45 protein-coding genes and 1 other annotated feature are annotated in these 51,039 nt (G+C 42.3%); of the genes, 44 read left to right on the plus strand and 1 reads right to left on the minus strand.

Annotated features, from left to right (window positions below; translation table 11 throughout):
- The first annotated feature begins 236 nt into the window (after positions 1-236).
- The 43 genes from FCL54_RS21320 to FCL54_RS21530 all read left to right on the plus strand — a co-directional run bounded on the left by FCL54_RS21320 (position 237) and on the right by FCL54_RS21530 (position 45,984).
- Positions 237-1,130, plus strand: coding sequence for a 2-dehydropantoate 2-reductase (locus tag FCL54_RS21320; protein WP_171016961.1), 894 nt, complete (start codon positions 237-239; stop codon positions 1,128-1,130).
- 36 nt (positions 1,131-1,166) lie between these two features.
- The gene (locus FCL54_RS21325; RefSeq protein WP_138129212.1) at positions 1,167-1,550 is read left to right on the plus strand and encodes a DUF3397 domain-containing protein; all 384 of its coding nucleotides are present in this window, start codon (positions 1,167-1,169) and stop codon (positions 1,548-1,550) included.
- Positions 1,551-1,675: 125 nt separating this feature from the next.
- Positions 1,676-3,298 (plus strand): bacillithiol biosynthesis cysteine-adding enzyme BshC, encoded by a 1,623-nt coding sequence (gene bshC / locus FCL54_RS21330; RefSeq protein WP_138129213.1) that lies wholly within the window; start codon positions 1,676-1,678, stop codon positions 3,296-3,298.
- 139 nt (positions 3,299-3,437) lie between these two features.
- Entirely contained in the window at positions 3,438-3,869 is a 432-nt protein-coding gene (gene mraZ / locus FCL54_RS21335) for a division/cell wall cluster transcriptional repressor MraZ (RefSeq protein WP_138129214.1), read from the plus strand.
- 49 nt (positions 3,870-3,918) lie between these two features.
- A complete protein-coding gene (rsmH, locus tag FCL54_RS21340; RefSeq protein WP_138129215.1) occupies positions 3,919-4,851 on the plus strand; it encodes a 16S rRNA (cytosine(1402)-N(4))-methyltransferase RsmH in 933 nt (310 codons plus the stop codon).
- A gap of 42 nt (positions 4,852-4,893) precedes the next feature.
- A complete protein-coding gene (ftsL, locus tag FCL54_RS21345; protein WP_138129216.1) occupies positions 4,894-5,262 on the plus strand; it encodes a cell division protein FtsL in 369 nt (122 codons plus the stop codon).
- A gap of 29 nt (positions 5,263-5,291) precedes the next feature.
- On the plus strand, positions 5,292-7,535 hold the full coding sequence (locus FCL54_RS21350; RefSeq protein ID WP_138129217.1) for a penicillin-binding protein: 2,244 nt from the start codon (positions 5,292-5,294) through the stop codon (positions 7,533-7,535).
- A 66-nt stretch (positions 7,536-7,601) separates the two neighbouring features.
- Positions 7,602-9,521 (plus strand): stage V sporulation protein D, encoded by a 1,920-nt coding sequence (locus FCL54_RS21355; RefSeq protein WP_138129218.1) that lies wholly within the window; start codon positions 7,602-7,604, stop codon positions 9,519-9,521.
- Positions 9,522-9,686: 165 nt separating this feature from the next.
- Positions 9,687-11,150 carry a UDP-N-acetylmuramoyl-L-alanyl-D-glutamate--2,6-diaminopimelate ligase gene (locus FCL54_RS21360; RefSeq protein WP_138129219.1) on the plus strand — a complete coding sequence of 488 codons (1,464 nt, stop codon included), beginning with the start codon at positions 9,687-9,689 and terminating at the stop codon, positions 11,148-11,150.
- Positions 11,147-12,514, plus strand: coding sequence for a UDP-N-acetylmuramoyl-tripeptide--D-alanyl-D-alanine ligase (locus FCL54_RS21365; protein WP_138129220.1), 1,368 nt, complete (start codon positions 11,147-11,149; stop codon positions 12,512-12,514). The genes FCL54_RS21360 and FCL54_RS21365 overlap by 4 nt, the downstream gene beginning before the upstream one ends.
- 18 nt (positions 12,515-12,532) lie before the next feature.
- On the plus strand, positions 12,533-13,507 hold the full coding sequence (mraY, locus tag FCL54_RS21370) for a phospho-N-acetylmuramoyl-pentapeptide-transferase (protein ID WP_138129221.1): 975 nt from the start codon (positions 12,533-12,535) through the stop codon (positions 13,505-13,507).
- Between the two features lies 1 nt (position 13,508).
- Entirely contained in the window at positions 13,509-14,861 is a 1,353-nt protein-coding gene (gene murD, locus FCL54_RS21375) for a UDP-N-acetylmuramoyl-L-alanine--D-glutamate ligase (RefSeq protein WP_138129222.1), read from the plus strand.
- Positions 14,862-14,964: 103 nt separating this feature from the next.
- Positions 14,965-16,065: a stage V sporulation protein E gene (spoVE, locus tag FCL54_RS21380; RefSeq protein WP_138129223.1), complete on the plus strand. Its 1,101-nt coding sequence runs from the start codon at positions 14,965-14,967 to the stop codon at positions 16,063-16,065.
- Between the two features lie 159 nt (positions 16,066-16,224).
- On the plus strand, positions 16,225-17,136 hold the full coding sequence (gene murB, locus FCL54_RS21385; RefSeq protein WP_138129224.1) for a UDP-N-acetylmuramate dehydrogenase: 912 nt from the start codon (positions 16,225-16,227) through the stop codon (positions 17,134-17,136).
- Positions 17,137-17,495: 359 nt separating this feature from the next.
- Entirely contained in the window at positions 17,496-18,278 is a 783-nt protein-coding gene (locus FCL54_RS21390; RefSeq protein WP_138129225.1) for a cell division protein FtsQ/DivIB, read from the plus strand.
- Complete coding sequence (locus tag FCL54_RS21395) at positions 18,265-18,960, plus strand: DUF881 domain-containing protein (protein ID WP_138129226.1); 696 nt, start codon at positions 18,265-18,267, stop codon at positions 18,958-18,960. The genes FCL54_RS21390 and FCL54_RS21395 overlap by 14 nt, the downstream gene beginning before the upstream one ends.
- Before the next feature lie 6 nt (positions 18,961-18,966).
- On the plus strand, positions 18,967-19,680 hold the full coding sequence (locus FCL54_RS21400; protein WP_138129227.1) for a DUF881 domain-containing protein: 714 nt from the start codon (positions 18,967-18,969) through the stop codon (positions 19,678-19,680).
- A 1-nt stretch (position 19,681) separates the two neighbouring features.
- Positions 19,682-20,044 (plus strand): small basic family protein, encoded by a 363-nt coding sequence (locus tag FCL54_RS21405; protein ID WP_138129228.1) that lies wholly within the window; start codon positions 19,682-19,684, stop codon positions 20,042-20,044.
- A 288-nt stretch (positions 20,045-20,332) separates the two neighbouring features.
- Positions 20,333-21,622 (plus strand): cell division protein FtsA, encoded by a 1,290-nt coding sequence (gene ftsA, locus FCL54_RS21410; protein WP_138129229.1) that lies wholly within the window; start codon positions 20,333-20,335, stop codon positions 21,620-21,622.
- A 36-nt stretch (positions 21,623-21,658) separates the two neighbouring features.
- Positions 21,659-22,807, plus strand: a complete 1,149-nt coding sequence (gene ftsZ, locus FCL54_RS21415; RefSeq protein WP_138129230.1) for a cell division protein FtsZ — start codon at positions 21,659-21,661, stop codon at positions 22,805-22,807.
- A gap of 317 nt (positions 22,808-23,124) precedes the next feature.
- Entirely contained in the window at positions 23,125-24,045 is a 921-nt protein-coding gene (spoIIGA, locus tag FCL54_RS21420; RefSeq protein ID WP_138129231.1) for a sigma-E processing peptidase SpoIIGA, read from the plus strand.
- A 47-nt stretch (positions 24,046-24,092) separates the two neighbouring features.
- The gene (sigE, locus tag FCL54_RS21425) at positions 24,093-24,812 is read left to right on the plus strand and encodes an RNA polymerase sporulation sigma factor SigE (RefSeq protein WP_138129232.1); all 720 of its coding nucleotides are present in this window, start codon (positions 24,093-24,095) and stop codon (positions 24,810-24,812) included.
- A gap of 97 nt (positions 24,813-24,909) precedes the next feature.
- Positions 24,910-25,689 carry an RNA polymerase sporulation sigma factor SigG gene (sigG, locus tag FCL54_RS21430; protein ID WP_138129233.1) on the plus strand — a complete coding sequence of 260 codons (780 nt, stop codon included), beginning with the start codon at positions 24,910-24,912 and terminating at the stop codon, positions 25,687-25,689.
- A 288-nt stretch (positions 25,690-25,977) separates the two neighbouring features.
- Complete coding sequence (locus FCL54_RS21435; RefSeq protein ID WP_138129234.1) at positions 25,978-26,250, plus strand: YlmC/YmxH family sporulation protein; 273 nt, start codon at positions 25,978-25,980, stop codon at positions 26,248-26,250.
- A gap of 142 nt (positions 26,251-26,392) precedes the next feature.
- The gene (gene pgeF / locus FCL54_RS21440; RefSeq protein ID WP_138129235.1) at positions 26,393-27,214 is read left to right on the plus strand and encodes a peptidoglycan editing factor PgeF; all 822 of its coding nucleotides are present in this window, start codon (positions 26,393-26,395) and stop codon (positions 27,212-27,214) included.
- Between the two features lie 7 nt (positions 27,215-27,221).
- Positions 27,222-27,899 (plus strand): YggS family pyridoxal phosphate-dependent enzyme, encoded by a 678-nt coding sequence (locus tag FCL54_RS21445; RefSeq protein WP_138129236.1) that lies wholly within the window; start codon positions 27,222-27,224, stop codon positions 27,897-27,899.
- A gap of 37 nt (positions 27,900-27,936) precedes the next feature.
- On the plus strand, positions 27,937-28,371 hold the full coding sequence (locus tag FCL54_RS21450; protein WP_138129237.1) for a cell division protein SepF: 435 nt from the start codon (positions 27,937-27,939) through the stop codon (positions 28,369-28,371).
- Between the two features lie 17 nt (positions 28,372-28,388).
- Positions 28,389-28,646, plus strand: coding sequence for a YggT family protein (locus tag FCL54_RS21455; protein WP_138129238.1), 258 nt, complete (start codon positions 28,389-28,391; stop codon positions 28,644-28,646).
- 11 nt (positions 28,647-28,657) lie between these two features.
- The gene (locus tag FCL54_RS21460; RefSeq protein WP_138129239.1) at positions 28,658-29,431 is read left to right on the plus strand and encodes a YlmH family RNA-binding protein; all 774 of its coding nucleotides are present in this window, start codon (positions 28,658-28,660) and stop codon (positions 29,429-29,431) included.
- A 79-nt stretch (positions 29,432-29,510) separates the two neighbouring features.
- Complete coding sequence (locus FCL54_RS21465) at positions 29,511-30,014, plus strand: DivIVA domain-containing protein (protein WP_138129240.1); 504 nt, start codon at positions 29,511-29,513, stop codon at positions 30,012-30,014.
- A 95-nt stretch (positions 30,015-30,109) separates the two neighbouring features.
- Positions 30,110-30,335, plus strand: a binding site (T-box leader).
- A 72-nt stretch (positions 30,336-30,407) separates the two neighbouring features.
- Positions 30,408-33,164 carry an isoleucine--tRNA ligase gene (ileS, locus tag FCL54_RS21470; protein WP_138129241.1) on the plus strand — a complete coding sequence of 919 codons (2,757 nt, stop codon included), beginning with the start codon at positions 30,408-30,410 and terminating at the stop codon, positions 33,162-33,164.
- Between the two features lie 204 nt (positions 33,165-33,368).
- Positions 33,369-33,830, plus strand: a complete 462-nt coding sequence (lspA, locus tag FCL54_RS21475) for a signal peptidase II (protein ID WP_138129255.1) — start codon at positions 33,369-33,371, stop codon at positions 33,828-33,830.
- Entirely contained in the window at positions 33,830-34,738 is a 909-nt protein-coding gene (locus tag FCL54_RS21480) for an RluA family pseudouridine synthase (RefSeq protein WP_138129242.1), read from the plus strand. The genes lspA and FCL54_RS21480 overlap by 1 nt, the downstream gene beginning before the upstream one ends.
- Positions 34,739-34,928: 190 nt before the next feature.
- The gene (gene pyrR, locus FCL54_RS21485) at positions 34,929-35,471 is read left to right on the plus strand and encodes a bifunctional pyr operon transcriptional regulator/uracil phosphoribosyltransferase PyrR (protein ID WP_138129243.1); all 543 of its coding nucleotides are present in this window, start codon (positions 34,929-34,931) and stop codon (positions 35,469-35,471) included.
- Positions 35,472-35,744: 273 nt separating this feature from the next.
- The gene (locus tag FCL54_RS21490; RefSeq protein ID WP_138129244.1) at positions 35,745-36,644 is read left to right on the plus strand and encodes an aspartate carbamoyltransferase catalytic subunit; all 900 of its coding nucleotides are present in this window, start codon (positions 35,745-35,747) and stop codon (positions 36,642-36,644) included.
- Position 36,645: 1 nt separating this feature from the next.
- Positions 36,646-37,932: a dihydroorotase gene (locus FCL54_RS21495; protein WP_138129245.1), complete on the plus strand. Its 1,287-nt coding sequence runs from the start codon at positions 36,646-36,648 to the stop codon at positions 37,930-37,932.
- Positions 37,932-39,020: a carbamoyl phosphate synthase small subunit gene (locus FCL54_RS21500; RefSeq protein WP_138129246.1), complete on the plus strand. Its 1,089-nt coding sequence runs from the start codon at positions 37,932-37,934 to the stop codon at positions 39,018-39,020. The genes FCL54_RS21495 and FCL54_RS21500 overlap by 1 nt, the downstream gene beginning before the upstream one ends.
- Positions 39,013-42,222 (plus strand): carbamoyl-phosphate synthase large subunit, encoded by a 3,210-nt coding sequence (carB, locus tag FCL54_RS21505; protein WP_138129247.1) that lies wholly within the window; start codon positions 39,013-39,015, stop codon positions 42,220-42,222. Before FCL54_RS21500 ends, carB begins: the two co-directional genes overlap by 8 nt.
- Complete coding sequence (locus FCL54_RS21510) at positions 42,219-42,998, plus strand: dihydroorotate dehydrogenase electron transfer subunit (RefSeq protein WP_138129248.1); 780 nt, start codon at positions 42,219-42,221, stop codon at positions 42,996-42,998. The genes carB and FCL54_RS21510 overlap by 4 nt, the downstream gene beginning before the upstream one ends.
- Positions 42,995-43,927: a dihydroorotate dehydrogenase gene (locus tag FCL54_RS21515; RefSeq protein ID WP_138129249.1), complete on the plus strand. Its 933-nt coding sequence runs from the start codon at positions 42,995-42,997 to the stop codon at positions 43,925-43,927. Before FCL54_RS21510 ends, FCL54_RS21515 begins: the two co-directional genes overlap by 4 nt.
- Positions 43,909-44,628: an orotidine-5'-phosphate decarboxylase gene (gene pyrF / locus FCL54_RS21520; RefSeq protein ID WP_138129250.1), complete on the plus strand. Its 720-nt coding sequence runs from the start codon at positions 43,909-43,911 to the stop codon at positions 44,626-44,628. Before FCL54_RS21515 ends, pyrF begins: the two co-directional genes overlap by 19 nt.
- A complete protein-coding gene (gene pyrE, locus FCL54_RS21525; RefSeq protein ID WP_138129251.1) occupies positions 44,618-45,265 on the plus strand; it encodes an orotate phosphoribosyltransferase in 648 nt (215 codons plus the stop codon). Before pyrF ends, pyrE begins: the two co-directional genes overlap by 11 nt.
- 71 nt (positions 45,266-45,336) lie before the next feature.
- Positions 45,337-45,984, plus strand: coding sequence for a class I SAM-dependent methyltransferase (locus FCL54_RS21530; protein WP_246055403.1), 648 nt, complete (start codon positions 45,337-45,339; stop codon positions 45,982-45,984).
- A 79-nt stretch (positions 45,985-46,063) separates the two neighbouring features.
- On the opposite strand, the gene FCL54_RS21535 is transcribed toward FCL54_RS21530, so the two are convergent.
- The gene (locus tag FCL54_RS21535; protein ID WP_138129253.1) at positions 46,064-47,773 is read right to left on the minus strand and encodes an Rqc2 family fibronectin-binding protein; all 1,710 of its coding nucleotides are present in this window, start codon (positions 47,771-47,773) and stop codon (positions 46,064-46,066) included.
- A gap of 265 nt (positions 47,774-48,038) precedes the next feature.
- Between FCL54_RS21535 and FCL54_RS21540 the strand changes: the two genes are divergently transcribed.
- Positions 48,039-50,744 (plus strand): calcium-transporting P-type ATPase, PMR1-type, encoded by a 2,706-nt coding sequence (locus FCL54_RS21540; protein WP_138129254.1) that lies wholly within the window; start codon positions 48,039-48,041, stop codon positions 50,742-50,744.
- Positions 50,745-51,039 lie beyond the last annotated feature (295 nt).

Consider the following 51,039-nt stretch of genomic DNA (forward strand, 5'->3'; position numbering starts at 1 on the left):
GAAAAATCCGAACTGATTTAAATTCTGATTAAAGAATTTTGAATCAAAGTTCGGATTTTCCTTTGGCTAAAATACTTTTGTCCCAGCCTCTTTTTGCTTTTATAAAGGCAGGAAAGCTCCATATGCAAGCAGAACTCTTTAAAAGGAAAAAGGGCAAGGATGCTTTTCCGGAATTGATAACAAGACTATACTTAATGTAAGTGAATGAAACAGCGAAAGAGAAATGGGGATATAAAATGGATGTAGGTATAGTGGGCGGCGGAGCGATCGGTTTATTATTTGCCTCTTACTTAAAACGGGCAGGACATATGGTGACAATCTATACAAAAAGAGCAGAACAGGCCATGAAGCTAACGGGAGAAGGGCTTGTTTTTCACAGGGGCGGAAGCGTCGAGAAGTATCATGTAGAAGCTTTTCCGATAGAACAAATCAGGGAACATGAACTGTTAATAATTGCTGTAAAGCAATATCAATTAGAAGACCTTTCGCCTTATCTTAAAAGTGTGAAAAAACCGGAATCAACCCTTTTGTATCTCCAAAACGGAATGGGGCATGTAAAGGGGTTCAAAGAGAACGGTTGGCATGCGATTGTAGCCGGTGTAGTAGAACATGGTGCAAAAAGGATGTCAGATCATGAAATAGTGCAAACAGGGTTCGGGAAAACGAAAATAAGTCTTGTTACTGGTCAAAGCGACCTTCATCGTTGGACAGCAACTTTACATAACAAAGGATTTCCTATTGAGATCAAGGATAACTGGCATGAGATGCTTTCAAGAAAATTAGTAGTAAACTGTGCGATAAATCCATTAACAGCAATTTTTAAAGTTCCGAACGGAGAACTGCTCTACAATGACCACTTTCAAAATCTGATGAAAAAAATCGTAAAAGAAGCAACATTTCTCTTACATCTGGATGAAAGAGAAATGTGGGATGAAGTGGTGGCTGTTTGTAAATATACAGAACAAAACCGTTCATCGATGCTGACAGATATTGAGAATAATAGAAAAACCGAAATCGAAGCGATAAATGGTTTCCTTGTTGAAAAAGGAAATGAAAACAATATTCCGGTGCCATATAACGATTTTGTCTACAAGAGCGTTAGTGGAATGGAACAAGTTGGAAAGGCCTAAAACGGATGAAAGGCTTTGAGTAAGGGGGGAAAAGTGATGGAAGGTTTCTTTGCTTCGGTGATTGCTACTATCGTAACAATGCCGCTTGCAGCATGGCTGGTAGTCTATATGATCAGTTACCAGTTAACACGGCGTAAAAAGGCTTCGTTTCGTTTAGCGGTCGACTTGTCTACACTTCTGTTCATAGCAGCAGTTCATTTTATGATCTATGAAATCTGGGGGCGGTCGGTCCTCTGGTTAATTGTTCTGTTTATCCTGGGAGCAGGGGCCATTTTTACGATTGTTCACTACAAGTACCGGGAAGAAATCCATTTTACGAAAATAATAAAGGGAGCGTGGCGCTTTAATTTTATAGTGTTCATGCTGGGATACTTTATGCTTCTAATCATCGGGCTCGCGCAAAGAATCCTTGAAGTATAGGTTTAGAAAGCAGATTTTTTTGGGAGGGAAGGATAAGTTTGCTATACTTACAGAGGTACATAGAAGCACCTTATAATAAATTTATTTACGCTTAAAAGCGGTCTCTTCAGAAAGGAAGAAATATAATGGATAAATTGGAAATTTCCCTTCCGTCTTCCAATACGTTTACACAAACATATATTGAAAATCCAGATAAGTTATCCACTTTTTTCGATTATACATATCAACAAAGTGAGTTTCAGGAAAGAGTGAAGGAACTGAGAGAGCGAGAATTCCCAAGAGCAAAACTTGCCGAGCATTTGTTAGCATATAATCGAAAATTAAATGCTGGAAATCAAACCCTTGAAAATATAAATAAGTTAAAGAAGCCTGAAAGTGTTGTTGTTGTAGGAGGGCAGCAGGCCGGCCTGTTAACTGGACCGCTGTATACGATCCACAAGTGTATCTCGATAATCGTACTGGCAAAACAGCAGGAAAAAGAATTGGGTGTTCCGGTAGTGCCTGTTTTTTGGATTGCAGGAGAAGACCATGATTTTCAGGAAATAAACCATGTCTATGGTTATCGGGAAGGGACAGAGAAAAAAATAACGCTGGCCCAAAAACAAATGTTTAAAAATCCTGTTACTGAAATGGAAATGGATACTGGTGCGGTCGTGGAGTGGCTCGATGAAGTTTTCAGGCATTTCGGAGAAACGGCATACACGAACGGGCTTCTGGCAGATCTTTATAAGGAAGCAGAAACTGCCCGTACATTTGTTGATTTTTTTGCGTTGACCCTCCTCCGATTATTTAAGGACCAGGGATTAGTGGTCATGGACTCAGGTGACAGTGATCTCCGATCGATCGAAGCCGCATTTTTTGAACAGCTTATAAAAAGCAACGAAGAGCTCAACAGTGCGGTTGTTACTCAGAGTGAAAAACTGCAGGAAGAAGGATACTCTGTCTCGGTAGATGTTGATGATCGGCAGGCTAATCTTTTTTACCATCTTAACGGAGAACGAATTTTGCTTGAGCGAAATGGAGAAGGAGCATTCAAAGGTAAGCAAAATGAATGCATCCTATCACAAGAAGAGCTAATAAAAGCAGCAAACGATCGACCGGAACTTCTAAGTAATAATGTAGTGACAAGACCTTTGATGCAGGAATACCTGTTGCCGACCCTTGCTTTTATTGCCGGGCCCGGAGAAATTGCATATTGGGGTCTGTTGAAAAAAGCTTTTCATTTGTTCGGTTTCCGGATGCCTCCTGTTGTCCCACGATTGAACCTGACTATGATAGACCGTTTGACCGAGAAATGGATGGATGAAAGAGGCTATGATGTGGAGAGTTGTTTGAAAAACGGGCTATCAGAAGCCAGAAAGCGCTTTTTAGATCGGCAGAACAACTGGGACATTAATGGGAAAGCTGCTGATGTGAAAAGGGAGATACAGCTCAGCCATAAAAGATTAAGCGAACTTGCGACTGATATTGATGGAAATTTAGAGAAGGTGACGGAAAAAAACCTGGACTTGATTTTTAAGCAAATCGAGTATTTAAAAAGAAAGATGGAAAAAACCATCGAGGAAAAACATAGGCCTGAGCTTGAAAAATACGATCATGCCCACAACCTGTTGAATCCAGGGGGTTCCCTTCAAGAGAGAAAGTGGAATGTTTTCTACTTTATGAACCTTTATGGCCCGGATTTAATAAACCGGCTGACGGAGCTTGACTATCGGTTTAACGGTAACCATGATGTCGTATTTCTTTAAAAAAATATTAAATTCCATGAAAAAAATCCTGCTGAACAGCAGGATTTTTTTTTTGTTAAACGAATTCCTAAATTAAGTGGTGAAAAGTGGGGAGATGTGGTAACTTTAAGTTAGGAAGTGGGGAAGGAGGGGAAATGCCATGTTCATGGGGGAGTATCAGCACAACATTGATGAAAAAGGAAGAATGATTATCCCCGCTAAATTTAGAGATGAACTTGGTGAATCCTTTGTCCTCACCCGGGGACTGGACCAGTGTGTGTTCGGTTATCCGATGGAAGAATGGAAACAGTTAGAAGAAAAGATGAAAGCTCTCCCTTTTACTAAAAAAGACGCAAGGGCATTTACCCGCTTTTTCTTTTCAGGTGCAACAGAGTCCCAACTGGACAAGCAGGGCAGAGTCAATATCGTTCCCACATTAAGGAAGTATGCTGAACTTGATAAGGAATGTGTCGTGATCGGTGTATCGAACCGTATTGAAATCTGGAGCAAGTCGATCTGGGAAGAATATTTTGCACAATCAGAAGAATCTTTTGCAGACATCGCAGAAAGCATTATGGATTTTGACTTATAAAACCATACTAATAGAGCACGTAATATGAATAAAAGGACAAGGAGTAACTATGTTTGAACATGTAACAGTACTAAGAGAAGAAGCAGTTGAAGGCTTGAACATCAACCCTGACGGCGTCTATGTAGACTGTACTCTGGGAGGTGGTGGGCACAGCTCGCTAATATTGCAAAAACTTCAAAACGGGCATTTGTACGCGTTTGACCAGGATGATTGGGCCATCGAGAACGCAAAAGAAGCATTTAAACAATTTGAAGGCAAGGTTACGGTCATTAAATCTAATTTCAGATATTTAAAAGAAGAGCTGCAAAAGCGGGATGTTAACAGTGTAGACGGAATTTTGTTCGATCTCGGAGTATCTTCTCCCCAATTGGACGAAGCAGAGAGAGGATTCAGCTACCAGCATGATGCACCGCTGGATATGAGGATGGATCAGAAGGGTGAATTAAGCGCTTTTGAAGTCGTAAACAGTTGGGACTATAACCAGTTGGTGTCCATTTTCTTTAAATACGGTGAAGAGAAGTTTTCTAAACAAATCGCGCGGAAAATTGAGTCTTATCGAGAGAAGAAAGCTATTGAAACAACTTTTGAGCTTGTCGATATTATTAAAGAAGCGATTCCTGCTCCAGCCAGGAGAGCGGGCGGCCATCCTGCCAAAAGAACTTTTCAGGCAATCCGGATCGCTGTAAACGATGAACTTGGAGCGTTTGAAGAAGCACTGAAGGAAGGAATGGATTTGTTAAATCCAGGGGGGCGAATCAGTGTGATCACGTTCCACTCATTAGAAGACCGAATATGCAAAACGGTAATGAAGGAAGCATCAAAAGGACCTGACTTACCGCCAGGACTTCCAATAATACCGGATGAATACCAGCCAAAGATGAAGCTGATAACCAGAAAGCCGATATTGCCTGGAGAAAGAGAACAGGAAGAAAATAGAAGAGCACGTTCTGCAAAGCTTCGAATCGCAGAACGAAATAAATAAAACGTGCATATAACTTTAAACTTTTTGTGAGGGGGAAACAGGTTGAGTAATTTAGCGTATAAAATTCAGCAAAAACAAGTGCAGGAAAAAAAGCAAAAGGTACAACAACAACCGCAAACAGTCGTCGTTCCGCGTTCTAGGGTCACAAGAGGAGAAAAATTATTGTGGGTCGTATTAACTTGTTGTTTCTTAATGGCCTCGATTATGGTAGTTTCTAATTATGCTTCCATCTATAATACCAACACGGAAATACAAAAAATCGAAGCGAAGCAAAACCAATTCGCCAAAACGAACGAAGAACTTAGTTTCACAGTAAAGGAACTTAGCTCTCCGGATCGGATCATGCAGGTAGCTAAGGATAAGCTTGGCATGACTTTCAGCGATAAGAACGTACAGGTTGTTCGTAATTAAAGAAAGACAGTTTAGAGAGTGTGAATTTAATGAAAACAACAAAACATCCACATACCAATAGAGGAGCAGTGATCTTATCTTTACTATTTGTCCTGCTCTTTTTTATTTTTATCGCAAGGTTTTTTGTGATTGAGTCATCCCAGACTGTAAAAGGGGAAGAGGGGAAACCTGTTGACCTAAAGAACCTTGCAGAAGAAAAATGGACGAGAAACAGAACCATCGAAGCTGATAGGGGATCGATAGTTGATCGAACAGGCAAAAAGGTTCTGGCAGAAGATATTCCGGCCTATACAGTGATAGCAATACTGGACAAGAAATATCCTGATCATGTAAAGGACGTAGCGAAAACTGCCCAAAAGTTAGCGCCGATCCTGGATATGTCGGAAACCGACTTGAAGAGGATCTTAAGTTCAGAAGGCAGGTTTCAGGTAGAATTCGGTAACGTCGGGAGAAACCTCTCCCTTTCAGAAAAGGAAAAAATCGAAGAACTGGACTTGCCTGGAATCAATTTTATTGAAAGTAAAAAAAGGTATTACCCGAATGGGTTGTTTGCCTCCCACATAATCGGATTTACAAACGAAGATAAAGAAACAGGTAAGCAAAAAGGTGTTATGGGTCTGGAAAAGGATCTTAATAAGTATTTAACGGAACAGAATGGAACGGTCACTTACCAGGGGGATCGGAGAGGTTTTGAACTTCCGGATCCAGATAAAGTCATCGACCCGCCCAAAAAAGGATATGATGTTCAGCTAACGATTGACCAGAATATTCAACTTTATCTCGAGCAGGCGATGTCAGAAGCGAATAAGAAATACAGCCCTGAACGTATGATCGGAATTGTCGCAGATCCAAAAACAGGAAGAATACTTGCCATGAGTAACCGCCCTTCGTTTGATCCTAATAAGCGAAATGTGGAAAATTTTACAAACTATGCGATTTCATCTTCCTACGAACCGGGTTCTACAATGAAAATATTCACCCTTGCTGCAGCAATAGAGGAAGGGGTTTACAACGGGAATGAAAAATATCAATCCGGTACCTATAAATACCAGGATGGAGTAAGGCCGATTAAAGACCATAACGGTGGAGCAGGATGGGGGAAAATCACGTTTGACGAAGGAGTGCAAAAATCCTCTAACGTAGCTTTTTCCATTCTGGCAAAAGAAAAGCTTGGTTTTGACCGTTTCAAACAGTACCTTCACAAGTTTGGATTGGATGAAAAGACAGGGATCGACCTGCCGGGAGAAGCTAACAGCCGGATTAGATTTCAATGGGAATCAGAAAAAATCACCACTGCATTCGGTCAGGGAACAGCAATTACACCGATACAACAGATACAGGCAGCTACAGCGATCGCAAACGGCGGTAAAATGATGCGCCCCTATGTGGTTGAAAAAATCGTGAACCCTAATTCAAAAAAAATCGAGCAGAATCATGAACCAAAACAGGCAGGAACACCGATCTCTAAAGAGACAGCAGCACATACATTGGATATTCTTGAAACAGTCGTAACAGAAGGAACTGGTACGCCCTACCAAATACCGGGCTACGATATTGCAGGGAAAACAGGTACGGCACAAATATCCGATAGCGGCGGCTACATGAGCGGTTGGGGGAAAAACATTTTTTCTTTCCTTGGTTTTGCACCTAAAGATAACCCCAAGCTGATCGTTTATGTTGCGGTCGACCGCCCGAATGTTGAATTTCCTGAAGCCGGGAGCGCCCCGGTGTCCCAGGTTTTTAAAAGTGTTATGAAAAACAGTTTGCAATATCTTAATATTGAGCCCCAGGAGGAGAAAACTCCTGAAAATAAGGAAAAGAAAGAGGTCGGCGTTGAGCTTAAAGATTTTACTGGTGAAGATAGTAAACAAGCTGAAAAAACGTTAAAGGATAAAGGTTTTGAAGTTGTTGTATTGGGGAATGGCTCTACGGTAAAAGGACAGGCCCCTTATGCTGGATCCTCAGTCCTTTCGGGTGAAAGGATAGTTCTAAAGACAGATGGAGAGGCAAAAATGCCAGATCTTACATCCTGGTCGCTTGCAGATGTGTTAAAAGTGGTTGATGTCATGGACCTCAAGCCGAATGTGATGGGGGAAGGTTTTGTAACCAAACAGGGCATAGACCCTGGAGCAACAGTAAAAGAGGAAGACTATTTAGTCGTCCAATTGAATCCTCCGAATAACAGTGAGAGTGAACAGGGCGGGGGACAGGATGAAGAAAATGAAGAGTCTGGAAGCGAAGGGGCAGATGATGAAATAACTGTAACCGATTAGCGGTGTTCTATTGTCTTTCGTACAAGCATATAGTGAAACGAGCATTGAATAGGGAGGGTATGTCCCGTGCGCGTTTCTAACGTAACAGTACGAAGACGGCTTGTTTTAACACTTGTTATCGGATTGCTTATTTTTGCAGTTATTGTTGTCAGGTTAGGCTATGTACAGCTTTATATGGGTGACTGGCTAAGTGGGAAAGCAAAAGATTCCTGGAGCAGAAATATTCCGTTTGAGGCAAAAAGAGGAGATATTCTGGACCGAAACGGTGTCGCGCTTGCAACAACAATAAGTGCTCCTTCAGTTCTGGTTGTACCAAGACAAATAAAAAACCCTGCTGAAGATGCAGAAAAGCTTGCCGCTGTATTGAATATGTCTAAAGAAAATGTTTATCGTATGATTACTTCAAAAGAATCAAGTGTCTGGATCAAGCCGGAAGGAAAAAAGATGACGAACGAAAAGGCAAATGAGGTTCGCAAACTGGAAATCGCCGGGGTCTACATAGCAGAAGACAACAAACGGCACTATCCATTCGGCAGTTATTTATCCCATGTCCTCGGTTTTAGCGGGATTGACAATCAGGGTTTAACCGGTCTTGAGCTTTACTACGATAAACAGCTCAGCGGTGAAAAAGGACAGGTTGAATATTACGCAGATGCCAAAGGAAAGCGAATGCCGTCCCTTGCAGATGATTACACACCCCCTGAGGATGGACTTGACCTGAAGCTGACGATCGATTCCAAAGTCCAAACGATAATAGAACGGGAGCTCGATATCGCAGAAGCAACGTATAATCCTGATGGAGCAGTAGCGGTTGCGATGGATCCAAACACAGGTGAAGTGCTCGGAATGGCAAGCAGGCCGGATTTTAATCCCGAAAATTTTAAAGATGTAGCCCCTGATGTTTGGAACCAGAACAAGCCGGTTTGGAGCACTTACGAACCGGGTTCGACATTTAAAATTATAACCCTTGCCGCAGCGATCGAGGAAAATAAGGTAAACCTTGAAACCGACCATTTTCATGATCCAGGATACATCGAGGTTGCGGGTCATAAATTGCGCTGCTGGAAAAAAGGCGGGCACGGCAGCCAGTCGTTTCTGGAAGGAGTTCAAAACTCCTGCAACCCGGGATTTGTTATGCTGGGGGAACGACTTGGAAAAGAGAAGCTGTTCTCTTATATCAAAGATTTTGGTTTTGGGAAGAAAACAGGCATCGACCTGAACGGTGAAGCTACAGGAATTTTATTCGATCTTAAAAAGGTCGGTCCTCTAGAACTGGCTACAACCGCTTTTGGCCAGGGGGTTTCTGTCACCCCGATCCAACAGGTAACAGCAGTATCGGCAGCAATAAACGGGGGGTACCTTTACGAACCATATATTGCAAAAGAATGGGTGGATCCGGAGACAAAGCAAATTGTGAGTAAGAACACTCCAAAGCTAAAAAAACAAGTCATATCGAAGGAAACATCTGAGAAGGTTCGATACGCCCTGGAAAGTGTGGTTGCACAGGGAACCGGAAAGAACGCATTTGTTGATGGCTACCGTGTCGGCGGTAAGACAGGTACGGCGCAGAAAGCCAAAAACGGCGCTTACCTGAAAAACAACCATATCGTTTCCTTTATCGGTTTTGCTCCGGCTGATGACCCGCAGATCGTCGTTTATGTAGCGATAGACAATCCGAAAGGAACGCTTCAATTCGGGGGGATAGTAGCTGCACCTATCGTTGGTAACATTATTCATGACAGTCTCCAATCGATGGGCGTTGAGAGGCGTAAAGATCAAATTGAAAAAGAAAAGACCTGGTTGGATGAAGAAGTGATTCAAGTTCCTGATCTTGTAGGCCGTTCTAAAAAAGAAATAAGAGAATCTCTTTACAACCTTAAGATCGATGCTGCGGGTGAGGGAGATTACGTGGTGGAACAACAGCCCGAACCTGGAATTAAAGTGAAGGCTGGGTCGACGATCAGGCTTTATTTAGGTGACAAATAAGTACAGTAAGCTTAAAATATACTTGTGTGCTAACTTGCAGCCAGGGCGGAAGCTCTTGGCTTCTTTTACTGAAAGGCACATTTGTTTGGAACAATGTGCTAAAGCAAGCGTGAATTAGAATGATTTGTAATAAAGCGAGAAATAAGTTGAGAGAGGATTAAAGACATGAAATTAACTGAAGTACTTGATGGACTTCTACTCTACAAAAAAGTCGGGCAAGGAAATCCTGACATCATCCACGTGGAGATGGATTCACGAAAAGTGGTAGAGGGAAGCCTGTTTGTTTGCATGGAAGGGTACACTGTCGATGGACATGATTTTGCCCCGCAGGCGGTCGGAAAGGGAGCTGCAGCGGTCATATCAGAAAGAGATATGGATTTGCCTGTTCCTGTCATCATAGTCAAGGACACGCACCGTGCATTAGCGGAAATCGCAGGGGTTTTTTATGACAATCCGACGAAAGCTTTCCGTTTAATAGGTGTGACCGGGACGAACGGTAAAACAACGGTTACACATCTGATTGAAAAAGTATTTAAAGATCAACTGCTGCTGACCGGGTTGATCGGAACAATCAATATGAAAATTGGTGATGAAGTGTTTGAAACGAAGAACACGACACCAGAATCCTTGCTGCTCCAGCAACAGTTTGCAAAAATGCGTGATGCGAAAGTGGATACTGCTGTAATGGAAGTTTCTTCTCACGCATTATCACTCGGGCGGACAAGAGGCTGTGATTTTGATGTGGCGGTATTTACAAATTTAACACAGGACCATCTAGATTATCATCAGACGATGGACGACTACCGGCATGCAAAAGAGCTTCTTTTTTCCCAATTAGGTAATACATATGATAGAAACAGAAGAAAAGTGGCCGTTTTAAATATAGATGATCCTGCTTCCAAACATTATGAAAAAGCAACTGCGGCACACGTTCTTACCTATGGTATCGAGGGAGATGCGGACCTTAAAGCTGAAAATATTACATTTACGGCAGATGGGACAAGGTTCGATCTTGTTACACCAGATAAAAAAGTTCCGGTGAACCTCCAGCTTGTTGGTAAGTTTAGTGTCTATAATGCACTTGCGGCAGTAGGAGCTTGCATGGTTTCCGGGATTGCCCTTGATGATATTTTAGCAAGCCTGAAGAAGGTAGAAGGGGTCCCGGGAAGATTTGAGCTTGTAAACGAAGGACAGGACTTCCCTGTCATTGTCGATTATGCTCATACACCAGACAGTCTTGAAAACGTCTTGAAAACGATAAAGGAATTTGCAGATGGGGAGATTTATTCGATTACAGGCTGTGGAGGAGACCGGGACAGAACAAAACGTCCTTTGATGGCTAACATCGCGACAAAGTACTCCGATTATGCGATCTTCACTTCTGACAATCCGCGAAGCGAAGATCCTTCACAAATTTTAGAAGATATGGAAGCGGGGGCCAAAGGACCGTACACCAAGATCGAAGAACGCCGTGAAGCGATTCGATATGCGGTAAATCAGGCGCAAAGCGGTGATGTCATCTTAATTGCCGGAAAAGGACATGAAACCTATCAAATCATTGGAAGCAACGTGTACGATTTTGATGACCGCCAGGTGGCGCGTGAGGCGATTAGGGAGAGATTAAAGTGAAAATAAAAGCCGATCTAATAAAAAGAGTAAGTTTGAAGATAACAGGAAAGCCTGCTGAAAAGAAACTTGCATTTGCAGCTGTCGTTACTGATTCGAGAAAAGAGATGGACCAAAGCCTGTTTATTCCTATCATTGGAGAACGGTTTGACGGCCATCAATTCATTGAACAGGCAGTTGAAAATGGAGCCGCGGGTTCTTTGTGGCAAAAGGACAAACCGATCCCAGCAAGTGTGAAGTACAAAATTCCTTTTTTCCTTGTAGAAGATACAACGGAGGCACTACAGGATCTTTCAGTAGAATATTTAAAAGAAGTTTCTCCTAAGGTGATAGGCGTAACTGGAAGCAACGGTAAAACAACTGTCAAAGACATGTTAGAAGCTGTTCTTTCGAATACTTTTGAAACATTCAAGACCCAGGGGAACTTCAATAACCACTGGGGGATGCCGTTGACGATTTTGAGCATGCCGAAAACAACCGAAGTATTGATCTTAGAAATGGGAATGAGCGGACTCGGTGAAATCTCGTTTTTATCTAAACTCGCAACGCCAGACCTTGCGATCATCACAAATATCGGAGAGTCACATCTTGAGCAGCTAAAAACAAGGGAGAATATCGCGAAAGCCAAAATGGAGATTATCGATGGTTTAAAAGAAAACGGAACGGTTATCGTTGACGGCGATGAACCGTTGCTTATGCCTTTATTGGAGAGTGGCGCTTTAGGCTGCGGTTACAGTAACACCTGTGACTACCGAATTACCGATGTAAAGTCAGGAAACGAGGGAAGCTCCTTTGTTATTGAACCTGCTAACGAAGAGTATGCGCTGCCTCTTCTTGGCAAACATAATGTTAAAAACAGCGTCTACAGCATCGTTGCGGCCAAAAGGCTTGGGGTTACTAATGCAAATATCAAACAGGGATTGTCGTCCCTGAAGTTAACGAATATGAGATTGGAAAGGTTTGAGGGAATTAACGGTTCTCTACTGATCAATGACGCTTATAACGCAAGCCCCACCTCTATGAAGGCGGCACTAGAGACACTTTCAAGTCTGGAGGGCTATAGCAAAAAAATTGCTGTATTAGGAGATATGTATGAACTTGGAGAAAATGAAGTCATCTTACACAGGAATATAGCAGATGCGGTTTCCCCTTCGATAACAAAGGTTATCACCGTAGGAGAAAAAGGAAAATGGATTGCGGATGGATTGAATGAAAAAAGCAAGCAGGATGTCCCTGTGCTGTCCTTTATCGATAAAAACAAAGCGGCAGAAGCGTTAAAATCCGAGCTTGGCAACGATACAGCCGTTCTGTTTAAAGCTTCCAGAGGATTGGAGCTCGAAACGATCATCAAGCAAGTAACAAACTAATGAAAAGGAGGCAGGACATTGCTTGAACGCGTATTAATCTTCACACTTTTAACATCATTTATAATAGCTGTACTCGTATCACCTATATTTATTCCTTTTTTACGACGGCTAAAGTTTGGCCAGAGTATACGGGAAGAAGGCCCGAAGTCCCATCAGAAAAAATCCGGTACACCAACGATGGGCGGCATTATTATTTTACTTTCATTATTGCTGGGTACGTTGATCATTGCGCTTAAGTTCGCAAATTTAACCCCAAATATATACCTGCTGTTTTTAGTAACGATAGGCTATGGTTTAATAGGATTCCTGGATGATTTTATTAAAGTGGTAATGAAACGAAACCTTGGATTGACTTCTAAGCAAAAGCTTCTTGGCCAGATAGTGATTGCTGTAATCTTCTTTTACAGCCTTCAAAAGCTTGGATTTGACACTTCCCTATCCATCCCGGGCACATCGCTCGATTTTGAACTTGGTTGGGGCTATATTATTCTAATTTTTATCATGCTGGTTGGTACTTCCAATGCTGTAAACCTTACAGATGGACTTGACGGACTCGTAGCCGGAACAGCCGCGATTGCTTTTGGTGCTTTTGCTGTACTGGCGTGGAACACATATCAGTTCGATGTAGCGATTTTTTCAGTCAGTGTAGTTGGGGCAGTTCTTGGTTTTCTTGTATTTAACGCACATCCTGCAAAAGTATTTATGGGTGACACCGGGTCTCTTGCACTAGGCGGGGCGCTCGCTGCAATTGCGATTTTAACGAAAATGGAAATCATTTTGATTATAATAGGCGGAGTATTCGTTATAGAAACCCTTTCTGTCATTATTCAAGTAATCTCGTTTAAGACAACAGGGAAACGGGTATTTAAAATGAGCCCTCTTCATCACCATTATGAACTATCAGGTTGGACAGAATGGCGAGTAGTCGTAACATTCTGGACCGTCGGCCTGCTGTTTGCAGCGCTGGGAATTTACTTAGAGGTGTGGATGTAACATGAGGAATAAAGAAACATTTGCTAATAAACAGGTGTTGGTCTTAGGTATCGCCAGAAGCGGATTTGCAGCTTCCCATTTGCTACGGGATATGGGGGCGCATGTCACGGTCAATGATCAAACACCGCTTGAAGAGAACGAAAGGGCAAAACAGCTTGTTAAGGAAGGGTTCAAGGTTGTTTGTGGAGACCACCCGCTGGATTTAGTTCATGAAAAGTTAGATATGGTTGTGAAGAATCCCGGTATTCCATATTCAAACCCGATCATTCAAAAGGCGATTGAACGTTCGATTCCTGTCGTAACAGAAGTAGAGATAGCAGGAATGATTTCTGAAGCAAGGTTTGTTGCTATTACCGGATCGAACGGTAAAACGACGACGACCACTCTTATAGGTGAGATGCTTAAAACAACAGATAAGCACCCGATAGTTGCCGGAAACATCGGAACTGCAGTGACTGAAGTGGCAGCGGAAGCTACTTCTTCGAATACACTCGTCACAGAGCTATCAAGCTTTCAATTACAGGGGACAAGAACGTTTAAACCTTTTATCTCTGTGTTGCTGAATATATATGATGCGCACCTTGATTACCACGGCACGAAAGAAAACTATGCAAACGCAAAGGCTAAGATCTTTCGCAATCAAACAAAAGAAGACTTTGCCGTAGTGAACGCAGATGACAAGCTCGTGATGAAACTTGCTGAAAAAACAGAGGCTACAATTGTGCCTTTTTCTACGGTTAATGTAGTGGAAGAGGGAGCGTACATTGAAAACGATATAGTTAAATTTCGGGGGGAACCGATAATCCACACGAGTGAAATTGTATTGCCAGGCAGCCACCACAGGGAAAATATCCTTGCTGCTGTATCGGTTTGTAAGTTGCTTGAGGTACATAACGAACACATAACAAGTGTTCTAAAGACGTTTACCGGTGTTAAGCACCGATTGCAGTTTGTTTCAGAAGTAAACGGGCGCAATTTTTATAATGATTCAAAAGCGACCAATTCACTTGCTACCCAGAAGGCGGTTGCTTCTTTTGAAGCGCCGGTGATCCTTCTTGCTGGAGGGCTGGACAGGGGAAACGACTTTGATGATTTAATCCCGGTGATGCAAGGAAGGGTTAAAGCGGTTGTAGCTTTCGGACAAACTGCTCAAAAAATAAAAAACACAGCTGAAAAAGCCGGCATTAATTCTATCGAACTTGTCGATAATGTGGAAGAAGCCGTCCCGGCAGCCTATCGATTATCAGAATCTGGAGATGTTGTATTGCTATCGCCCGCTTGTGCAAGCTGGGATCAATATAAAACATTTGAACAAAGAGGGGACATCTTTATCGATAGTGTGCATAAACTTTAATAGAGGTTGTTCATGCTCGTTCACGTTTCAATCCTCAGGTGATTCGCCTGAACGCGAATTTTAATGGGACGTGTAAATTCGAGATAATCGAGGTGTTTCCACATTGCCAAAATCAAAGTCTACTCCTGACCTGGTTTTAATAGCCGCAACGTTAGGACTGTTAGCAGTGGGTTTAATTATGGTTTACAGTGCAAGTGCTGTATGGGCCACCTACAAATTCGATGATGCTTTCTTTTTTGCAAAGCGTCAGATGCTTTTTGCAGGACTTGGTGTCGCAGCGATGTTCGTGGTGATGAACATCGAATACTGGACATGGCGTACCTGGTCAAAGGTAATATTATTGATCTGTTTTTTGCTGTTGATCATTGTGTTGATCCCTGGAGTTGGGCTGGTTCGCGGAGGGGCAAGAAGCTGGCTTGGAATAGGCGCTTTTTCCATTCAGCCTTCTGAGTTTATGAAAATGGCTATGATCGCGTTTCTCGCAAAATTTTTATCGGAAAACCAGAAAAAGATCACATCGTTTAAGCAGGGGCTCTTTCCCTCGCTGGCAATCGTGTTTTTGGCATTCGGAATGATCATGCTTCAACCGGACCTGGGAACCGGCGCCGTGATGGTCGGAACCTGTGTGGTTATGATTTATGTTGCTGGAGCTCGACTTTCTCACTTTGTCGGACTTGGCCTGTTGGGGGTGGCAGGATTCGCTGGACTGATTCTCTCCGCTCCCTACCGGATTAAAAGGATCACATCTTTCCTTGATCCGTGGAGCGACCCGTTAGGAAGCGGGTTCCAGATAATCCAATCATTGTATGCGATCGGTCCCGGTGGATTGATGGGACTTGGTTTGGGGCAAAGCAGGCAAAAGTTTTATTACTTGCCTGAACCACAGACAGATTTTATTTTTGCAATCATCTCTGAAGAACTTGGCTTCATAGGTGGGACTTTTGTAATCCTGTTATTTGCCTTGCTTCTATGGAGGGGAATCCGAATTGCGCTTGCAGCCCCGGACCTTTTTGGAAGTTTGCTTGCGATCGGTATCATCGGAATGCTTGCAATACAAGTCATCATCAATATAGGCGTTGTTACTGGACTGATGCCGGTAACAGGTATCACGCTTCCTTTATTGAGTTACGGCGGCTCATCGCTCACTCTGATGCTGGTTTCTATCGGCGTCTTGTTGAATATCAGCCGTTATGCACGGTATTAAATCATATAGCAAGACCAACCCTGTAAAGAGCCTTTAAAACGGCTTATCGCAGGGTTTATTTATTCTCTGATAGTATGACCGGGATGCTTTTGACCGAATTAAGATTAGTATCATAAAATAATAGGAAAGAGAACGTGCCAGAGTCGTAAGGAGGAAACGATGGATAAACTGAGTTTACTTCAAGACAAGATGGAACAGGAAGGTCTTGGAAGAATCAGAAGGAACGAACCTATGGCCAAACATACGACGATAAGAATCGGCGGTCCAGCAGAACTGCTTATTGAACCTAAAGATACCGGATCGCTAAAAAAGGTAATAGAGCTGGTGAATGAGTCGGGGATTAAATGGCGAGCGATAGGAAGGGGATCTAATCTTTTAGTAAAAGATACAGGAATCGATGGAATTGTCATTAAGCTGAGTAAAGGAATGGACCATATGGTGCTGAATGGCAATGAACTTCGGGTAGGAGGTGGCTATTCTTTAATCAAGCTAGTCACCTTGATAAGCAAGAAAGGACTGTCAGGTTTTGAATTTGCGGGAGGTATCCCGGGGTCAGTTGGAGGCGCAGTTTTTATGAATGCAGGAGCACACGGCTCTGACATCGCAACTATCTTGAAAAAGGCACTGATTCTATTTGAAGACGGTACTTTAAAATGGCTTACAAATAAAGAGATGGTTTTTTCTTACCGAACATCGATTTTGCAAAAAAAGCCCGGTATAGTAGTTGAAGCTGTTTTCCAACTAAAAGAAGGCGATAGGGATAAAATTGTAGGAGAGATGCAAAAGTACAAAGAGTATCGTTCAGAAACACAGCCTTGGACAGAACCATGCTGTGGCAGCGTGTTCCGCAACCCGTTGCCTGAACATGCTGGCCATTTAATCGAAAGATCCGGTTTGAAAGGTTATCGAGTCGGAGGAGCAAAGATCTCTGAAAAGCATGCTAATTTTATAGTGAATGTTGAAAATGCAAGTGCTAAAGATGTGATCACCATTATCGACTTTGTCAAAGAAACGATCAAGAATAAATATGGAGTTGACATGCATACAGAAGTCGAGATCGTAGAAAGCTGAAAAGGATAGCGTGCATTGGGGATATTGTGCCAGCTCAAACTCTTATTATTTTTCTATTGTTTTGCGTCGTTTGGACATCATGTTGCCAACCAGTTTAAAAATCACTTTTTATCAAAACTGACTGGATTTTTCTTCTAGAAATTATGCTATAATGAAGATGGAGAAGCTATAGAAAAAAGAAGTATCAAATTATCTGATAGCTTAATGGAATAACGGCATGAAACAATGCCGTTTTCGTATTTACTCTGACCTTGTATGTAGTGAACCCTCACACATCAATAATCATAAGTGCTGTAAAACCGCTTGTTATAGAAAGTGCAGGCATGCGGCATAGTTTTAATACGACGGGGGCAAAAGTAATGAATGATCGCAAGGTTGTAACAATAGAAGATCGAATTCCCAAATTAAAAGAACAGAGAAAACAGCGAACGAATAGAAGGTTGATTTTCTATTTATCCATTTTTTTTGTGTTGATACTTTTGGTCATCTATTTTCAATCTTCACTCAGCAATGTCAAAACGATTACCGTTGAAGGAAATAATTTTGTCTCTGACAAACAGATCATAAAGTGGAGTTCGATATCATCAGAAGATAGTTATTGGAATGTAAATGAAAGCCAGGCGGCTGATAGAATAGAAGAATCAAAGAAAATAGCGTCAGCAGCTGTAAATAAAAAATGGCCCAATAGGGTAGCGATAAAAGTGGAAGAGTTTGATCGGGTTGCTTATTTAAAAAAAGGGACCAAATTTTTCCCTATCATCCAGAACGGAGATATTTTAGATGCACTTTCCTCATCGGAGGTGCCTGTAAACGCCCCGCTCCTTGTAGATTGGGACGAAAGCGTCCAGTTACAGGAAATGGCCGCGGAGCTGCGAAAGGTGCCCCAGGGAATCATCAACAGAATATCCGAAATCCATTTTACACCGGATAAAGACCATCCATTGAAATTAACGTTATACATGACTGATGGATATGAAGTCGATTCTTCGATACGGAACTTTTCAAAAAAGATAAGTGTTTATCCAGCTATCGTAGAAAAACTTGATAAAAACAAAAAAGGAGTTATCCATTTAAACGAAAGTTCCTATTTTACTGAATACGGAACAAGGGGAGAGGAACAGAAAGAAGATGAAGAAGGATAGGCACGTCATCCTTTCTTTCATTTTGCTTATCACAGGTTTCATGATCGCCTTTTCTTATCAATTCACACTCGAATCGATGCCGGAACAAAAATCAGAGACAAAATGGGAGAAGGAAAATTTACTTAGAGACAAATTGATCAATGAGCAAAAAGAAAACAGAAAGCTGCAAAAGCAATTGCAAAAAGTACAAGAAAAAGTAAGTACGGTTGAAAAAGAGCTTTCTAAAGATGAGCAAATCACATATAACCTTGTGGAAGATCTGGACAGGCTGCGGATGGTTGTCGGCGATGTTCCTGTAGAAGGGCCGGGAGTAAAGGTAACGCTTTCTGATGCTTCTTATGTCCCGGAAGACGATAATCCAAATAATTACATTGTCCACGAGCAGGATATCCGGAGAGTTATGTTTGAATTGCTCATTACCGGAGCGGAAGCTATTTCAATCAATGGACAAAGAGTTTTCCATGATTCATATATTTTGTGCATCGGGCCGGTGGTTGAGGTGGATGGGAACCAGCATTTTGCGCCTTTTGAAATATCTGCGATCGGTGATCCGGAGATGCTGGATTCTGCATTGAACCTTGCCGGGAATACGAAAGACCAGCTTATAACTGCCGGAATAGATGTGAAAATCGAAAAACAGGATAAAATTGTTATGAAGCCTTATTTGAGCCGGGAAGGGTGATGAAAAGTGATTACAAGAAGAAAACTTGTTTTTACAATGGTCGCTTTCCTTGTCGGTTTTATGATAGCGATACAGTTTCAAACAACCAGGAAACCAGCTGCACGGGACACGAGGGATATTTGGGAGCTCAGAGAAGATATCGAGAAAGAGAAAATAACCCAGCAGGAATTGCTTTATGAGATTCAAAGCTACGAATCCCTGTTGAACGAATATGTCAGCAAACAGGACAAAGAGCGGATGAAAACAATGCAGCTCGAGCTTAAATCTTTAAAGAAAGAAGCAGGATTAACCAAAGTGAGCGGTCAAGGAATCGTGATGACAATCGAACCATTATTTAGTGAAGCTCTGCTTGGAGAACCGATAGGATACGTTACTGATGATTTACTCATGAGACTTTTGAATGAGATCAATCTTTACGATGCAGAGGCGATAAGCATAGCAGACCAGCGTATCGTAACCAACACTGCTGTCAGAGAAGTAAACGGCAAGACGTATATTAATAACCGGCCGTTGCCTCCCCTTCCGGTCGAAATTAATATTATATCTGATGATCCTGAAAAAATGCATGCAAAGATGGCTGCTTCACAGGCGATGGATGATTTCGCTAAAGAAAACCTTGGCCTTACATTGGATCCGGAAATAAAAGATAAACTTACTTTACCAGCTTACGAGCAGCATATTCCGGTAAAGTTTATGAAGAAAGCGGGAGAGGATTCATAGTATGTGGTTACCTTTAGTCGGATTGCTTATTGGAATTCTTTTGGGGCTTTTAACCGAATTACGGGTTCCGGAAGAGTATACGAATTATCTCTCGATCGCGGTTCTTGCTGCACTTGATACATTGTTTGGGGGACTCCGCGCCCATTTGCAGGATACTTTCGAACAGGCTGTATTTGTTTCAGGTTTTTTCTTTAACATTCTTCTTGCGGCAGGGTTGGCTTTTCTAGGCGTACATCTTGGTGTAGACTTGTATTTAGCAGCTATTTTTGCGTTTGGAGTTAGACTTTTTAACAACATTGCGGTAATCAGAAGATTAATGCTGCAAAAATGGATGACAAAAAAGAAAAGTAAAGAAAATCTTTGAAAAAAAGAGGGAAATGCTTTTGAATGTGGAATAGAGTCCTTATGTCGAAAAATCAGACTTTTTAAAAATTTGCACCTTCCATAGGAATCGGATGAGGGTTAAAACCTATTTGCAATCTTTATTAAGGGACTTAATATAAAAAACTTTTGGACAACGCAATTTTTTGCTTTCTTTTTTACTTTTCAAATAGTTTAATAGAGTGTAGGAAGTAAATGTAAAACGTTGTCTGCATTTAGGAAGTATTTTCGAAATAAACAAAAATGAATGAATTGAAGGAGGTGCCAGGGAATGAACAGCAATGAAATTTACGTAAGTCTAGACATCGGTACATCCAATGTAAAAGTAATCATTGGCGAAATGGCGAATGGTTCTTTGAATATTCTGGGTGTCGGCAGTGCGCCGTCCGAGGGAATAAAAAAGGGATCAATTGTTGATATAGATGAAACTGTTCGTTCGATTAAAAAGGCAGTAGAGAACGCGGAAAGAATGGTAGGTATAACGATACGGTCAGTAATTGTGGGGGTTAACGGCAACCATGTACAGCTTCAGCCCTGTCATGGGGTAGTAGCTGTTTCCAACGAAGATCGTGAAATTGGCGACCTTGATGTGGCTCGGGTAATTGATGCTGCTCAGGTATTGTCGATTCCACCGGAGAGAGAAATCATCGATGTAATACCAGGGCAATTTATCGTCGATGGATTGGACGGAATCACTGATCCGCGCGGAATGATCGGTGTGAGGCTTGAAATGGAAGGAACAATCATTACAGGGTCTAAAACAATCTTACATAATCTATTGCGCTGTGTTGAAAAAGCAGGACTGGAGATAGCGGATATTTGCTTACAGCCTCTTGCAAGCGGCTCAATTGCTCTTTCTAAGGATGAAAAAAATCTCGGTGTTGCCCTTGTAGATATTGGCGCAGGTTCAATGACGATCTCTATATTTGAAGAGGGAGCGCTTCAGGCTACATCTGTTCTTCCTATCGGGGGAGACCATTTAACCAAGGATATCTCTATCGGCTTTCGAACCACAACTGAAGAAGCTGAGCAAGTTAAGATCAAACATGGACATGCGTTCATCGATCTTGCGTCTGAAGAAGAAACATTTTCAGTGTCTACAATCGGCAGCTCTTCAGATCAGGAATTCAATCAGTTCGAATTAGCTCATATTATAGAACCAAGACTGGAAGAAATGTTAGAATTGATGACAGAAGAACTTCAGCGGCTTGGAGTGAGGGATCTTCCGGGCGGCTTTGTCCTTACTGGCGGAGTCGCGGGCATGGACGGTGTCCTTGAGCTTGCCAGAGACGTTCTAAGCCAGAGTGTTAGGGTTGCTATACCTGATTACATCGGTGTTAGGGAACCTCAGTATACCACGGGTGTTGGGCTGATTCAGTTTACTTACAAAAATGTGAAGGTCCAGGGGAAAGAAGTGGCTGCAGCTGTTTATGAGGATGAATTTGAGGAATCCAGGCCTAAACGCAAGCAAAAAACAGCAGCTGAACAGGATGATAGAAGAGAAAAATCTACTGGCATGAAACAAAAAGTTAAAAGCTTTTTTAATCTCTTCGTAGAGTAAAAACCGAGGGAATTATTAGATTAGGAGGACCAAAAGATGTTAGAGTTTGATATGAATATGGAGCAATTGGCACAAATAAAAGTCATTGGTGTCGGCGGTGGCGGCAGCAATGCTGTAAACAGGATGATTGAACAGGGCGTTCAGGGCGTAGAGTTTATCGCAGTTAACACCGATGCCCAGGCGCTTAACCTTGCAAAAGCGGAAACAAAAATGCAGATCGGCGGAAAGTTAACCAGAGGACTTGGTGCAGGGGCGAATCCTGAAATCGGTAAAAAAGCAGCGGAAGAGAGTAAAGAGCAAATTGAGGAGGCACTCGAGGGTGCCGATATGGTGTTTGTCACTGCCGGAATGGGCGGCGGAACAGGAACTGGTGCCGCACCTGTCATCGCAGAAATCGCTAAAGAACTTGGCGCCCTAACTGTTGGCGTTGTAACGAAGCCATTTACTTTTGAAGGAAGAAAACGTTCGACACAAGCAATCGGCGGTATCGCAACGTTGAAAGAAAAAGTGGACACGCTTATCGTTATCCCGAATGACAGATTGCTAGAAATGGTTGATAAGAATACACCGATGCTAGAAGCTTTCAGGGAAGCGGACAATGTATTGCGCCAGGGTGTCCAGGGGATCTCCGATTTAATTGCAGTTCCTGGTCTAATCAACCTTGACTTTGCGGATGTTAAAACAATTATGACGGAAAAAGGGTCTGCATTAATGGGAATCGGAATTGCAACTGGGGAAAATCGTGCTTCTGAAGCGGCTAAGAAGGCCATTTCAAGCCCGCTGTTAGAAACGTCGATCGACGGTGCAAGAGGGGTTCTTATGAATATCACAGGTGGATCTAACCTTAGCCTCTATGAAGTAAACGAAGCTGCAGATATCGTTTCCTCTGCTTCCGACGAGAACGTAAACATGATTTTTGGTTCCGTGATCAATGAGGAATTGAAAGATGAAATTTTAGTAACGGTAATTGCTACAGGATTTGACGAAAACGAGAATAAAAAGAAAGCTGCACCGCGTCCTTCGATGCAAAGCAAGCAGCAATCACAGCAAGCGCCTTCCCAGCAACAACGTGAAGAAGCTCCTGCTGAACCTTCTTCAAAGTTCGGTTCCGGTGTGCAGGAGTCAAATGAAACACTTGATATTCCAACATTCTTAAGAAACCGCAACAGAAAACGTCGTCGTTAAAAGATAAAGCCAGTCTGCCACAAAAGGGCAGGCTGGTTTTTTTGTATTGTTTTAACTTATACCTTGTTCAAGAACACTGACATAGAAGAAAGAGGTAAATACCCAATAAAATATATTGTATGTTTCCTTTATCTCTAGTCGATTTCAGGAAAACTTTTAACCCTCATATTAATTTCACTTACCGTAGAGAAAAACCATGACAAAATTAGTGGTAATCAATCAAAATAACAGCTATCGAAACGGCATAAACTGACACCTTTTAAATAGAATCTAATATATACTAATTTACACAAATCTCTCTTGAAAGGAGAAAACAAGTGACAGTTTACCTGGATGTCATTTGGTTTCTTAATTTCTGTTTTGATTTCCTTTTACTACTGCTAACCGGTTTATTGCTTAAACGCAGAATGAAGAAACGTAGAATCATGCTGGGAGCTTTCATTGCCTCGCTTTATGTATTGTTCTTGTTCATCCCTACATTATCGATCTTAACTTTGCCTGCATCAAAGCTCGTTTATTCATTAGCTATTGCATGGTCAGCTTTCGGTTATTATCGTTTTCGCTACTTTATTCAGAACTGGCTGATGTTTTACCTTGTAACCTTTTTAGTTGGCGGAGGATTAATGGGAACCCATTATTTTCTACAATCTGATTTTGAAATTATCCAGGGAGTAGCTGTCACCCATTCAACCGGGTTCGGCGATCCGGTAAGCTGGGTGTTCGTTATTTTGGGGTTTCCAATTATCTGGTATTTTTCCAAACAGCGCCTGGACCACCTGGAAGCAAGAAAAATTCACTATGATCAAATTGCCAATGTCAAAATCAACGTTGATGGAATCACTTTGGAAGCTGCTGGTTTAATAGACAGCGGCAATCAGCTTCATGATCCTATTTCACGGCTTCCTGTAATGATACTTGATGTTTCGAAATTTGCTTCGGCGCTTCCGGCTGAAATAGTAGAAATGGCTCAAGACTATACGAAGTTAGGTGAGAATGAGGGTACACAACCATGGGAAGAAAGGATTCGCCTTATTCCATATCGGGCAGTCGGACAAGACAATCAGTTCATGCTTGCATTAAAGCCAGATCTTGTGACGATCGAACATTCAGATGAAACGATCAATGTGAAGAAAGTGCTGATTGGATTAAGTTACCGAACTTTGTCAGGAGAAGATGAATATGACTGTATTTTGCACCCGAAAATGATGGTATCTGCTTCAAATCAAACGGCATCTTAAAAGTGGAATACTGCACATTATAGCCAAATTCATAAGGAGGAATAAATGTGGGAAAGTTTAAGGTCAGACTAAGGCTAATCTGGTATAAACTCCTGATGAAACTCGGAATAAAAGCGGACGAAATCTATTACATAGGAGGAAGCGAGGCGCTGCCTCCCCCGTTGACGAAGGATGAAGAAGCACTTTTATTAGAGCGGCTTCCAAAGGGTGATAAGGCTGCTCGGTCGATGTTGATCGAAAGAAACCTGCGGCTTGTAGTTTATATTGCTAGAAAATTTGAAAATACAGGAATTAACATTGAAGATTTAATCAGCATAGGGACGATCGGATTAATCAAAGCGGTGAACACATTCAATCCAGAGAAAAAAATTAAGCTCGCAACTTATGCATCCCGTTGTATTGAAAACGAAATTTTAATGTACCTGCGACGTAACAACAAAATTAGATCTGAAGTTTCATTCGATGAACCACTCAATGTTGACTGGGATGGGAATGAGCTATTGCTTTCAGATGTTCTTGGTACAGAAGAAGATATCATTACGAAGAGGATTGAAGCAAGAGTAGACAGAAAGCTTCTTGTTAAAGCATTAGAATCATTAAACCAGAGAGAAAAACAAATTATGGAGCTCAGGTTCGGTTTAAGCGGTGATGAAGAGAAAACCCAAAAAGATGTCGCTGATTTATTGGGTATTTCCCAATCTTATATTTCACGGCTCGAAAAGCGCATTATTAAAAGGCTTCGAAAGGAATTTAATAAAATGGTTTAACGAGATACTTGATATTTCCCTAAAATGTTTTATGCATAAATTTCCCTTCCGAGGAGATACTTTACTTTGACAGCATCTCCGGCAAGGAGGGAAAGAATTGACACGAAATAAAGTTGAAATTTGTGGAGTCGATACCTCAAAACTCCCGGTACTAACCAACCAGGAAATGAGAATTTTGTTTCGAAAAATGCAGAGTGGAGATATAACTGCACGTGAGGAATTAGTCAATGGAAACTTACGCTTAGTTTTAAGTGTCATTCAACGCTTTAACAACCGTGGAGAGTATGTCGATGACTTATTTCAGGTTGGCTGTATCGGTTTGATGAAATCGATCGACAACTTTGATCTTGGTCAAAATGTTAAATTTTCTACTTACGCTGTACCAATGATCATCGGAGAAATCAGGCGCTATCTTCGTGACAACAATCCGATTCGCGTATCAAGATCACTCAGGGATATCGCTTATAAGGCCTTGCAGGTCCGTGATAATCTTATGAGTAAAAATTCTAAGGAACCTACTGCTGTTGAAATCGCAAAAGAATTGGATGTTACCAAGGAAGAAGTAGTGTTTGCGCTTGATGCCATCCAGGATCCCGTTTCGCTTTTTGAACCAATATACAATGATGGAGGGGACCCCATTTATGTAATGGATCAAATCAGTGATGATAAGCAAAAGGATTTTCAGTGGCTGGAAGACATTGCGTTAAAGGAAGCAATGACAAGACTTAACAACAGGGAAAACATGATATTACAAATGCGGTTTTTTCAAGGAAAAACACAAATGGAGGTTGCCGAAGAAATCGGAATTTCCCAGGCTCAAGTGTCAAGACTTGAAAAGGCTGCAATCCAACAAATGAATAAACATATACAAAGTTGAAAAGGCCGCTGTGCGGCCTTTTCTTATGTTTAACCAGCATAGCTCTCCCTGGCAGCTCAAGTGTATAAAGATCCCTACACGCAAGCATGACGTATCTTTATACACAAAGGGTCTAGTCGCATCGCTCTTTCAAAAACATATGGCTATCTTTATTCGGGAGATCATTTACAAGATACAAACTATAGGAAATCCGACATCTTACATAAAAAAGGCACCGATTTCCAAAATTTAAAAAAGTTCATTTTTATGTGAGGGCTCATATAATGTAAAGAAAGGCAGGCGAATAGGATGATTAAAATATCGGAGTTCCAGGTGAAGGATGTTGTAAATGTTTCAAACGGGAAGAAATTAGGACAGATCGCAGACCTGGAGATCAATCTAACGACCGGAAAGATTGAAGCGATTGTTATTCCGGGTACAGGCAAGATGATGGGTTTTTTTGCAAGGGAAAGTGATATTGTTATACCATGGAGAAACATCGTTAAGATTGGTTCCGATGTGATTTTAGTTCGTCATTATGATACAGGCAACGGAGAACAAACTTATCCAAAAGAGTCATAGAGGACTCTTTTGTTTATTTTTACAGAAAAAAATGCGATTTCATCCATTGTTTGGAATTTGATCGCAAACAATGTTCCTTATGTTCAACACAATATGATAAAATAAGTTATAATTATATGTTAATTAGGTAAGGAGTGTCGAAGTGAGTAAAGAGCCTTTTCAGCAAAAAGACCCTTCTTATTATGAACTTACTGAATGGGTATCCGAAAACAAACTCGTAGCAGGCATTACCACTCGCAAGAACGGATACAGTGATGCCCCGTATACTGAACTCAATATGGGATTGCATGTTGGTGATAAACATGAGCATGTTCTTAAAAACAGAGAGCATCTTGCAGACCTTTTGTCGTTCCGGCTGGATCACTGGGTTATCAGTGAACAAGTCCATGGCGGAAACATTCAAAAAGTAGGCAAAAAAGAGCGGGGGAATGGTGCAAGGAACCTGGACACTGTTATCCCTTCAGTGGATGGCTTATACACCAATGAGCCGGAAGTGATGCTAGGAGCATTCTATGCAGATTGCGTTCCAATTTTTTTCTATTCTCCAGATTACAGCTATGTTGGAATTGCTCATGCAGGCTGGCGGGGAACGACTGAAAATATTGCCGGCAACATGGTTAATGCCTGGAAAAAAGAAGGAGTTCCGGCTGACCGGGTTTATGCTGTAATCGGTCCTTCTATCGGCAGTTGCTGTTATGAGGTTGACCAAAACGTAAGTGATGCAGTTAGGAATGTTCTCAGGAATCAGGAGCCCTTTCCTTTTACAGAACATATGCCTGGAAAATTTATGCTTGATCTAAAAGAGGCCAATCGCTTAATACTTGCCAATAACGGAATTCCTGAAGATCAAATATTCGTAACAGAGTATTGTACAGGCTGCCAGACTGATATTTTTTATTCACATAGAAATGAAGGCGGAAAAACAGGCCGTATGTTAAGTTTTATTGGATTAAGGGAGGCTTGATCATCAAGTGTCAGTAAGAGAAAACTTAGAAGCGATTAAAAAGCAAATCGAAGTTGCATGTACAAAGAATAACAGAAATTCAGATGAAGTTAATATAATTGCAGTAACGAAGTATGTCTCTATTAAAACAGCAGAAGAAGCACTCGAATCAGGCGTTGAGCATCTTGGTGAGAGCCGGGATTTTGGATTGCTAGAAAAGTATGAGGCCTTAGGAGAAAAACCTGTTTGGCATTTTATTGGCACTCTGCAGTCCAGAAAGGTTAAAGATATAATCGGTAAGGTCGATTATATTCATTCCCTGGACAGGCTTTCACTCGCAAAAGAGATCCAGAAACGAGCCGAAGGAAAAGTTCGTTGTTTTGTCCAGGTTAATATTTCAGAAGAAAGTTCTAAACATGGGCTTTCAAAAGAGGATGCACTGACATTTATAAAACAGTTAGAAAGGTTTTCATCAATCGAAGTAGTTGGTTTAATGACGATGGCTCCTCATACTGATGATAAAGAAAGCATCAGGACAGTGTTTAGAGAATTAAAAGAATTGCAAGAAGAAGTCAAACGGTTACATTTGCCTTATGCTCCATGCAATGAGCTTTCCATGGGAATGTCGAATGATTTTGAAATTGCGGTTGAAGAAGGAGCTACATTTGTTCGGATCGGAACTGCGCTCGTTGGAAAGGAACTATAAAAACGTGCTTTGTTAGCATTAAGGAGGTTCTCTAAAAATGGGAATTAAGACGAAGTTCAAACAGTTTTTTGAGCTTGATGATGAAACCGTAGAGTTGGAAGAATATGAAGAAGAGTATGATGACTTCGAAGAAGAGGAGTATGAAACTTCCCGGTCAAGGAAAAAACAGAATAAACAAAATGTCGTTAGTTTGCAAAGCGTACATAAAAGCTCTAAAGTTGTATTAGTAGAACCAAGAATGTACGCAGAAGCTCAGGATATTGCGGATCAGATCAAGAATCGCAGGTCAGTTATCATGAATTTACAACAGCTTCCTCACGACCAGGCAATACGTATAGTCGATTTCATGAGCGGAACTGTGTATGCAGTTGGCGGTGATATACAAAAGCTTGGGCCTGATACATTTATGTGTACACCGGATAATGTAGAAATCACAGGAAACATTTCAGACTTTATTAGCAACAATGATTAGTTAGGATGGTGAAGTAGTTGAACATAGCTGTGCTCTTAGCTGAGATAATCAATATCTATTCATGGATTTTAATCATTTACATCTTTATGTCATGGGTACCGAACGCCCGCGAATCAACATTCGGACAAATTATGGCATCCATTTGCGAACCTTATCTGGCGCCTTTTAGAAAGTTTATTCCTCCTCTTGGAATGATTGATATTTCTCCTATCGTTGCTATTTTCGCATTGAACTTTGCACGATATGGCGTCTTTGCTATATTCGGCATGTTTTAAGGTATAAAGTAATGTCTATCTATGAACACTTCCGAAAAGAAGAACGGTCGTTCGTTGATAAGGTGCTAGAATGGCAGCTTGATGTCAAAAATCGATACGCTCCAAAGCTGACTGATTTTCTCGATCCTCGTGAACGTTTGATCTTGTCACAAGTAATCGGTAACGACCCTGAAGTCCAGCTGGAATTCAGGGGAGGTACTGATGGTGCTGAGCGGATGAGAGCCCTCCTGGCACCTCCTTATTTTGAAATAAAGGAAGAAGATTTTGAGCTTGCATTGCTCTCTGTAAATTATCCAAGCAAGTTTGTGACTTTAACACATCGGAACGTTCTTGGTTCGTTGATGAGTATTGGATTGAAGAGAGCAAAGTTTGGGGACATAGTTCTTGCAAAAGAAGAAGTGCAAATGGTTGTTGCAAGAGAAATTGTAGATTATGTACGATTAAATTTAACATCGATCGGCAAAGCTACTGTTTCTTTAGATGAAATCCCTTTTTCAAAGGCCATAAAAGCTGAGAAAGACTGGACCGAGGAAACTGGAACAGTATCAAGCATGAGGCTGGACACAGTTCTGGCTGAAATATATAACCTATCAAGAAGCAAAGCTTCAACTTACATACAGGGAGAAATGGCAAAGGTGAATTGGAAAATTGCCAGCCAGCCTTCTTTTGAGATTGAAGAACAAGATATTCTTTCGTTAAGAGGATATGGAAGAAGTAAGATTATTTCCATAGAAGGAAAAACAAAAAAAGAAAAATGGCGAATAATATTTGGCAGACAAAAATAGTTTTGTAAATTAAAAGGGAAAGCGAAGACTACTGTCGAAATACAGTATAATTAACAGAGTATTACGGAGGTGGCTTATATTGCCTTTAACACCATTAGATATTCATAACAAAGAATTTACACGCGGCTTTCGCGGCTATGATGAAGACGAAGTGAATGAGTTTCTTGATCAGGTGATCAAAGATTATGAAACCATCATTAGGGAGAAAAAAGAGTTAGAAGAACGGGTCCGTTCGATGGAAGAGAGACTCGGTCATTTTTCAAATCTTGAAGAGACGCTTAACAAATCCATTGTTATTGCGCAGGAAACTGCAGAAGATGTTAAGCATAATGCCAGCAAGGAAGCACGCCTCATTTTGAAAGAAGCAGAAAAGAACGCTGACCGCATTATAAATGATTCGCTTGCTAAATCAAGAAAGATCTCGATGGAAATCGAAGAGTTGAAAAAACAGGCAGCTGTTTATCGCACGCGCTTTCGCATGCTGATCGAAGCGCAGCTTGAAATGCTTAATAATGAGGATTGGGACGGGCTTTCAGCGCCAGTCGAGGAAGAAGAAGAACGCCATATTGAAGAAAACGTTTAATTAAGTTGGACTTATCTTTATTTTTGCGTTATTATTTTATTATTGTTGACGATTCAATAACTTTTTAATTATACTGTAAATTAACAACCAAATGGAAACAAACAAAGATGGGGACAGTACTTTTTCTAATCTTTACACAGCGAGCCGGGGGGTGGTGAAAGCCCGGTGTAAAAGGAAAAAGGAAGATCACCCCGGAGTTCCATGCCGAAAAAAGAGTAGGACATGGCGTTGATTCACGTTACGAATATAAGCGAACATTATTTCTTCTTCGGGAATAGTGTTTACCAGGGTGGTACCGCGGGTAACCTTCTCGTCCCTATTTTGGGATGGGAAGGTTTTTTGTTTTTTATTTTAGGTTATACTGAACAGATAAATTCAGGGAGGACAAGGGAAATGAGCTATAAAGATACACTTTTGATGCCACGTACAGAATTCCCGATGCGCGGCAACTTACCGAACAAAGAACCCGACATGCAAAAACAATGGGAAGATGAAAAAATGTATGAGAAAGTCCAGGAAAGAACGAAAGGAAGACCTCTTTACGTTTTACACGATGGACCTCCATATGCAAACGGGGATATTCATATCGGGCATGCAGAGAACAAAGTCCTAAAAGATATGATCGTCCGTTATAAATCGATGAATGGATTTCATGCTCCATATGTGCCAGGCTGGGATACACACGGCCTGCCGATCGAAACCGCGTTAACGAAAAAAGGAGTCAATCGAAAAGAGCTATCGGTAGCTGAGTTTAGAAAGCTATGTGCTGAGTATGCCCTTGAGCAGGTTGACCGCCAGCGAGAACAATTTAAGAGACTCGGTGTACGCGGGGATTGGGATAATCCTTATATCACATTGAAACCTGAATATGAAGCCCAACAAATTAAAGTGTTTGGCGAAATGGCGAACAAGGGATATATTTATAAAGATAAAAAGACTGTATATTGGTCTCCAACATCTGAGTCAGCGTTAGCAGAAGCGGAAATCGAGTACTATGATAAACGTTCTCCTTCTATTTTTGTTGCGTTTAAAGTAAAGGATGGAAAAGGCGTTCTAGAGGGTGATGAGCAGTTTATCATCTGGACGACAACACCATGGACAATTCCGGCAAACCTTGCTATCTCACTTAATTCTGATTACGATTACAGCGTTCTTAAGGTAAATGACCAAAAATACATTGTGGCTTCCGGTCTTGTTGAGCAGTTGGCTGAGCAGTTTGAATGGAACGATGTAGAAGAAATCAAAAAAGTAAAAGGAAAAGACCTTGAAATGGTTACAGCGAGCCATCCGTTTTACGACCGTGAATCTCTGGTCGTTCTTGGGGACCATGTCACTCTCGATGCTGGAACAGGCTGTGTTCACACGGCGCCTGGCCATGGGCAAGATGACTACTTTGTCGGGAAAAAATATGGTCTGGAGGTACTTTGCACAGTTGATGAAAAAGGTGTGTTCACGGACGAGGCACCCGGGTTCGAAGGTATGTTTTATGACAAAGCAAACAAGCCGATCACCGAAAAGCTTGAAGAAGTCGGGGCTTTAGTAAAACTGAACTTTATCACTCACTCGTATCCGCATGATTGGCGTACGAAAAAACCGATCATTTTCCGTGCAACTGAACAATGGTTTGCGTCGATTAAGCAATTCAGAGAAGAATTGCTGCAAGCAGTTAAAGATGTGAAGTGGCATCCGAGCTGGGGAGAAACCCGTTTGTTCAACATGGTGAAAGATCGTGAAGACTGGTGTATTTCACGTCAGCGTGCATGGGGTGTACCGATTCCTGTATTCTACGGGGAAAATGGAAAGCCGATCATCACAAAAGAAACAATCGATCATATTTCTGAACTGTTTAGAGAACATGGTTCTAACATCTGGTATGAATGGGATGCGAAGGATCTTCTTCCTGAAGGATTCACTTCTGAACATAGCCCGAACGGGGAGTTCAGAAAAGAATTGGATATCATGGATGTTTGGTTTGATTCAGGTTCTTCCCATCAAGCGGTTCTTGTAGAAAGAGACGAACTCGAACGTCCTGCTGATCTTTATCTTGAAGGTTCTGACCAATATCGCGGATGGTTTAACTCATCCCTTTCTACGTCGGTAGCGGTGACTGGCAAAGCGCCATACAAAGCGATTGTCAGCCATGGATTCGTTTTAGATGGTGAAGGAAAGAAAATGAGTAAATCACTTGGCAACGTAATGGTTCCTAACGATGTTATGAAACAATTGGGAGCGGATATCCTTCGCCTGTGGGTGTCATCTGCAGACTATCAGGCTGATGTGCGTGTTTCGGATGAAATTTTAAAACAAGTAGCAGAAGTATACCGTAAAATCCGTAACACATTCCGCTTCATGCTTGGAAACCTGAATGGCTTTGATCCTAAAGCTCATACAGTTGCTAAAGATCAGTTGAATGAAGTTGACCAATACATGCTTGTAAGATTGAATAAATTGATCGACAGAGTAAAAACGGCATATGATGAGTATCAATTCTCTACGGTTTATAATGCGATCCATAACTTCTGTACGATTGATCTAAGTTCTTTCTATCTTGATATCGCAAAAGATACGTTATATGTAGAACATGAGGATCATCCGGACCGCCGTTCTATCCAGACGGTGCTTTACGAAACAGTAACTGCTCTTGCGAAGTTATTGTCACCTATCATCCCGCATACGGCAGAAGAGGTCTGGAAATACATCCCGGGTATTGAAGAAGAAGCTGTACAGCTTTCCGATATGCCTGAAGCTGATCTTTCTGCAGATACTAGCGAGCTTGAGAAAAAGTGGGATGCATTCATGGAACTTCGCGATGATGTCCTGAAAGCACTTGAAGTAGCCCGTAATGAGAAAGTGATCGGAAAGTCACTGACCGCTAAAGTCAGCATTTATGCAAACGAAAATGCGAAACAGCTGCTTTCTGATTTCTCAAGATTGGATAAATTGTTCATCGTTTCTGCTGTAGAGATGGCGGGAGCCAAACAAGACGCTCCGTCAAATGCACAGCAATTCAGTGACGTAGCAATCGTTGTTGAAGCTGCAGAAGGCGAAACATGTGACCGCTGCTGGGTAGTAACACCAACAGTCGGCCAGGATGAAGAACACCCAGGACTCTGTCACGACTGTGCCGAAACAGTAAAGAAATATTATTAAGAAATACAGAGCACTCAACTCCACGTTGAGTGCTTTTTAATGAAATATTATATTAAGGCAAGTAGTTTTGGACTTAAAATAATAAGACTCCAAAGAGCTGCCATGGAGAGCAAAAAAATGCTGTTCATCACCACTTGCAATTGTATGAGAAAACCTACTGTGCTAAAATGCATAGGTAACGAAGAACTGATCGGGGGAGCGAACGTGTGGAAATATCTTATCGCGTTGCTGGTTATAATAGTAGACCAGTGGACGAAATGGCTCGTAGTTAAAAACATGGAACTGGGTGAACGTATTACCGTGATACAAGACTTCCTGTATCTCACATCCCATCGAAACAGGGGAGCTGCCTGGGGAATCCTCCAGGGGCAAATGTGGTTTTTTTACATTATTACCATCGTAGTCGTCATTGCAATCTTATATTACATGAGACAGTACAGAACTAATCGATTTATAAGCTTTGTTTTAGCGTTAATACTCGGAGGGGCGGCCGGAAACTTTATCGATCGTATCTGGCGCGGAGAAGTGGTAGATTTTGTCGACACTTATATTTTCTCCTATGATTATCCGATCTTTAATGTAGCCGATTCAGCCCTTGTTGTAGGCGTAGTTCTAATTATTATTGCTTCATTGTTTGAAGGTAAAAAAGCTGAGGGTGAATCATGATGGAAAACTTTACATTTAAAATTGATACACAACATAAAGGCCAGCGCCTGGACAAGATTCTTCCTTCCTTTGAAGATGACTGGTCAAGGACACAGGTCCAGCAATGGATAAAAGATGATTTAGTAAAAGTGAATGGGGACTCTGTAAAAGGAAATTATAAAGTTAATGAAGGGGACAGCATCTCCGTTTCCGTTCCAGAGCCGGAACCGCTTGAAGTGGTTCCTGAGCAGATGGATTTAGAGATTCTCTATGAAGACCAGGACGTTCTGGTCGTAAACAAACCCAGGGGAATGGTGGTACATCCTGCACCCGGCCATTATAGCGGAACCCTTGTAAATGGGTTGATGGCACAAATAAAAGATTTGTCTGGAATAAATGGGATACTGCGGCCTGGAATCGTACACCGTATCGATAAAGATACATCCGGTCTTTTGATGGTGGCTAAGAATGACAGAGCGCATGAATCACTTGTAAAACAGCTACAGGCTAAAACGGTAAATAGAAAGTATTGCGCTATTGTCCATGGTGTTGTCCAACATGATGTAGGGACAATCGATGCACCGATCGGCAGGGATAAAGAAGACCGCCAGAGTATGACCGTGACGAATGAAAACAGCAAGGATGCTGTTACGCACTTTAAAGTGCTCGAGCGTTTTTCGAATTATTCGTATGTGGAATGCAAATTAGAAACGGGCAGAACCCATCAGATTCGGGTTCATATGAAGTATATTGACCATCCTGTTGCGGGCGATCCTAAGTACGGTCCGAGAAAAACGCTGCCGATCCAGGGCCAGGCACTACACGCAGGTGTTCTCGGATTCGAGCATCCGGTAACTGGAAAGTGGCTTGAGTTTGAAAAAGAAATTCCTGAAGATATGGTGAAATTGCTAGAAAACCTTCGGAAGTGAAAATCCCCCGTTGACATTCAAGTGCTGCTTTGAGATACTTAATCCAAGTTAATAACCTTTAACTACAGTCCCGTGAGGCTGAGAAGGATGATTAGTGACGGATAGGATACTTATGCCTTCACAACCCTTTTGCCTGCGGCAGAAGGGTTTTTTATTTGAAGCGGGAACATTAGGGGAATGAGGTGAACATATGGAAAAGAAGACAGTCATCCTCGACGACCAGGCGATACGAAGAGCCTTAACTAGAATCGCTCATGAAATTATCGAACGAAATAAAGGTATTGAAGATTGTATGCTTGTCGGTATCAAGACAAGAGGAATTTATATTGCTGAAAGACTGGCAGAACGTATAGAAAAAATTGAGGGTTCTTCCATTTCAGTTGGCGAAGTGGATATCACATTATATCGAGATGATCTATCAACAAAAACTGAAGACAAAGATCCGCTTCTAAAAGGAACAAAGATTAAAGATGAAGTAACAGACAAAAAAGTAATCCTTGTTGATGATGTGCTTTATACTGGAAGAACAGTGCGGGCAGGGATGGATGCGATAATGGATCTTGGCAGGCCGTCGCAAATCCAGCTTGCGGTTTTAATAGACAGGGGACATCGTGAACTTCCGATCAGACCGGATTATGTTGGTAAAAATGTTCCTACATCAAGGGATGAAGTCGTTACAGTTTCCTTAAATGAAGTAGATGATATGGACCAGGTTTCCATTTCAACCAAATAAAACTGCCCTTTTAAAATAGTCCAGAGAGGCTGCAAGGGGAGGAACAAGGATCACAGAAACCGCCGGGAGCGGGAGACGTGTATTCTGTAACCTCTTTGCATAGGGCAAAGAGGTTTTTTGTTGCAAAATAAAATAGCTACCCTTTAATCATGTCCAGTGAGACATTGAAAGGGTGAAGGAATCCGCGTGAGTCGTACGCCTTTTCTGCACCCTTACTATTAAGTCAGGGTGCATTTTTTATAGGTGAAAAACGTATTCGGGGAGATGATTCAAATGAGGCATTTATTGAATATGGCATCACTTTCAACAGATGAAATTTACAGCATATTAGATCAGGCCGAGTCCTTTAAATCAGGGAGAAACTGGAAGCCATCAGAAGAACTTTTTGCAGCGAACCTGTTTTTTGAACCGAGTACAAGAACAAAGTTCAGCTTTGAAGTAGCTGAAAAAAAATTAGGGCTGCAAGTGTTGAACTTTGAAGCGGCTACATCGAGTATCCAAAAGGGAGAAACGCTTTATGATACTGTGAAAACCCTGGAAGCAATGGGAATTTCACTAGTGGTGATAAGACATACAGAAGAAAACTATTACAAGGAACTCATTGGAAAAACAGGTGTTTCGATTTTAAATGCAGGAGACGGATGCGGGCACCATCCAACACAATCCTTGCTGGATCTAATGACGATCAGGCAGGAGTTCCGTTCATTCGAAGGCTTAACAATCGTCATAAATGGGGACATCAGGCACAGCAGAGTAGCAAGATCGAATGCAGAAACACTCAAAAGATTAGGTGCAAACGTCCTTTTTTCTTCACCGCCTGAGTGGCAGGATGAAACTCTTGGTAACTTCGATTATGTTTCAATAGATGAAGCCGTTGAAATAGCGGATGTGATGATGATGCTGAGAATTCAGTATGAACGACATAAAGATAACACTGACCGAAAGAAAACGGATTATCTCTCCCAGTATGGTTTAACGATAGAAAGAGAGCAGCGGATGAAGCAAGGGAGCATTATTATGCATCCTGCACCCGTTAACCGGGATGTAGAGATTGCTGGGGAGTTAGTAGAATGCGAGAGGTCAAGGATTTTTAAGCAGGTAGAAAACGGCGTGTATGTCAGGATGGCTGCATTGAAACGCGCGATAAAAATGGCGACGAAGGAGCTGGTATAAGATGGGGAAATTATTAAAAAACGCAGTGCTATTGGATGGACAAGGAAACATGATAAACCGGGAAGTATTGATCAATGAAGAAGGCAACATTGCAAGAATAGAAGAAACAATTCCTGAAGCAAACCATGAAGTTTTTGATATTGATGGGAAATTGTTACTTCCCGGGTTTATCGACCTTCATATCCATCTTAGAGAACCTGGCGGAGAACATAAAGAAACGATCGAAACAGGAACACTCGCCGCAGCAAGAGGGGGATATACAGCGGTAGCTCCTATGCCGAACACAAAACCAGTTCCGGATTCAAAAGAGCAAATGGAATGGCTTCAAAGCAGAATAGAAGAAGCTGCACACGTGAAAGTACTTCCATATGCCTCGATCACCGTTAAAGAACTGGGCGAGGAAATCACCGATTTTAAGGCACTAAAAGAAGCGGGAGCATTTGCCTTTACAGACGATGGAGTCGGTGTCCAGCGCGCTGACATGATGCTTGAAGCGATGAAAAGAGCGGCAGCAGTCGACATGGCCATCGTGGCTCATTGCGAAGAAAACACCTTGATCAACAATGGGTGCGTACATGAAGGAACTTTTTCTAAAAATGAAAACTTAAACGGAATTCCTTCCGTTTGTGAATCAGTCCATATTGCGAGAGATGTTTTACTTGCTGAAGCAGCCCACGCTCATTACCATGTTTGCCATATCAGCACAAAGGAATCGGTCAGAGTTGTGAGGGATGCGAAACGCGCGGGCATAAAGGTTACTGCAGAGGTGACACCACACCATTTGCTTTTATGTGATGAAGACATCCCGGGAATCGATACGAATTATAAAATGAATCCTCCGTTAAGAGGAAAAGAAGACAGACAGGCATTGATCGAAGGTCTTTTAGACGGCACGATCGACTTTATTGCAACAGACCATGCACCGCATGCTGCCGAAGAAAAAGCACAGGAAATCGAGAAAGCGCCGTTTGGGATTGTAGGACTGGAAACAGCTTTTCCATTACTTAACACACACTTAGTTGAAAAAGGAATCATTTCCTTAAAACAGCTAGTAGACTGGATGACGGTAAAGCCTGCTGAGACATTCGGACTTAAAATGGGTGAAATAAAAGAAGGGTATCCAGCCGACTTAACGATCGTCGATCTTAAAGAACAAAGGGAAATCAATCCGAAAGAATTTTTATCTAAAGGAAAAAATACGCCTTTCACTGGCTGGGAATGTAAAGGATGGCCGGTACAAACAATGGTTGAGGGTGAAATCGTATGGAAGAAAGGAAGCGATGCATAATGAAAAGGCAGCTGATTTTAGAAGACGGAACAGTATTTGTAGGAGAAGCTTTCGGAAGTGACCATGAAAAAGATGGAGAAGTTGTTTTTAACACCGGTATGACCGGATATCAGGAAATCCTTTCAGATCCATCATATTGCGGGCAAATCGTCACCCTGACATATCCGTTGATCGGAAACTATGGAATTAACCGTGATGACTTTGAATCGATTTCACCGGCCATCAATGGATTGATCGTCAAAGAAGCTGCAGACCTTCCAAACTACTGGAGAAGTGAGATGTCATTAGATGAACTCTTGAAAGCAAAAGGTATTCCGGGGCTTCAGGGAATCGATACGCGTAAGCTAACAAAACTCATCCGCTCAAGAGGAACGATGAAAGGAAAGCTCTGCAGCATCGACCAGAATCCGGATGAAGTGGTTGCCGGATTAGAGAAGAGAGAACTGCCGACGGACCAGGTTAAACGTGTTTCTACGAAAGCTCCATATGCCAGTCCGGGGCGGGGTTATCGCGTTGTATTAGTCGATTTTGGCATGAAGCATGGTATCTTAAGGGATTTAATTAAAAGAAATTGCGATGTTGTCGTTGTTCCTTATGATACTCCCGCCGAAGAGATTCTGCGCTTAAACCCGGACGGCATCATGCTTAGCAACGGCCCTGGAGATCCAAAGGACGTTCCGGAAGCGGTAGAAATGATAGATAAAGTTCTTGGAAAAGTTCCGTTGTTCGGCATTTGCCTTGGACATCAGTTATTCGCACTTGCATGCGGTGCTGACACTGAAAAGATGAAGTTTGGCCACAGAGGTTCCAACCACCCTGTCAAAGAGTTGAAAACAAATAAAATTTCGATCACTTCTCAAAATCATGGCTATACGGTTTCTGCGGCATCTATTAATAATAGGCTTTTAGAAGTGACGCATATTGCAATCAATGATGACACGATCGAAGGACTTTCCCATAAAGAATTCCCGGCGTTCAGTGTACAGTATCATCCGGAAGCATCTCCGGGACCTGAAGATTCCAACGAACTATTCGACCAGTTTATCAGCATGATTAACGTACACAAGGAGGAAAAAGCATATGCCTAAAAGAACGGACATTCACAAAATTCTAGTAATCGGATCAGGACCTATTGTTATCGGCCAGGCAGCCGAGTTTGATTATGCAGGAACACAAGCATGTCAGGCATTAAAAGAAGAAGGATATGAAGTAATACTAGTCAACTCTAATCCTGCTACAATCATGACGGATACAACGATGGCAGACCAGGTATATATTGAGCCCCTTACACTTGAATTTGTAAGCAGAATCATCAGGAAAGAACGCCCTGACGCACTTCTTGCAACGCTCGGCGGGCAAACAGGACTAAACATGGCGATCGAGCTTGCCGATGCAGGCATCTTAGAAGAATGCAATGTTGAATTACTTGGCACAAAACTTGATGCAATCCAAAAAGCAGAAGACAGAGACCTTTTCAGGAATTTGATGAACGAGCTCGGGGAGCCTGTTCCAGAAAGTGATATTGTCCGTTCTCTTGATGAAGCATACGGGTTTGTAGAAAAGGTGGGTTACCCGGTCATCGTAAGACCTGCATACACACTTGGCGGTACAGGCGGAGGTATAGTGAATAATGAAGAGGAACTGGTCGAAATCGTCTCCAGCGGTCTAAAAAACAGCCCGGTAACACAATGTTTGCTTGAAAAAAGCATCGCTGGCTTCAAGGAGATCGAATACGAGGTAATGAGAGACGGACAGGATGGGGCGATTGTTGTATGTAATATGGAGAACATCGATCCTGTTGGAATCCATACAGGGGATTCTATCGTTGTTGCGCCAAGCCAGACACTTTCGGATAGAGATTATCAAATGCTCAGGAACGTGGCCCTGAAAGTGATCAGGGAATTAAAGATTGAGGGTGGATGTAACATCCAGCTTGCTCTAGACCCTGATAGCTTCAATTATTATATCATCGAGGTCAATCCCAGGGTAAGCCGTTCTTCTGCACTTGCATCTAAAGCGACAGGTTATCCGATCGCAAAGCTGGCAGCAAAAATTGCTGTAGGACTATCCCTTGCAGAAATGAAAAACCCGGTAACAGGAAAAACATACGCTAGCTTCGAACCAGCTCTCGATTATGTCGTCACTAAGATCCCTCGCTGGCCGTTCGATAAATTTGAAGCAGCGAACCGTAAACTCGGAACCCAGATGAAAGCAACCGGTGAAGTCATGGCAATCGGACGGAATTTAGAAGAATCACTACTAAAAGCAGTCCGATCCCTTGAATCAAACGTTTCCCACATCGAAATCGAGTCAATGAGTAAGCTGTCAGATGAAGAGATCGAAAAAAGAATTACGACTGCAGACGATGAGCGGTTGTTTGTTCTTGGTGAAGCCTTCCGAAGAGGAATTGCCGTTCAACAAATCTTTGAATGGAGCAAGATCAATGTGTTCTTCCTTGAGAAGATGAAGAAGATAGTTGATCTTGAGAAAGAAATCGCCTCTAATAACGGAAACCTTGAAGTGCTTGAAAAGGCTAAGAAACTTGGCTTTTCAGATGAAAAGATCGCAAGCCTCTGGAACGTTTCAGAAAGAGAAGTCTTTAAGCTTCGTGAGGAAAATGACCTGATGCCCGTTTACAAAATGGTGGATACGTGTGCAGCAGAATTCGAAAGTGCTACACCTTACTACTACGGAACTTATGAAGAAGAAAATGAATCAGAAGTAACGGACCGAAAAAGCGTCCTTGTACTTGGTTCAGGACCGATCCGAATCGGACAGGGAATAGAGTTTGACTATGCAACGGTCCATTCTGTGTGGGCGATTAAAGAAGCAGGATATGAAGCGATCATCGTCAACAATAACCCTGAGACTGTATCAACAGATTTCAGCACATCCGACAAGCTATACTTTGAGCCACTGACAGTGGAAGATGTTATGCATGTCGTAAAACAGGAAAATCCGATCGGGGTTGTTGTCCAATTCGGTGGACAGACCGCGATAAACCTTGCCTCAGAACTGGAAGCAAGGGGCGTAAAAATCCTTGGTACATCCCTTGAAAACATGGACAGGGCAGAAGACAGGGATAAGTTTGAACATACGATGTCACAGCTCGACATTCCACAGCCTCCTGGTAAAACAGCCGTTTCAGTTGAAGAAGCAGTTGAAGTTGCCAGAGAAATCGGCTATCCGGTGCTTGTAAGGCCTTCTTACGTTCTCGGCGGAAGAGCGATGGAAATCGTTTATAAAGAAGAAGAGCTGTTACATTACATGGAAAATGCGGTAAAAGTGAATCCGCAGCATCCGGTTCTTATCGATCGTTACCTGTTAGGTAAAGAAATTGAAGTAGATGCGATTTCAGACGGGGAAACAGTCTTTATTCCGGGAATTATGGAACATATCGAACGTGCCGGAGTCCATTCTGGAGATTCGATTGCAGTATATCCTCCGCAAAGCATTTCAGAACATATTAAGCAAACATTGATCGAGCAAACGATATCGCTTGCAAGAGGATTGAACATTGTCGGCCTGTTGAACATTCAATTCGTTATCCAAAACGATAAAGTGTATGTTCTGGAAGTGAATCCCCGTTCCAGCAGGACGGTGCCGTTCTTAAGCAAGATTACCGGAGTGCCGATGGCAAACCTTGGCACAAAGGTTATTCTTGGCCAGAAGTTATCCGATCTAGGCTATGAAACAGGTTATGGCGAGGAAAGGCCAGATGTTTATGTAAAGGTGCCTGTCTTCTCGTTTGCAAAACTTAGAAGAGTAGACATTACTCTAGGACCTGAAATGAAATCGACCGGGGAAGTAATGGGAAGAGACAAGACTCTGGAAAAGGCGCTTTACAAAGGGTTGATCGCTTCCGGAATGAACATTCCATCATACGGATCTGTTCTATTCACAATCGCAGACAAAGACAAAGAGGAAGCAATGGTGCTGGTAAGACGCTTCCACGAGATAGGCTACAACATTCTTGCGACAGAAGGAACTGCTGACATAATAAGAGAAGAAGGCATTCCGGTTACTGTTGTGAACAAAATCGGGGCGGAAAAACCGAACCTTCTCCACGTTATTCGCGAAGGCCAGGCACAGTTTGTCATCAATACTCTTACAAAAGGGAAACAGCCTGCACGTGATGGCTTCCGTATCCGCCGTGAGTCTGTAGAAAATGGAGTGGTTTGCTTCACATCGCTGGATACTGCAAAAGCATTGCTTCGAGTGTTAGAAACAATTACTTTCTCAAGCAACAGCATGCCGAATTTCTCGAAAAAAGAAGTGGTCCAGGCATGAGAAAACTGGATGGGGTTGTAACAAAGCATGAGCAGATCGCTGAAAAGATCTTTGAATTAACAATCCAAAACGAGAATATCGATGCTTCGTTCAAGCCGGGACAATTCCTGCACCTTAAAGTTGGTGCAGGGATGGACCCATTGTTAAGAAGGCCGATCAGCATATGCGATATTGACGAAAAGACGAATGAATTAAAAATGATTTATCGGGTGGAAGGAAGAGGTACAGAAGTTCTTTCTAAAACGGTATACGGGGAAAAGCTCAATGTGCTGGCACCTCTTGGTAATGGATTTCCTCTCGATGAAGCAGAACAAGGCCAAACGGCTTTATTGGTCGGAGGAGGAATAGGTGTACCACCACTCTATTATGTCTCAAAAGAATTAAAAAAGCGCGGGGTAAACGTTGTCCATGTGAATGGTTTTCAAACAGGAAACAGCGTGTTTTATGAAAGAGAGTTCAGCGAGCTAGGACCTACTTTCATCGCTACTGTCGACGGGACAACAGGTACAAAAGGTTTTGTGACAGACGTGATCGAGCAAGAAAACCTTGATTTCGATATGGTCTTCACATGTGGCCCTATTCCGATGTTAAAAGCGATAGAGCAGCGTTACCATGGTAAGAAAAAAGTGTTTTTATCGCTTGAGCAAAGAATGGGTTGCGGAATTGGTGCCTGCTTTGCATGTGTATGCCATGTGCAAGAGGACCCGGCAGGTGCAAGCTATGTAAAAGTTTGCAGTGACGGGCCAGTATTTCCTTCCGGGGAGGTTGTTTTATGAACAGATTAGCGGTTGAACTACCTGGTTTAAAGCTTAAAAATCCGATCATGCCGGCATCGGGATGTTTCGGATTCGGAAAAGAGTACGCAAATTTTTATGACCTAAGTGTACTCGGTGCAATCATGGTCAAGGCTACAACAATAGAATCCAGGTTCGGAAATCCAACTCCGAGAGTGGCCGAAACTGCAGCTGGAATGCTAAATGCCATCGGCCTGCAAAACCCGGGACTGGAGAAGGTATACAGCGAAGAATTGCCATGGCTCGAACAGTATGATGTCCCGATCATTGCAAACATCGCTGGCTCAAAAGTAGAAGATTATGTAGTAGTAGCTGAAAAAATTTCAACTGCTCCGAACGTCCATGCACTCGAGTTGAATATTTCATGCCCGAATGTAAAAGAAGGCGGGATCGCTTTTGGTACGGTGCCAGAGACGGCAGCACACGTAACAAAGGAAGTGAAAAAAGTATCCAGTGTACCTGTGTATGTAAAACTGTCTCCAAATGTTACGGATATCGTTTCGATTGCAAAAGCGGTTGAAGCTGCTGGTGCAGATGGACTAACGATGATCAACACATTACTTGGCATGCGGATAGATTTAAAATCCAGGCAACCGATTTTATCAAACGGAATGGGCGGATTATCAGGCCCGGCTGTTAAACCTGTTTCGATAAGAATGATATATCAGGTGAGCCAGGAAGTTAATATACCGATCATTGGTATGGGCGGGGTCACCAAGGCAGAAGATGTTATCGAATACTTTCTCGCTGGCGCTTCCGCCGTTGCGGTAGGTACAGCGAACTTTGTGGATCCGACTATATGTCCGGATATTATCGAAGAATTGCCCGGTTTGCTAGATAAGATGAAAGTTGGCCATATAACGGAACTTATTGGAGGGAGTTGGAAAACAGAATGGGTCGCTCAATCATAGTAGCGCTTGATTATTCAACACGAGAAGAAATAAGAAGTTTTTTAAAAGAGTTTCAACAAGAATCCCTTTTTGTAAAAGTAGGAATGGAAGCTTTTTATCAGTTTGGACCTTCTCTAGTGGAAGAAATCAAAGAACAGGACCATCAGCTGTTTTTAGACCTGAAGCTTCATGATATTCCAAACACGGTGAAGAAAGCGATGAAAGGCCTTGCGGGACTCGGGGTCGACCTGGTGAATGTCCATGCTGCAGGCGGAAGGGACATGATGCAGAGCGCTCTTGAAGGATTAGAAGCAGGAAGCCCTTCAGGAAAAAATCGGGCGATGTGCATCGGTGTCACCCACCTGACGAGTACTTCTGAAGAAATGCTAAAACAGGAACTTCATATCAATAAAAGAATGAAAGATGCGGTTGTTTCATTAGCGAGTTTAACGAAAGCAAGCGGACTTGACGGTGTGGTTTCATCCGCACTGGAGGTTCCATGGATCAAAAAGGCATGTGGACAGTCGTTTCTTACCGTAACACCGGGTATCAGGTTAGAAGGAGACCTTGCCCAGGATCAGAAGCGTGTCGCAACACCTTCAAAAGCCAGGTCGCTCGGTAGTGATTTTATTGTGGTAGGAAGAAGCATAACGGCAGCTGAAAATCCTTATGAAGCTTATTATAAAGTGAAAAAAGATTGGGAGGGTTCATATGTTTCCTAAAATTGCAGAGCACCTGTTATCGATCGGAGCAGTAAGTCTAAAACCCAACGATCCATTTACATGGTCATCCGGAATGAAATCGCCAATTTATTGTGATAACCGATTAACATTGTCTTATCCAGAAGTTCGTAAAGAGATCGCAAAAGGGCTTGTCCAAATTATCAAAGAACACTATCCTGATGTGGAATGTATCGCAGGAACTGCTACGGCTGGTATCCCTCACGCGGCATGGGTGAGCGACCAGTTAAATCTTCCGATGGTATACGTGCGCGGAAAAGCAAAAGGACATGGCAAAGAAAATGTTATCGAAGGGAAAATTAGCAGGGGCGACAGAGTCGTCATCATTGAAGACTTGATCTCTACAGGCGGAAGCGTTATCCATGCAGCTGAAGAACTAAAAAAAGCCGGCGCTGAAATTCTTGGTGTTGCAGCGATCTTTTCTTATGAGCTTAAAAAAGGAACGGATAATTTGCAAAAGACAGCGCTTGACTGGCACACATTGACAAACTTCACTACAATGTTAGATATAGCGGCTCAAAAAGGGTTTATTGAAAAGGAAGACGTGAAAAGGCTGCAGCAGTGGCGCAAGAAGCCTTCTTCAACAGATTGGATGCAAGAAGGAGTGTCGAATTCTTAAAGGATTGCAGCGGCAGTTAGTAACATTCTGTTTTTCGGCCCGAATAAATGGGAGGAATAATAGTGAGAAAAATGCCTGGAGATGAATTTGATTCACTCGTATCTTTTTTTGATGACATGGCAAGGACGAAGTGGCTGGGAAGCATTCATAACCGATTGAAACAAGCGACAGGTTCCTGGGAAGGAAAGTCTGTTCTTGATGTTGGTTGTGGTACCGGGAGGCTTTTACTCCGAGGGGTAGAGGAAGCAGGCCATCTAACTGGCATCGATTTGTCGAAAGAAATGCTAAAAGCGAGCAAGCAAAATTTCTTTTTTATAAACCGCAGTGAGAAAGCGACCTTTATGCAGGCTGATGCGTGTGAAATTCCTTTTGAGAAAGGGAAGTTTGACCTTTCTCTTTCAACATGTGTCTTGTTTTTGCTTCCTGAACCGGAGATTGCCATGAAGGAAATGATCAGGGTAACAAAAGAAGGCGGACAGCTGGCCATGCTGAATCCCTCTGTCCGAATGGACCAGGCGAAGGCATTTGCGTATGCGAAAGATAAAGGAATAAGAGGGTTCGAACAAACATCATTGCTTAAATGGGCAAATGTGTCAACAAGGAGACACAGGTATTCCCCTGACCAGCTAAGTGACCTCCTGCGATCTAACGGTGCGGTTTCTACAGAGCATATCGAAGTGCTTGATGGACTTGCCATTATCACTGTTGCTAACCTGTGATCAGTACCAGGTATACTACATAACTATCTTCAATCTTTTCTCATACAAAAACGTATAAATCCTGCCGTGAAGGCAGGATTTATACGTTTCTTTTTAGTTGTAAAACTAAATCCGGATCCGGTGTGACATATACGGTGTTCTGGTTATCATAAGTAACATAACCCGGTTTTGCCCCGCTTGGCTTTTTGACGTGCTTAATGAGCGTATAATCGACAGGAACCGATCCTGATTCCCGTGCTTTACTAAAGTATGCTGCCAGATTTGCAGCTTCTAGCAAGGTTTGTTCTGTAAATTCAGGGTTGCGGATGACAACATGGGATCCCGGGATATCTTTCGTGTGTAACCAGGTTTCCGTTTTGGACGCCAGTCGGTTTGTTAAATACTCATTTTGCTTATTGTTTTTGCCAACCAGTAATTCTGTTCCGTCACTGGAAACATACCGGTCGAGTGTTGGCCTGGTGTTTTTAGTTGGCTTTGTCCGCTTGCTTCTCTTTCGGATATAGCCCTGTTCTTCAAGTTCTTCTCTGATTTCTTCTACATCCCGGGGGGAAGCAGATTCAAGTTGTTGAATAAGCTGATCGAGATAATCGATTTCTTCATGGGCATTTTCGATTTGCTCGTTTACGATGCTGAGCGAGTTTTTCGCCTTGTTATACTTTTTAAAATAATCCTGTGCATTTTCAGAAGGAGTCTTTTGCGGGTCGAGTGGTATATCGATCGTCGCTCCGTTTTCGTCATAGTAGTTAATAACTTCTATGTTTTTGTCACCGCGTTTAACAGCGTGCATGTTCGCTGTTAGAAGTTCTCCGTAAAGCTGGAATTCATCAGCTTTTTCAGCGCTTTTTAGCGTGCTTTCCAATTTTTTTATTTTCTTAACGTTTTTCTTTCGTTCGTTGACCAGGAACTTTTCGAGATCATTTGTTTGCTGCTTCACGCGGTCGCGTTCTGCTTTTCCGAAGTAAAAACGGTCGAGCAGCTCACTGACGCTATCGAAAGTTTTTTTCTCTCCTTCGAGATGAGAAAGCTCTACAACCGAGAAAAATTCCTTGTTTTCAGTAAACACCATTTGCGGGACATATTCGCGATTTCTCACCTTGTCCATCACTTCAAAAAAGCTGCCTGTGAGACTGGCACGGTTAGCGAGTCCTGCCCGGGAAAGAACCTCTTTTGCGATTAACGGTGAAACACCGGAAAACTCATTGACAATCTGCCTGTCCAACTTCCCGCTGTTAAAGTCAATACGGTGCAAGAACTGTTCTTCATCCACTTCAAGTGGTGAAATTTTCTCTTGTGCTGGAGGAGCGACATAGGGCTGTCCTGGAAGCACAGTACGATGCCTGTTGACTGCTGGGGATAAATGCTTGATGCTATCCAGGATCATATTTTCCTCATTTACAAGTATAATGTTGCTGTGCCTTCCCATTATTTCAATAATTAGTTTTCTATAGCTAACATCACCAAGTTCATTTCTTGTCCGAAATGTTAGATGGAAGATCCTTTCCATCTCAACCTGCTCTATTTTCTCAAGAATACTGCCGTCAAGATGCTTTCTCAGCAGCATGCAAAACATCGGCGGTTCTTTCGGATTATCATAGCTCTGTTCCGTAACATGTATTCTCGAAAAACTCGGATTAGCGGAAACAAGCAAATGATGGTTCTTTCTTCCAGACCGAATAACGAACACCAGGTCTGACTTGTAAGGTTGATAGATTTTAGATACTCTACCATTTAGCAATGTTTCAGTTAACTCATCTGCTACTGCTCTTGTTACAATTCCATCAAAAGACATAGTACCTCACCTCTTGTCCAACGACATAAACAACCAGTATAATAATGGTTTTCTTTATGCCAGACTCTTTCTTTTATTAAGGGCTTTTTTTAAAAAAGATAGTTATTTTAATACACCCTCCAAAAGCTTCATTCTTTCCACTCTCTATTGAATTCCAGACTCAATTAGTAACCATCTTAATCAGTATAGCATTTTTTTTAGCTTGTCTGAATATAGATGGCTAGTAGATAAATCAATCGTTCTATTTTGATTGCGAGGTGTAGGAATGCGGTGGTACGAGTATACAGCAGAAGAGGTCGCAGATAAAATAAGGGCCAATTTAACAGAAGGTTTGACCGAAGATGAAGTGCAAAAGCGTCGCCAAAAGACCGGATTCAATGAGATTGAAGAGGCGGAACGCCCTTCCGGGTGGATCATATTCCTTTCCCAGTTTAAAGACTTTATGGTCGTTGTGCTCCTTGCAGCCACCCTAATATCAGGACTGCTTGGAGAATACCTGGATGCGATCGCGATAATTCTTATTATTTTAATGAACGGGTTTTTAGGATTTTTGCAAGAACGCAAGGCAGAAAAATCGCTCCAGGCTTTGAAAGAACTATCAGCCCCTAAAATGAGAGTGTTGAGAAACGGCAACTGGAAGCAGATCCAGGCAAAAGAGGCAGTCATCGGCGATATCGTAAGAATAGAAAGCGGCGATCGGATAGGCGCTGATCTGCGCTTGATATCAGAAGATTCCCTATACATTGAAGAATCAGCACTAACTGGTGAATCGGTACCGGTCAACAAAAGAGTAGAACCCCTGGCTTCTGGAGAACTTGGCATCGGGGATCAGGAGAATATAGCTTTCATGGGAACGCTTGTGACACAGGGAAAAGGCAAGGGGATTGTTATAGGGACAGGCATGAAAACAGAGATGGGCAAAATCGCCCATTTGATACAATCAGCAGAAACAATGGCAACTCCGCTCCAGCGAAGGTTGGAACAACTCGGCAAGGTATTGATTGCTGCAGCGCTGGCATTAACCGCATTAGTCGTGATCCTCGGGATTATTCAAGGACGGAATGTCTATGATATGTTCCTTGCTGGTGTTTCACTGGCAGTTGCTGCTATACCGGAAGGGCTTCCGGCCATTGTTACGATCGCCCTTGCGTTAGGAATGCAAAAGATGATCAAACGCAAAGCAATTGTAAGAAAGCTACCGTCGGTTGAAACACTTGGATGTGCTACCGTGATTTGTTCGGACAAAACAGGAACGCTAACACAGAACAAGATGACGGTTACCCATCTGTGGTCAGGCGGAAAAACCTGGACGGTTACAGGTACCGGTTACGATCCATATGGAGATTTCTTTGAGAATAGGAAAAAAGTCAGCCCGGATGATGTGAAACCATTAAAGCAGTTGCTTACTTTTGGAGTGTTATGCAATAACGCTGTTGTTAAAAAAGATAACAAAAGGTTTCATTTGGATGGTGATCCGACAGAAGGTGCTCTTGTGGTTGCAGGGATGAAGGCGGGTATCCTGTCAGAAATTAGAGAAACAAATTTTGATATCATTCAAGAGTTTCCATTTGATTCTTCCAGAAAAATGATGAGTGTTTTAATTGAAAATAAAAAGGGAGAACGCTTTGTGGTTACCAAGGGCGCCCCGGACGTGCTTTTAAAGCACAGTACCGCTATTCTATGGAACGGAAGACAACAGCGGCTGGACCAGGATAGGGAAAATAAAGTGAAGCAAGAGATAAACAAGCTGGGAGCTAAAGCATTAAGAACGATTGCGATTGCATATAAGCCGCTGCAAAACACAGAAAATTTGCTCCACAGTGTCCAGGCAGAATCAAAGCTTGTTTTTGTAGGACTGCAGGGAATGATCGATCCTCCAAGGCCAGAAGTGAAGCAAGCGGTACAGGAGTGCCGGGCAGCAGGCGTAAAAACGATTATGATAACAGGAGACCACGCTGTTACAGCAACCGCGATCGCAAAAGACCTTGGCATTTTACCTCACGGGGGAAGAGTGATCGATGGACAGGAATTGGGCAGGTTAAGCATCGAAGATCTCGAGGAAGCGGTAGATGATATTTATGTCTTTGCAAGAGTATCGCCAGAACATAAGCTAAAAATCGTTAGAGCACTTCAGAAAAAAGGACATGTCGTTGCGATGACAGGGGACGGAGTAAACGATGCCCCTGCGATCAAGGCTGCAAATATCGGAGTAGCGATGGGAATAACGGGAACGGATGTAGCCAAAGAAGCATCGTCTCTTGTATTAAGTGATGATAATTTCACTTCGATTCGGGCGGCTATTGAAGAAGGGAGAAACATCTATGAAAATATTCGAAAGTTTATCAGGTACCTGCTGGCCTCTAACGTAGGTGAGATTTTTGTAATGTTGTTCGCGATATTGTTATCACTGCCGCTGCCACTCGTGCCGATACAGATTCTATGGGTTAACCTTGTAACCGACGGTTTGCCTGCAATGGCGCTTGGAGTGGATCCGGCAGAAAGCGATGTGATGAAGCGAGAGCCAAGAAGTCCAAACGAAGGTGTTTTTGCAAGAAAGCTTGGATGGAAGATTATCAGCAGGGGATTGTTGATCGGATTGTGTACTCTGGCTGCTTTTATGGTCACTTATTATCAAAATCCTGATGACCTTGTTAAGGCACAAACAATTGCGTTTGCTACCCTTGTGATGGCGCAGCTTATCCATGTGTTTGATTGCCGCAGCGAGCACTCTGTTTTCCATAGAAATCCTTTCCAAAACATGCTGCTGGTGTTGGCTGTATTATCTTCCGTTTTGATGCTTCTCGTGGTTATTTACTATCCGCCGCTGCAGCCGATTTTCCATACAACGGTAATAAATGTGAGAGAATGGCTCTTGATTTTAGGGCTCTCATCAATACCGACTTTTTTGTTGGCAGGCTATTCATTGTTTTACCAGCCTATGAAAGTAAAAAAAACAACGCCTTCTATCTAACATTCTAAAAAGAGGCTGGGACATAAATAAGACGTTCAAGTTAAAAAACGAATAATTAAAAATCAACAAGTATTGAATGTTACTTTTCAATAGATGTATCTTCCTTTGTAGCTAGTAGGAGTGATACAAACCGCTTCGGCAGAATACTTAGCTTTCCGCGGGCACGGCCTCAGCCTCCTCGCGGAAAAACCATCGTTTTGGAGTCTTCGGACTCGTGCTGTTCCCGCAGGATAAGGAAGGCTACGGCAGCAAGACATCGCACGAAGAAAATGGGCAGTTCATTTTCGAGGAGTCT

This window comes from Exobacillus caeni, from assembly GCF_005747095.1.
GTDB classification, from domain to species: Bacteria; Bacillota; Bacilli; order Bacillales; family Guptibacillaceae; genus Exobacillus; species Exobacillus caeni.

Excerpts from the sequence above, each read along its gene's own strand:
- FCL54_RS21510 (WP_138129248.1), top strand. The coding sequence starts at position 42,219 with ATGAGAAAACTGGATGGGGTTGTAACAAAGCATGAGCAGATCGCTGAA.
- bshC (WP_138129213.1), top strand. The coding sequence starts at position 1,676 with ATGGATAAATTGGAAATTTCCCTTCCGTCTTCCAATACGTTTACACAA.
- FCL54_RS21490 (WP_138129244.1), top strand. The coding sequence starts at position 35,745 with ATGAGGCATTTATTGAATATGGCATCACTTTCAACAGATGAAATTTAC.
- FCL54_RS21515 (WP_138129249.1), top strand. The coding sequence starts at position 42,995 with ATGAACAGATTAGCGGTTGAACTACCTGGTTTAAAGCTTAAAAATCCG.
- ftsZ (WP_138129230.1), top strand. The coding sequence starts at position 21,659 with ATGTTAGAGTTTGATATGAATATGGAGCAATTGGCACAAATAAAAGTC.
- pyrR (WP_138129243.1), top strand. The coding sequence starts at position 34,929 with ATGGAAAAGAAGACAGTCATCCTCGACGACCAGGCGATACGAAGAGCC.
- pyrF (WP_138129250.1), top strand. The coding sequence starts at position 43,909 with ATGGGTCGCTCAATCATAGTAGCGCTTGATTATTCAACACGAGAAGAA.
- FCL54_RS21540 (WP_138129254.1), top strand. The coding sequence starts at position 48,039 with ATGCGGTGGTACGAGTATACAGCAGAAGAGGTCGCAGATAAAATAAGG.
- murD (WP_138129222.1), top strand. The coding sequence starts at position 13,509 with ATGAGGAATAAAGAAACATTTGCTAATAAACAGGTGTTGGTCTTAGGT.
- FCL54_RS21350 (WP_138129217.1), top strand. The coding sequence starts at position 5,292 with ATGAAAACAACAAAACATCCACATACCAATAGAGGAGCAGTGATCTTA.
- ileS (WP_138129241.1), top strand. The coding sequence starts at position 30,408 with ATGAGCTATAAAGATACACTTTTGATGCCACGTACAGAATTCCCGATG.
- FCL54_RS21500 (WP_138129246.1), top strand. The coding sequence starts at position 37,932 with ATGAAAAGGCAGCTGATTTTAGAAGACGGAACAGTATTTGTAGGAGAA.
- FCL54_RS21450 (WP_138129237.1), top strand. The coding sequence starts at position 27,937 with ATGGGAATTAAGACGAAGTTCAAACAGTTTTTTGAGCTTGATGATGAA.
- FCL54_RS21395 (WP_138129226.1), top strand. The coding sequence starts at position 18,265 with ATGAAGAAGGATAGGCACGTCATCCTTTCTTTCATTTTGCTTATCACA.
- FCL54_RS21360 (WP_138129219.1), top strand. The coding sequence starts at position 9,687 with ATGAAATTAACTGAAGTACTTGATGGACTTCTACTCTACAAAAAAGTC.
- rsmH (WP_138129215.1), top strand. The coding sequence starts at position 3,919 with ATGTTTGAACATGTAACAGTACTAAGAGAAGAAGCAGTTGAAGGCTTG.
- FCL54_RS21495 (WP_138129245.1), top strand. The coding sequence starts at position 36,646 with ATGGGGAAATTATTAAAAAACGCAGTGCTATTGGATGGACAAGGAAAC.
- FCL54_RS21405 (WP_138129228.1), top strand. The coding sequence starts at position 19,682 with ATGTGGTTACCTTTAGTCGGATTGCTTATTGGAATTCTTTTGGGGCTT.
- FCL54_RS21480 (WP_138129242.1), top strand. The coding sequence starts at position 33,830 with ATGGAAAACTTTACATTTAAAATTGATACACAACATAAAGGCCAGCGC.
- murB (WP_138129224.1), top strand. The coding sequence starts at position 16,225 with ATGGATAAACTGAGTTTACTTCAAGACAAGATGGAACAGGAAGGTCTT.
- mraZ (WP_138129214.1), top strand. The coding sequence starts at position 3,438 with ATGTTCATGGGGGAGTATCAGCACAACATTGATGAAAAAGGAAGAATG.
- ftsA (WP_138129229.1), top strand. The coding sequence starts at position 20,333 with ATGAACAGCAATGAAATTTACGTAAGTCTAGACATCGGTACATCCAAT.
- FCL54_RS21325 (WP_138129212.1), top strand. The coding sequence starts at position 1,167 with ATGGAAGGTTTCTTTGCTTCGGTGATTGCTACTATCGTAACAATGCCG.
- FCL54_RS21435 (WP_138129234.1), top strand. The coding sequence starts at position 25,978 with ATGATTAAAATATCGGAGTTCCAGGTGAAGGATGTTGTAAATGTTTCA.
- carB (WP_138129247.1), top strand. The coding sequence starts at position 39,013 with ATGCCTAAAAGAACGGACATTCACAAAATTCTAGTAATCGGATCAGGA.
- pyrE (WP_138129251.1), top strand. The coding sequence starts at position 44,618 with ATGTTTCCTAAAATTGCAGAGCACCTGTTATCGATCGGAGCAGTAAGT.
- FCL54_RS21390 (WP_138129225.1), top strand. The coding sequence starts at position 17,496 with ATGAATGATCGCAAGGTTGTAACAATAGAAGATCGAATTCCCAAATTA.
- FCL54_RS21460 (WP_138129239.1), top strand. The coding sequence starts at position 28,658 with ATGTCTATCTATGAACACTTCCGAAAAGAAGAACGGTCGTTCGTTGAT.
- FCL54_RS21530 (WP_246055403.1), top strand. The coding sequence starts at position 45,337 with ATGCCTGGAGATGAATTTGATTCACTCGTATCTTTTTTTGATGACATG.
- FCL54_RS21535 (WP_138129253.1), bottom strand. The coding sequence starts at position 47,773 with ATGTCTTTTGATGGAATTGTAACAAGAGCAGTAGCAGATGAGTTAACT.
- FCL54_RS21320 (WP_171016961.1), top strand. The coding sequence starts at position 237 with ATGGATGTAGGTATAGTGGGCGGCGGAGCGATCGGTTTATTATTTGCC.